Here is a 53,616-nt window from a genome sequence, read left to right on the forward strand (position 1 = left end):
GCCTGGCGGCAATAGCGCGGTGGTCCCACCTGACCCCATGCCGAACTCAGAAGTGAAACGCCGTAGCGCCGATGGTAGTGTGGGGTCTCCCCATGCGAGAGTAGGACACTGCCAGGCATCAAATAAACGTTATCAGCGTGACGGCTGGTAATGCGCAAATCGCAGAGCGCGATATTGCCGGCATCGAGAGATGCAACGTAAAAGAATCGGTGGAGCGGTAGTTCAGTTGGTTAGAATACCTGCCTGTCACGCAGGGGGTCGCGGGTTCGAGCCCCGTCCGTTCCGCCACTTAATTGATAAGCCCTGAGTCTCTGACTCAGGGCTTTTTCATATGCAAAATTCATAAAGCCTCGTCTAATTTGTCGCCCTTCCCGCCGCTTTCCTCAATATTGTTGCCTGTTGATCAAAAGTCTTATGCCGAACCTGGCGTTTTTGCTCACTAAAAATATTGCCATACTCTCTCGCATCGTTATTTATCCACTAATGAGAGAGTAAATATTGTGAGCATCCCTGCATTTGGTTTAGGTACTTTCCGCCTTCAGGATCAGGTAGTTATCGACTCAGTGAGCACAGCTCTGGAATTGGGCTATCGGGCTATCGATACCGCACAGATCTATGAAAACGAAGCGGCCGTCGGCCAGGCTATCGCCGCTAGCGGTGTGCCGCGTGACGAGTTGTTCATCACGACCAAGATCTGGATCGCGAATCTGGCTAAGGGCGCCTTAATTCCCAGTCTGCGAGACAGCTTGGCCAAGCTGCAGACCCCGTATGTCGATCTGACGCTGATTCACTGGCCATCGCCAAATGATGAGGTGCCTGTCGCAGAGTTTATGGCTGAACTGCTGGAAGCCAAGCGATTGGGGCTGACCCGTCAGATTGGTGTATCTAACTTCACCATCGATCTGATGCAGCAGGCGATTGATGCGGTTGGCGCCGATCAGATTGCGACTAATCAGATCGAACTGTCACCGTTCTTGCAGAATGAAAAAGTGGTGGCGTTCGCACGGCAACATGGTATCGCCATCACCTCTTATATGACGCTGGCGTATGGCAAAGCGTTGCAGGATGAGACGATCAAAAGCATTGCCGCCCGTCACAATGCGACGCCGGCACAGGTGGTTCTGGCTTGGGCGTTGAAACTGGGCTACGCGGTGATCCCTTCTTCGACCAAGCGCGAAAACCTGGAAAGCAACCTGTTAGCGCAGCAACTGACGCTGAGTGACGAAGATATGGCGCAGATTGCGGCGCTTGAAAGCAACGGCCGATTGGTCAGCCCGGAAGGCCTGGCACCCAACTGGGACTAATCTTCAGATATGAAGACCTCAGGCGCCCCAAGAGGGCGCCTTTTTATTGCTTTAGCCGCTCGCTGATAAAATCGATAAAGCTGCGCAGGCGGTTACTGACAGCGCTATCGCTGTAGTACACCGCGTTGATCGGCATTTCGAGTGGCAGCGTGTCTCCTACCAGAAGGGGAACCAGGTTCCCGCGTTTGACGTCTTCATCACTCATAAAGTCCGACAGGCAGGCGATGCCGTTGCCGTGCAGGCACAGGTGGCGCTGGGTTTCACCGCTGTTGGTGGTCAGCCCCGGAACGATCTCCAGTTGTCGACCATCGGCACAGGTCAGCGGCCAGCGGTTCAGATTGGGCAGATCGTTAAAGCCGATGCAGCAATGGTGCTCCAGGTCGGCTACCGTCTTTGGCGCGCCATATTGCGCCAGGTAGGCGGGGGAGGCCAGGATGCGTCGATAGCTGGCCATCAGCTTGCGCGCTTTCAGCGTAGAGTCCGTCAGCTCGCCGACGCGGATTGCGATATCCACTTTTCGTTCGATCAAATTGATGAAGTTTTCCGAAGAGACCAGCGATAGCGACATTTCCGGATAGCGTTCACGAAACTCGGCGACCAGCGGCGTCAACAGATGCAAGACGACCGGCGTTGCGGCATCGACGCGCAGCAGCCCCTGCGGGCGTTGACGGCTTTCCATCAACGCATTTTCCGCTGCGGCCATATCGCTCAACACTTTCTGCACCTGCCGAAAGTAGTTTTCGCCTTCCTGGGTCAGACTGATTTGGCGTGTCGTGCGGTTGAGCAGGGTTACCCCCAGCTTGCTCTCCAGCTTTTTTACCGTCCGACTGACCACGGAGTTGGCCTGCTGCAGGCGCTCGGCCGCTCGGCTGAAGCTGCCGCTTTCCACTACGGTGACGAAGGTGATGAGCTCGTCCGAATTCGCTTTCATTTTTGCTCCAAAGGCAAACTCTGTTCTAAATTTTTAGCGATTTCGTCATTTAAACACGTCGGAGCAACGTCGTCACCCACAGGAATCTGATTGCGCATATTCCTGTTTCTCCGTCTGCATTTTGCTGGCCCTTTCGCATTTTTCACCTCTGCTGCATCACCTTTACACTGCTATACCCTCAGAAGATTGAAATCGCCGCAGGCGGCCCCTATAACTGAAAAGGTTATGCCTGTAAAAGCCATGCCGTCTGTGCGGGGCAGGCGTATAATCAATTCACCGTTGGCGAAGTCTTCATCGCCAGTTTCATGCTAATGGGTTATAGGCGAATCGCGTGCCGAAACGAACTTATGCAATGAGGTATGTTGCAGGCCAGCCAGTTGAGCGAATCTTTCCTGGCGCCGTTAACCAGCCGTTGCCGCCAGGGGCGGCGCTGCCGACGACCGGCGCCTTGCGCGTTATGGTGTGGAATATTTTCAAACAGCAGCGAGCCGACTGGCTTTCGGTGCTGAAAAACCATGGCAAAGATGCGCAGCTGGTGCTGTTGCAAGAAGCGCAAACCACGCCGGAGCTGGTGAGCTACGCGACCGCCAACTATCTGGCGGCCGATCAGGTGCCGGCCTTTGTGTTGCCGCAGCACCCTTCCGGCGTGATGACGCTGGCGGCCGCTCATCCGGTTTACTGCTGCCCGCTGCGCGAGCGAGAGCCGCTGCTGCGGCTGTCCAAGTCGGCCCTGATCACCGTTTATCCGCTGTACAACGGTGAGCTGTTGATGGTGGTGAACATCCATGCGGTGAACTTTAGTCTGGGAGTCGACGTCTACAGCAAGCAGCTGGGGCCGATCGGCGAGCAGATCGCCAGCCACCGGGGGCCGGTGATCATGGCCGGGGACTTCAACGCCTGGAGCCGCAAACGTATCAATGCCTTGTATGACTTTGCCGGTGAGATGGCGCTGCGCGAAGTGAGCTTCGCCGACGATCACCGCCGTAAGGCTTTTGGCCGCCCGCTGGACTTTGTGTTTTATCGCAATCTTGGGGTCGTAGAGGCGTCGGTACTGGTGACCAGCGCGTCGGATCACAATCCGCTGTTGGTGGAGTTCCACCCGGAAAAAGATTCTCCCGTCTGGTGAATCGCAGGCAATAAAAAAGCACCCCGAAGGGTGCTTTTTTTGTGCCGGAAACTTAGGTGTCCGGCGTCAGCTTGTTGCCGACAAACAGGGTCAACTTAAGACCGGGTTGAAGGCTGTTGCCTTTACCGAGCGTTGAATTCCAACGCATCACGTCGTTAATATCGACGCCGTGACGACGTGCGATACTGGCAAGCGAATCACCTTTACGAACCTGATAGGTAATACTGCTGTTACCGCCAGTATTGCTGGCCACTTGCAGGGTTTGCCCAACTTTTATGGCGCTCTTGGCGCGTAAGTTGTTCCAACTCTGCAAATCGCTGGTCTTAACGTTCAGCCGCTTGGCAATGCCCGATAAGGTGTCGCCGGAGCGCACTTTATACGAACTGCCACTGGTCAAACCGCTGTTCTTCGCCAACTGCGTCGTTGGCTGAGTCACGGCGATCTGGCCATCGGCCAGCGAGTCTTTCAGTTGCTCGGCATGTCCTTTGGGAACCATGATGTAATGGGGCCCGTTGGGTGCCGTAACGCCTTTTTTGTAGCCTGGGTTATACGCTTTCATCTTGGTGACTGAAAGCCCCGCCATCTCAGCCGCCTGAGTCAGCTGGATCTGCTGCCCGACATCAATACGCGCCAGCGCACGGGTTTCATCCGTTTTCGGGAGTTTCACGCCGTACTTCTTGCTGTTCTTGATGATGTCGCTCAGCGCCAGCATTTTCGGGACATAGATTGACGTTTCACGCGGAAGCGACAATGCCCAGAAATTGGTTGGCTTACCCTGGCGTTTGTTTGCCTTCACCGCTTGCATCACGCGGCCTTCACCACTGTTATAGGCGGCTACGGTCAGTAACCAGTCGCCGTTAAACATGCGGTTCAAGCGCTGCATCATGTTAAGCGCAGCGGTTGTCGAGGCGACGACATCGCGTCGACCGTCATACCACTGATTGTTTTTCAAACCATAATTGCGACCCGTTTGCGGCACGATTTGCCATAGCCCTGCGGCGTTGGCACTTGACGTGGCGTGGGGGTCAAAAGCGCTCTCCACTATGGGTAGCAGTACCAGTTCCATCGGCATATTACGTTTCTTAATCTGCCCGACTATCCAGTACATGTACGGCTCTGCCCGTAATGTTACATCGTGGAGATAGCTCTTACTTTTTAAGTACTTTCTTTTCTGATCACGGATCCGGGAATTTTCCGGAACCTCCATCTTCAGCTCGTCGCTAATGAAGTTCCACAGGTCCTGTTGCGCGGCGGGACTGTTGTTATCCAACCACCGCGCCGAGCTCGCTCGGCCATTTGCTGTGTACTCTCCTGCTTCACCATCTTGACCAGCTGAAGACAAACTCTGTGCATGCTGTTCTGGCGCCGGTGCGTCCTGCCTGGACGACTGGCAACCCACTAGCAAGACTGAGGCGAGAAATATCGCTTTAGCCTTCATGTGTGTGTCAATGTAGTTGCTTAAAAGACGAGCAATAATACTTTGCTTCGCCAAATAACACAACTAAAAGCTTAGAAGTTATCTTTCCGCAGGCGTAATTCGGAAAAAACTGAATGAAGGCTTTCTGGTGGTGAATTAAAGCCTAATTTCTTTTGTAAATCAGCGTCATGGCAACGTAAAAACAGGTTAATTTTGCGCTCTAATTGCAATGTGGTTGGCACGCTGGCTTGGCCTTTTGCCCTTAACGCTTCGACATGTTGTTGATATGTTTCAATCTCTCGATCTTCCGGCAAAATAGCCCGCGCAAACTTAAGATTTGAAAGAGTATATTCATGCGCGCAGCAAATTAAGGTGTTATCGGGAAGTTGCGCGAGTTGTTGAAATGAGTCGTACATTTGTTTGGCGCTGCCTTCAAACAGCCTGCCGCAGCCGGCGGAGAAAATTGTGTCGCCGCAGAACAGATAAGGGGCACTATAGAATGCCACATGGCCCAACGTATGGCCGGGGACGGCGATAGTCTTGTATTGGCGGCCATCGATGGCAAAGGTGTCGCCGTCGCGGACGATGTGGTTGGCGCCTTTGTCCGCGGTTTCTTGCGGCCCATAGACAGCCAGGCCGGGATATTGCGCCACGATCTGCGCCACGCCGCCGACGTGATCGTGATGATGGTGGGTCAGCAGGATCGCCGCCGGCGTCAGCTGCAGGCGCTGCAGCGCTTCGAGCACCGGCTGCGCCTCACCCGGATCGACGATAATGCAGCGCCCCTGCCGGTCATCCAATAACCAAATGTAATTGTCCTGGAAGGCGGGAATGCTGATAAGATTCATGGTGTACCTCTCGTTGGCAACGGCTTGAAAGAAGATAATAAATCATGAAACCAGCCCATACTCTACAAAAGCTCACCGGCCCGCAGTCCTGGGCGGAGCTGCCGTGGGGGGAATACTATCGTGAAGCCCTCGAGCGGCAGTTGCAACCCTGGTGGCCAAAGCTGTTCGGTTTCCATCTGCTGAAGATGGGCATGCTCAGCGCCGAGCTGGCCACGGACAAATGCGCAATTTCCCATCAGGTCAACGTAGGGTTGGAGGGGGAAAGGCTGCAGGTGATCGCCGATGCTTATCAACTGCCGTTTGCCGCCAAGTCGGTGGATGCCTGCCTGTTGGCGCATACGTTGTCCTACGCGGACGATCCGCACCGCATGCTGCGTGAAGTAGACAGGGTGTTGATCGACGATGGCTGGTTGGTTATCAGCAGCTTCAATCCGTTCAGCCTGCTGGGATTGGGCAAACTGGTGCCCGGATTGCGTCGCCGCCAGCCCTATGTCAGCCGCATGTTTACCCAGATGCGGCTGCTGGATTGGCTCAGCCTGCTGAATTATGAGGTGTTGTACCAGGCGCGTTTTCACGTGCTGCCATGGCACCGCAAGGGCGGCAAGTTTTTATGCACTCATTTGCCGGCGCTGGGCTGCATGAGCGTGATTGTGGCGCGCAAACGCACCTTGCCGCTGACGCCCACGCCGATGAAACTGGGGGCGAGAAAACCTTCTCTCAGCCGCGCGGTGGGCGCGACCAAGAGCTATCGCAAACTGCCTTAGGCTTCCGGTTGGTAACCGACGTCCTCCTGCGTCGGCTTACCGGCCGCTTCGCGCGCCAGCACATCACAACGTTCGTTCTCCGGGTGGCCGGCGTGGCCCTTGACCCATTCCCATTTCACCTCGTGGCGCTGAATGGCCTGATCCAACCGCTGCCACAGATCGACATTTTTGACCGGCTTCTTGTCGGCGGTTTTCCAGCCGCGCTTCTTCCAGTTATGGATCCAACTGGTGATGCCCTGGCGCACATACTGGCTGTCGGTGCTGAGCGTCACGGCGCAGGGCACGGTCAGCGCTTCCAGCGCCACGATCGCCGCCATCATTTCCATGCGGTTATTGGTGGTCAGACGAAAACCCTCGCTGAAGGTTTTTTCCGTCTGCTTATAGCGTAATATCGCGCCGTAGCCACCGGGGCCGGGGTTGCCAAGGCAGGAGCCGTCGGTGAAAATTTCTACCTGTTTGAGCATCTCTGGTAGACTCTTCCTATCAGTTTTATAAAAGCCAAGTCTGACATAAACGAGCGCTGTGAGCACTGCAATATGATCTCTACAACCACCAGACAAATTGTCCTCGATACCGAAACCACCGGTATGAACAAGCTTGGGGTGCACTACGAAGGGCACCGCATCATCGAAATCGGTGCGGTGGAGGTGATTAACCGCCGCCTGACCGGGCGCAATTTCCACGTTTACATCAAGCCGGACAGGCTGGTGGATCCGGAAGCCTACGGCGTACACGGCATCAGCGACGACTTCCTGGCCGACAAGCCGACCTTCGATCAGGTTGCCGAGGAATTCCTCGACTTTATCCGCGGCGGCGAACTGGTGATCCATAACGCGGCGTTCGATATCGGCTTTATGGATCACGAATTCCGCATGCTGCAGCAGGGCATCCCGAAGACAGAGACCTTCTGCACCATCACCGACAGCCTGATGATGGCGCGCCGCCTGTTCCCGGGCAAGCGCAACAACCTCGATGCCTTGTGCAGCCGTTATGAGATAGACAACAGCAAGCGTACGCTGCACGGCGCATTGCTCGATGCCGAGATCCTGGCGGAAGTCTATCTGGCGATGACCGGCGGTCAGACCTCGATAGCCTTCCAGATGGAAGGGGATACCCAGCAAAACGACGCCGCGCAAGAGATTCAGCGCATCGTCCGTCCGGCGACGGCGATGAAAGTGGTCTACGCCAGCGACGAAGAAGTGAAGGCGCACGAGGCGCGTCTGGATCTGGTGGCGAAGAAGGGCGGCAGCTGCCTGTGGCGCGGAGCGCCGGCCGAATAACGGCGTTTTTGCGTGAAAAAACCTCACCGGATGAACCTTCGTTGAAAAACTGTGCAAACGGTTCATTTGGTGAGAAAAAGGCGTTGACGGAACCGAAAGGCGTCCGTAATATGCGCCTCGTTCCCCCGCAAGAGGGAATGGCGCGGAGCGGTAGTTCAGTTGGTTAGAATACCTGCCTGTCACGCAGGGGGTCGCGGGTTCGAGCCCCGTCCGTTCCGCCACTATTCAGAAGCCCTGAGTTAGCGATAACTCAGGGCTTCGTCGTTTCCGCTCTCGGCAAAACGGTGCGGCCCAGGGAACGGGGCCGGCAGACCGGCCCCTTATCCTCAGAACAACACCGAGTAATTCAAACCGAAGGTGCGTCCACGGCCTTTATAGCTGTACAGCTCAGGCGAACCGTAGGTTGGGCTGTACAGGATCGGCGCGCGTTGGCCCCAAACGGTGGTGTACTCCTTGTCCAGCAGGTTTTCCACGCTGAAGCTGATTTTCCCCACCGGCAGGGCATAGCTGCCGAGGAAATCGAGGGTGTTGTAGCCATCGATCTTGCGGCCCTGAGTGGAATTGGCCTTGGTGTAATCACCGTCGTCCGACACGTCGAAGGTCTGCTGCGACTGTAAGCGCAGATTCCAGTCGCCCGGCGCCCAGCCGACATAGGCGGTGACTTTCGATGGGCTGGCGGTATCCACCACCAGCTTCTTCCATTCGCCGTTGACCTTGGTTTCGGAACGGATAACGTTGAAGTTGGTGCCGGCGCTCCAGTCGCTGTCTTCAAAGAAATAATCCACCGCGCCTTCTACCCCGTAGATGCGGCGCTTATCCGCATTGACGTTGATGGTCATGTCGGTTTTGTTGATGGCGATGCTCTTGTCGGACAGCGAGTAGTAGGCGGCGATTTGCGTGCGCAGGTTATCGCCGGTATAGCGCCAGCCCAGCTCGTAAGCATTGACCTTGATGCCTTCCAGCCTGGAATCGCCGACGTTAACGCTTTTCAGCAGTTGGTAGTGGCCGCCGTTCAGCGCGTAGGTGCCGTTGCCGTAATACTTGCCCGGATCCGGGATCTCGAAGCCCTGAGAGAAGTTGAACCAGGTTTGCTGGCGCTCGGTCAGGTGAGCCAACAGGCCGGCGTTGAACAGCGCATTGTTGTAGTCGGTTTTCCCTCCCGGAATGGCGTCGGCGGAGGCGGCGGCACCGGTAGCGATCGCCTGCTGCTGGTTATAACCGACGAAGTCGTCGATTTTGTTTTCGGTGTACTGGTAACGCACGCCGCCGCTCAGGGTGAAGATCGGGTTGATGTCGTAACTGGCCTGCAGGAACGACGCCAGATTGCTGGTGGTATAGCTCGGGTAGCGGCCGGTGCTGTAGGCGTTCTCCAGCGTCATGCCGCCGGACTGTTGCGCCTTCGCCAGGTTAAAGAACTGTTGGTTAGCGTTGAAGCTCTCATGCTCGGCGTCGATGCCGTAAGTCAGCGTCAGCGCGTCGACAGGTTTGCTGTTTAACGTCAGTTTGCCGCCGTAGAAGTCGGTTTTTTGCTGCGAGGCGCCAATGCTGCTGACGTAATAGTTCGGCGCTTTGCCCGCCAGCGTTGGGAACGGGTAGAAGGTCAGGGTTTCGTCGCGGTAGTAGACCTGCGCCACCAGATCCTGGCCGAGGAAATCGGTGTTGGAATACTGCAGGTTGATCAGATGGCGTTCGGTGCCGGGGATGCGGTCGGAATCTAAGCTACCGCTGTTGTAGGCCTTGGCGTTGCCGGTCACCGCCGCGAAGTTTTCTCCCAGGAACAGGCCGTGGTCGCCGTCAGACTGGCTTTTGTAGTATTGGGTGGTCAGCTGCAACTGTTGATGATCGTCGATGTTGAGGGTGCCGGTGCCCATCACGTCGAGGCGATCGGAATACTGCAGGCCGGTTTGGGTGTTGTCGATCAGCACCTCGTTGCCTTTGCCGTCATACCAGCCGCCGTAGCGCTGGTAAGAAACGGACAGGCGCCCCGAGGCGTTGTCGTTGCCGCCGCTGACCGCCGCCGCCACATTCTCGTCGTGATCGTTATGGCCGCCAAAGCCGGTTTTACCGCCGATCTGCAACTCGACCTGCTGTTCCGGTTGCCCCTTTTTGGTGACGATGTTGATCAGGCCGCCGGTGCTGCCGCCGCCGTACAGCGAGGTCGCGCCGGAAATCACCTCAATATGATCGATATTGAATGGATCGATAGAATCCAATTGGCGGCTGTCGCTGCGCGATGAGTTCAGGCGTACGCCGTCGATCATCACCATCATCGAACGGCCGCGCATATTCATGCCATAGTTGGTGCGGCCCTGGCCGCTGACGTCCATGCCGGGGATCAGCTGTGCCAACATGTCCTTGATCTCTTTGCCGCCCTGGACCTGCTGTTCGATCTCCTGGCTTTCAATGACCCAAGTGGTCTGCGCCATTTCCGCCACGCTGCGGTGCGAACGGCTGGCGGAGACCACCAACTGCTCTTCGTTGCCGGTTTTCTGATCTTCTGCCCAAGCCGCCGGCGCAAGCATTGCCAGCAGACAAGGGTTCAATACCCAAAGGTGTTTGCGTTTCATCGTTATTTCCCAGGTGATTTTGTTATTACTCTATTTTTGAGAATGCTTCTTTTATCAATAACGTTTCTTGTTATCAATAAAATCATGATATGATTTTTTGCGATACATTAACGTAATTAATTAGTTTTATTAACATTTTACCCACTGCGCGATCGAGCACCCCACGCCGTCAACACGGCAGCCGATCGGCCATACGCGCAAGCGACAGCGTTGCCGGAGAATCGAGAACATGTCCGCCAGCTACAGAATTTTTGATATCACCCTGAAAAGCAAAACGCTGATTTCACCTTCGCTGGTGCGCTGCGTGTTTGAAGGTGCGGATATTCATCGGATGAAGCTTGAAGCGCCGGATCAGCGCATCAAACTGTTGTTCCCGGCGGCGGACGGCCAGAGCCCACAGTTGGCCAACGGTCCGGACTGGTACGGCGATTACATGGCGATCCCCAAAGAACAACGGCCGGTGATGCGCACCTATACGCTGCGTGCGCTGCGCCGTGAGCAGAATCAGATGGACGTCGAATTCGTGCTGCATGGTGTGAACGGCCCGGCTTCCGCCTGGGCGACCCACGCCGAGCCGGGTGACGCCATTCAGACGGTCGCGCCCAACGGCGAGTTCGGCGGCGACAGCGGCGGCTACGAATGGGCGCCGCCGGCGCAGTTGCAGCAGGCGCTGTTGATCGCCGATGAGACGGCGGTGCCGGCGGCGATGGGCATTCTGGAGCAGCTGGCGCAGCAGGCCAATCCGCCGCGGGTGCAGGCGTTCTTCGAAGTGCCGGTGGCGGGGGATTGCCTGGATTTGGCCCGTTTCCCGTTCGCCGAGGTTTACTGGCTGCCGCGCGACGTGGGCCGCCAGTTGGCGCACGGTACGCTGCTGGTGGAAGCGGTGCGCCAGCGGGTCGATATCCCCGCGTCGGCGTGCGCGCAGGCGCAGTCCCTGGCGGAAAGCAGCCTGAGCGATGAGGTGCTGTGGGAGCGGGCGGCAGGCGGCAACGCTTTTTATGCCTGGGTGGCGGCCGAGTCTTCCACGGTGAAAACGCTGCGGCGTTATCTGATCGGCGAACGCGATCTGGATCGCGCTACCGTCAACTTCATGGCCTATTGGTGCTGAACGCGCGGCCCTTTTCCGGCATTAACGCGGGAGCAGGGCATGCCGCTGCCATTCCCCACCAACGAATAATCGCTTGCCAGCGGGTAGTTCGACCGTGTTATGTTCCGCTGAAACGAAGGTTACAGCGAGAACGATAATGCAACGGTTCGACGAACGCCTGCGCCGCGACTACCCACAGTTGACGCCGCAGGAGCAGCGGGTGGCCGACTTCATCTTCGATCACTATGACGATTTGATCGGCTACAACAGCGCCGAGTTGGCGCGTCTGAGCGGCGTTTCCAAAGCCACGGTCAGCCGCTTGTTCAAACGGCTGGGCTACCCCAACTACCGCGCCATGCGCGATGAGCTGCGCACCCTGCGCCAAAGCGGCATGCCGCTGACCGACAGCCGCGATGCGGTGCAGGGCGATACGCTATTGGCGCGGCACTGTAAGCAGGAAATGGCCAACCTCACCCGTTGGGTAAAGCAGATCGATGCGGTACAGTTCAGCGCGGCGATCGCCGCACTGGCGCAGGCGCGAAGCGTGATGCTGCTGGGGCTGCGCAACAGCTATCCGGTGGCGATGCACCTGCGCCAGCAGCTGATGCAGGTGCGGGAGCAGGTGCTGCTGGCGCCGCAGCCGGGGCAAACGCTGGCGGAAGATCTGGCGGGGCTGACGCCGCAGGACATGGCGGTGGTGGTGGCGTTCCGTCGCCGGGCGCGCCAGATAAAGGCGCTGCTGGCGCTGTTGCAAAGCCGCGGGGTGCCGACGCTGCTGATCTGCGAACCGCAGGCGCAGGCGTTGTTCCCGCTGGCCAACTGGCACTTGACCGTGCCGCTCGACAGCGTGTCGGCGTTCGACAGCTATGCCGCCGCCATGAGCCTGGCCAGCCTGCTCAGCAATGCGTTGCTGCATGAGCAGCTGGCGCAGGGGCGGCAGCGCATTCACCACGTCGCCGAACTGTTCCAGGCGCTGGACGAACTGGAGCTGCGTTAAGCGCGGCAGGTCATTTCCCTTCCTGCACCTGCCGCCGTTTAAGGCGGATCGGTCACCTCATTTTGTTACTTTGGTTTCATTAATTGATCATAAGAATCTTTTGTTTCAAATGAATCCCTATCGGGAGTAGGCTGTTGGGCAGCAAACAAACGTCATGTCGACGCTGACGGCATAACTCAATAACTTACTAAGCTGACAGGGAATGAACATGTTGGATATCTCGCAATTCGATCAGATTAACCCGCCGGCACGCCTGCTGATGGGGCCGGGGCCGATCAACGCCGATCCGCGCGTGCTGCGTGCCATGTCGAGTCAGCTGATCGGCCAGTACGATCCGGCGATGACCGGTTACATGAATCAGGTCATGGCGCTGTATCGCGCGCTGTTCCGCACCGAAAACCGCTGGACGATGCTGGTGGACGGCACCTCGCGCGCCGGTATCGAGGCGCTGCTGGTTTCCGCCATTCGGCCGGGCGATAAGGTGCTGGTGCCGGTCTTCGGCCGCTTCGGGCATCTGCTGTGCGAGATTGCCCGCCGCTGCCGCGCCGAGGTGCACACGATCGAGGTACCGTGGGGCGAGGTGTTCAGCGCCGATCGCATCGAAGACGCGATTAAGCGAGTGCGCCCGCGCCTGCTGCTGACGGTGCAGGGCGACACCTCCACCACCATGCTGCAGCCGCTGGATGAGCTGGGCGATATCTGCCGCCGCCACGGCGTGCTGTTCTACACCGATGCGACGGCTTCCTTCGGCGGTAATCCGCTGGAGACCGATGCCTGGGGGCTGGATGCGGTCTCCGCCGGGCTGCAGAAGTGCCTGGGCGGCCCCTCCGGCAGCTCGCCGGTCACTCTCAGCCCGCAGTTTGAAGAGATTGTGCGCCGCCGTAAATGCGTGGAGGCGGGGATCCGCACCGCCGAGCATGCCGACGGCGACGACGAGATGATTTACTCCAACTATTTCGACATCGGCATGATCATGGATTATTGGGGGCCGGAGCGCCTGAATCACCATACCGAAGCCACCAGCATGCTGTTCGCAGCGCGCGAATGTGCGCGGGTGATCCTCGAAGAAGGGCTGGATCACGCCATCGCCCGCCACCGGCTGCATGGCGCGGCGATGCTGGCGGGCATCCGGGGCATGGGGCTGGCGGTGTTCGGCGATCTCGAACACCGCATGAATAACGTGCTCGGCGTGATGATCCCGCCGCAGGTGCACGGCGAACAGGTGCGGCAGATGATGCTGAACGACTTTGCCATCGAAATCGGCACCTCGTTCGGCCCGCTGCAGGGCAAGATCTGGCGCATCGGCACCATGGGCTACAACGCGCGCAAGGATTGCGTGCTGCAAACGCTGGCGGCGCTGGAGGCGGTGTTGAACCGCCTCGGTTTCGCCAGCAAGCAGGGCGAGGCGTTGCAGGCCGCCTGGAACGTTTATGACGCAGGCAAGCGTGGATGACGCCGCTGGAGGCGCAGCAGGCTGCCGCACGGGTGATGGCGCGCTGTGACGAGCTGGCGGCGATCAGCGCAGAGCCCGATCGGCTGACGCGTCTTTATCTCTCTGCCGAACATCGGCGCGCCAATCACCGGGTCGGGGAGTGGATGCGCGAGAGCGGTATGCGGGTGTGGCAAGACAGCGTCGGTAATATCTGCGGCCGTTATGAAGGGCACACGCCCGGTGCCCCCGCGCTGCTGCTCGGTTCGCATCTGGACACGGTGCGTAACGCCGGGCGCTATGACGGCATGCTCGGCGTGCTCACGGCGCTGGAAACGGTGACGCACTATCACCGCCAGGGGCGTCGATTGCTGCTGGCGCTGGAGGTGATCGGTTTTGCCGACGAAGAGGGCGCGCGCTTTGGCGTCACGCTGCTCGGCAGCTGCGGGCTGACCGGCCAATGGCCGCAGGAATGGCTGGCGCAGACGGATGCCGACGGGGTGAGCATCGCGCAGGCCATGCGCGACTTTGGGCTGGATCCGGCGGCGATCGAGCAGGCGCGTCGCGCGCCGCTGGAAATCCGTGCTTATCTGGAATTGCATATCGAACAAGGCCCGTGCCTGGAGGCGGCCGACCTTGCGCTGGGCGTGGTGACGGCGATCAATGGCGCGCGCCGGCTTACCTGCACGTTCAGCGGTGAAGCGGGCCACGCCGGCACGGTGCCGATGGGGCAGCGCAAAGACGCGCTGGCGGCCGCGGCGGAATGGATAACGGTGGTCGAAACGTTGACCCGCGCCGCCGATCCGCATCTGGTTGCCACCGTGGGGTGTATTGAATGCCTGCCGGGCGCGGCCAACGTGATCCCCGGCGAAGTGCGATTGACGCTCGACGTCCGCGGCCCGCAGGATGCACCGCTGGCGGCGCTGTTGACGGCGTTGCTGGCGCAGGCGCAGACGATCTGCGCGCGCCGCGGCGTGCGCTTCGGCAGCGAGGAGTTTTACCGCATTGACGCCACCGCCTGCGATAGCGAGCTGCAGCAATGCTGGCAGACGGCCGTCGAGCAGGTACAGGGGCGCAGCCTGGCGCTGCCGAGCGGCGCCGGGCACGACGCCATCGCCGTGGCGGCGCACTGGCCGGTCGGCATGTTGTTCGTGCGTTGCGCCGGCGGCGTCAGCCATCATCCGGCCGAAGCGGTGCGTCAGGCGGACGTGGCGCTGGCGATCCAGGCCTATTGCCTGACGATCGCCGGCTGGGAAAAGGGGGAGTCAGTCTAAACGCAGAAAGCTGTCGGCGTCGCGCCAGGCCGGGAAGGCGCTGCGGTAACTCTGCAGGGTTTCCAGCGACAGCTCGGCGTCCAGCCGCGTGGCCGCGCCTGGCTCCGCATCCGCCAGGATCTCGCCCTGAGGGCTGATGATCAGGCTGTCGCCGCTGTAGCTCAGGCCGTTGGGATCGTCGCCCACCCGGTTGCAGCCCGCCACATACACCTGGTTTTCAATCGCCCGCGCCGCCAGCAGCGTTTGCCAATGGTGACTGCGCGGCGCCGGCCAGTTGGCGACGTATAGCGCCAGATCGTAATCCTGCTGATAGCGTGCCCAAACCGGGAAACGCAGGTCGTAGCAGATCTGCGGCAGGATGCGCCAGCCGCGCCACTCGACGATTTCACGCCGGTTGCCGGCTTGGTAGTGCAGGTGTTCGCCGGCCATGCGGAACAGGTGGCGTTTGTCATAGGCGTGTACCTGGCCGCCCGGCTCCACCAGCAGGAAACGGTTGACCGCGCCCTCGTCGGTTTTCAGCGCCACGCTGCCGCCGATTAACGCGTGGCTTTTCACCGCCCAACCGTGCAGCCAGTCGATCACCTGCTGTTCGGGCAGGGCGCTCTCGCCGGCATCCATGGCGAAGCCGGTGGTGAACATCTCCGGCAAGACGATGAGATCGCGGCCGACGATCGGCGCCAGCAACGCGTCGAAGGCAGCCAGATTGGCGAGGCCGTCGCGCCAGACCAAAGGTTGCTGCAACAGGGTAATTTTTAAAGTCGACATAACCGCTCCGCAGCTGCATCCAGCGTGGCGTCCTGTTTAGCGAAGCACAGCCGGATCAATTTATGGGGGAAAGGATCGGCACAGAAGACCGACAGCGGAATGGCCGCCACGCCCGCGTGCTCGGTTAACCAATGGCAGAACGCCACATCGTCCAGATCGGAGATGGCGCCGTAGTCCGCCAGCAAGAAGTATGTACCCGCGCAGGGTAAAATTTCCAGTCGGCTGCTCGCCAGCGCCTGCACAAAGCGGTCGCGTTTGGCGCGATAGAACGCCGGCAGGTGCCGCCAGTGCTCCGGCTCGGCGCGCAGGCTATCCGCCAGCGCCAGCTGGGCCGGGGTATTGACCGAAAAGGTCAGGTATTGATGCACTTTGCGTACCTCGGCGCTCAGCGCGGCGGGTGCCACGCAATAGCCCACTTTCCAGCCGGTCATGTGGAAGGTTTTGCCGAAAGAGGACACCGCGATCGCGCGTTGGCGCAGCTGCGGGTGGGCCAGCACGCTGGCGTGGCCGCCTTTGGCGAAGCAGATGTGTTCGTAAACCTCGTCGCTGAGCACGTAGATTTCGCGTTCGGCGACAGCGTGCCACAACTGCTGCATGTCTTCCGCCTGCCAGGCGGTAGCGGACGGGTTGTGCGGCGTGTTGACGATCACCAGGCGGGTGCGCGGCGACAGCGCGGCGGCGAACCCTGGCCAATCCACGGCAAACGCGGGCGGCTGCAGGGCGATGCGTTTGAGTATGCCGCCGGCCAGCGTCACCGCCGGTGCATAGCTGTCGTAGCTGGGATCGAAACAGACCACTTCGTCGCCGGGGCGCACCAGCGCGCTGATGGCTGCGAACAGCGCTTCGGTAGCGCCGGCGGTGACGGTCACTTCTGCGGTGGCGTCCGGTTGCCAGCCATACAGCTCGGCGGTTTTGTCGGCGATGGCTTCGCGCAGCGGCGCCACGCCGGTCATCGGCGCATATTGGTTGGCGCCCTGGGCGACGTGCCAGGCCAGACGTTCTTTCAGGTAGTCCGGGCCGTCGAAATCGGGGAAGCCCTGCGACAGGTTGATCGCCTGGTGCTGCTGCGCCAGCGCGCTCATCTGGGTAAAGATGGTGGTGCCCAGTGAGGGCAGTTTGCTTTCGGGAATCAATGCGGAAGTGCTCATAGCAGGTGAATACTCCAGGCGCTTATATTGCCGTCAATATAACACGATGCTAGTATTTGGCAATCAAGACGCTTAGATGGCTAAATGCGAAAAAGTGCTTAGCCCGCCACGCGGCAGGCAAAGCTTCATCTGCCGGCCGCCTTACCGAACGGGAAACGATAATAATGACGGATAATCCGCAACTTACCGCATTGCTGGCGGCCTGCCACTGGATTGGCGACAAAGGCTGGTGCCCGGCGACCGGCGGCAACATGTCGCTGCGCCTGGACGAACGTCAGTGCCTGGTCACCGAGTCCGGCAAAGACAAGGGCAGCCTGAGCGCCGCCGATTTTCTGCAGGTGGATATCGCCGACAATCATGTGCCGAGCGGCCGCACGCCGTCGGCGGAGACCGGATTGCACACGTTACTCTACCGCCTGTCTGCGCACATCGGCGCGGTGCTGCATACCCATTCCGTCAACGCTACCGTCCTGTCGCGGGTGGAGCGCGGCGATGCGCTGGTGCTGCAGGGGTACGAAATGCAGAAGTCGCTGGCCGGCCAGCGCAGCCACCTGGACAGCGTGGCGATCCCCATTTTCGACAACGATCAGGACATTCCCCGGCTGGCTGCGCGCGTGGCGGCCTATGCCGAGGCCACGCCGTTGCAATACGGCTTTCTGGTGCGCGGCCACGGTCTGTATTGCTGGGGAAGCCAGGTGGCGGAAGCTCGCCGCCATCTTGAAGGGCTGGAATTCTTGTTCCAGTGTGAACTGCAACGCCGTTTACTGGAGGCGAAATGATCCGCGCCATCGTGACTGATATTGAAGGCACCACCAGCGATATTCGCTTCGTGCATCAGGTACTGTTTCCTTACGCCCGCGAACGGCTGGCGGATTTTGTGCGCCGCCATGCCGCTGAGAGCGAAGTCGCCGCACCGCTGGCGGCGCTGCGCGCTGAAATTGGCCAACCGCAGGCCGATCTCGACGTGCTGATCGCCGCGCTATACCGTTTTATGGATGAAGACCGCAAATCCACTGCACTCAAAGCGCTGCAGGGCATCATCTGGCGCAGCGGCTACCGCGAGGGTGATTTCCGCGGGCATCTGTATCCGGAAGTCGCCGGGCAGTTGGCCGCCTGGCAGCGGCAAGGGGTGAAGCTCTACGTCTATTCCTCCGGTTCGGTGGAGGCGCAGAAGCTGCTGTTCGGCCACAGCGACGCGGGCGATCTGCAGCCGCTGTTCAGTGGCTATTTCGATACGCACGTCGGCGCCAAGCGTGAAACCGCGTCGTACCGCAACATCGCGCAGGCTATCGGCATTGCGCCCGACGAGCTGCTGTTTTTGTCCGACATCCACCAGGAGCTGGATGCGGCGCAGGCCGCCGGCTGGCATACCTGCCAGCTGATCCGCGATGAGGCGGACGCGCAGAGCCGGCATCCGCAGGTTAACCGTTTTGATCGTATCGATTTAGGGGAGTTCGTCTCATGAGTGGATTGACCATTTTCAGCGATACAGCGCCGCAGCAACCGCTGTGGCAGAGCCGTGATGCGCAGGAGATCCAGCGGCAATTGGCGCAGATCGGCGTGCGCTTTGAGCGCTGGCAGGCGGATCGCGAGCTGGGCGACAATCCGCAGCCGGAGGCGGTGATCGCGGCCTACCAGCATGAGATCGACCGGCTGGTGGCGGAAAAGGGTTACCAGAGCTGGGACGTGATCAGCATGCGGCCGGACCATGAACAGCGCCAGGCGCTGCGTGAAAAATTCCTGTCCGAACATACGCACGGCGAAGATGAAGTGCGCTTTTTCGTCGAGGGCGCAGGGCTGTTTTGCCTGCATCTGGACGGCAAGATCTTTCAGATCCTGTGTGAAAAGAACGATCTGATCTCGGTGCCGGCCAACACCCGCCATTGGTTCGATATGGGATCGGCGCCGCATTTCACCGCGATCCGGGTGTTCGACAACCCGGAAGGCTGGGTGGCGCATTTCACCGGCGACAAGATCGCCGATGCTTATCCGCGTTTGGACTGAGTGCCGATGGGCGGGCGTTAACCCAACGCCCGCTGGAAAATCCCCGCTTCAACCTGCTGCGGCGTAATCACGCCGCTGTCGAATACCCATCCGCTGATGAGCTTCGCCGGCGTGACGTCGAACGCCGGATTGTAGACCGGCGCATCGTTCGGCGCCCACTGGCAGGCGCCGAAGCTACCTGAAACGCCGGTGACTTCGGCCGCCGCGCGCTGCTCGATCGGGATGGCTGCGCCGTCCGGGCAGTGCGGATCGTGGGTGGTGTGCGGGGCGGCCACGTAGAACGGGATGCCGTGATAGTGCGCCAGCACCGCCAGGCTGTAGGTGCCAATTTTGTTGGCGACGTCGCCGTTGGCGGCGATGCGATCCGCGCCGACCCATACCGCATCGACCTGGCCCTGCGCCATCAGGCTGGCGGCCATCGAATCGCAGATCAGGCGATAGGGAATGCCCAGCTCGCCCAATTCCCAGGCGGTCAGACGGCCGCCCTGCAGCAGCGGCCGGGTTTCATCGACCCATACCTGTTGCACTTTGCCCTGCCGGTGGGCGTGCAGCAGCACGCCGATGGCGGTGCCGACGCCGGCGGTGGCCAATCCGCCGGTATTGCAGTGGGTCAGCAGGCGGCTGCCGGGCTTGACCAGCCCAGCGCCGTGATCGGCGATGCGATCGCACAGCCGGCGATCTTCTTCCACCAGCCGCAGCGCTTCGTTCACCATCGCCGGCGCCCAGTCAGGCTCCGCCAGCGCCAGCTTCATGCGATCCAGATTATTCATCAGGTTGACCGCCGTCGGGCGGGCGGCGCGCAGCGTGTGCAGCGCCTGTTCCAGCTCGCCGCGCGGCAGACCGCGTTCCGCCAGCAGCGCCAGCAGCAGGCTGGCGGACAGCCCGATCAGCGGCGCGCCGCGCACCCGCAGGCTGTGAATGTGTCCGACCAGTTCCTCCACGCTGTCGCAGGCGCGCCACCGCTTTTCCTGCGGCAGGGCTTGCTGATCGAGGATCCAAAGGCGGTTGTCCTGCAGGGTCAAGCTGGTGGTGTTAAGCGCTTGCATCGGCGGTTAATTCCTTGTTGCGTGGTTATTGCATCTGAAACGCTATTCTGCCAACATGACTTCCAGATGTATAGACGTCCAAATGCTTTTACGTCTAAATAAACAGAATCGCTGGGGTCAGTGAGAGAGAACAGAGGGGTTGGGGAATGTCGCTTTATCGTACGTTTACGGCTGCCGATGCCGTTGAATATGCCCGCCAATACGGGCAGGTGGCCGATCCGCAGGCGCTGGTGAGCGCCGACGAGATCGGTGACGGCAACCTGAACCTGGTGTTCAAGATCCGCGATCGCGAAGGCGTGAGCCGGGTGATCGTCAAACAGGCGCTGCCCTACGTGCGCTGCGTGGGCGAATCCTGGCCGCTGACGCTGGATCGGGCGCGCATCGAAGCGGAAACGCTGCGGGTTCACGGCGGTTTCTGCCCGCGGCATACGGTAAAAGTCTTGCATCACGATCCCGAATTGGCGGTGATGGTGCAGGAAGATCTCTCCGATCATCGCATCTGGCGCAGTGAGCTGGTACAAGGCAACTATCACCCGCTGGCGGCCGGGCAGCTGGCGGAATACCTGGCGCAGACGCTGTTCCACACCTCCGATTTTTATCAGTCGGCGCAGCAGAAGAAGACGGAAGTCAGACGTTTCACTAACCCCGAACTGTGCCAGATCACCGAAGACCTGTTCTTTACCGATCCCTATATCGACCATGAGCGCAATCAGTTCGAGGCGGCGCTGTTGCCGCAGGTGCAGGCGCTGCGCGAGGATGCGCCGCTGAAGCTGGCGGTCGCCGGCCTGAAACATCGCTTCCTCACCAAGGCAGAGGCGCTGTTGCACGGCGATATTCACAGCGGTTCGATCTTCGTGGCGGAAGGCCGATTGAAAGCGATCGACGCCGAATTCGGCTTCTACGGCCCGATCGGTTTCGATATCGGTACTGCGTTAGGCAACCTGCTGCTCAACTATTGCGGGCTGCCGGGGCTGTTCGGGCCGCGCGACGCCGCCGCCGGGCGCGAGCAGCGCTTGCAGGATGTGCGCGAGCTATGGCTGATCTTCGCCGATCGCTTTTTGGCTTTGTGCCATCAGCAAAGCCGGGATGCGGCGCTGGCGACGCCGGGTTACGCCGAGCTGTTCCTGCAACAGGTCTGGACCGATGCGGTCGGGTACTGCGGCACCGAACTGATTCGGCGCACCATCGGCCTGGCGCACGTCGCCGATCTGGACAGCATCGCCGACGCCGATATGCGCCTCGACTGTCAGCGCCATGCGCTGGGATTGGGGCGCACGCTGATCGTCAATGCGCCGCAGATCGAGCATATTGACGCGCTGTTGGCGCGCATTCGTCAGCAGGGCTGAAAAGGCGGGTGCTCGTGGATCTTGCCTGACACCATCAGCCAACGGGCGGGGCGAACCCCGCCGTTGGGTTGCCTTACCGTTCGGATTCGTAAGCCAAAGTGGCCGCAACCTCCGAGTCTCCCAGCCTGATGCGCAGTTCGCACAGCGAACCGCGGGTTAGCCAGATGAACGCGATCAGCGTCATACAGACGATCACCAGTTTAAGTACGACCCGTTTTTGCTGCATTTTCGACCTCCCTATCCTTGCCTTGCGGCGGGTAAGAGGCTAACCTGATGTTGCTTGGCATCAGAGTGGCCTCGGGTTGATAATATCGACTCGGGGCCTTTCTCTTTCTCTCCTTTGCCAAGGCTCCGGACAGAAAGATCCAGAGCACCCGCTGCGCAGTCTACTCGAACTTCCTTCCCGTGAAATCCGCCGCTGCGCCAACCTGCGGCGCGGTGCGCAGTTTGTCATGAAAGCAAAAGAAAAAGGGGCGATGATGATCGCCCCTTGGATGCGTGAAGTGAACGTTAAGCCGCTTCGGTCTGCTGTTGGCGCTTAGACTGCGCCGCCGGCTTTTCCGGCTTGGCGGCCGCCAGCGCATCCGGCGCAAAGTCGTCCACGTTGATGGAGCGCAGGCGGCTCTCTTCGGCTTTCACCAGAATTTTCGCTTCATCGGCGCTGATCTTGCCTTCTTCCAGCGCGCGCTCCGCCAAACGATCCAGGCGGGTGAACGGCAGGTTTTTGCCGGCCGCCTTGCACAGGCGTTCGTGAATCGGCTCGGCGGCCATCACGTCGGCCAGCGCCGCTTCCAGCAGGCCGATTGGGTTATGTTCGCTCGGCGTCAGGTACTGGCCGCGCCCCAGACGGCTGCGGGTGGCGGAAGGCACCTGCAGGATCTTGGCCAACTGGTGATCCAGACGGTCGGACGGTGCGGTATGCACGCGGCCAAACGGGAAGACCACGAAGCGCAGCGCGCCGGCGATAAAGCGGTTCGGGAAGTTGCGCAGCAGGTCATCCAGCGCCTGTTCGGCTTTATGCAGGCTGTCTTGCACGCCCCAATGCACCAGCGGCAGATCTTCTTTCTGACGGCCTTCGTCGTCAAAGCGTTTCAGCACGGCGGAAGCCAAATACATCTGGCTGAGGATGTCCCCCAGGCGAGCGGAGATGCGCTCGCGGCGCTTCAGGCTGCCGCCCAGCACGCCCATGGAAACGTCCGACAGCAGCGCCAGGTTGGCGCTCAGGCGGTTCAACTGCTGATAGTAACGACGGGTCGCGTCCTTGGTCGGCGTGGCGCTGGTGCGGCCGTTAGTCAGGCCCAGCCAGAAGCTGCGTACCTTGTTGCTGCCGACGTGGCCCAGATGGCCGAACAGCGATTTATCGAAGGCGTTCAGATCGTTGCTTTGTGCCGCCGCCATTTCATCCAGCACATAAGGATGGCAGCGGATCGCGCCCTGGCCGAAGATCATCATGGTGCGGGTCAGGATGTTCGCGCCTTCCACCGTAATGGCGATCGGTGCGCCCTGATAGGCGCGAGCCAGGAAGTTGGATTCGCCCAGCATGATGCCTTTACCGCCGGCGATATCCATGGCGTCAACGATCGACTGCTGGCCGCGGTGCGTACAGTGGTATTTGACGATGGCCGACAGCACGGCCGGCTTCTCGCCCTGCACCAGCGCATAGGTGATCAGCGAAGCGGCGGCGTCCATCACATAGGTGTTGCCGGCGATGCGCGCCAACGGCTCTTCGATGCCTTCCATCTTGCCGATGGAGATCTTGAACTGACGGCGAATGTGCGCGTAGGCGCCGGTCGCCAGGGCGATGGATTTCAGGCTGCCGGTAGAGTTGGACGGCAGGGTGATGCCACGACCGACCGACAGACACTCAACCAGCATCCGCCAGCCCTGGCCGGCCATTTTCGGCCCGCCGATAATGTAATCGATCGGGACGAACACGTCGGTGCCGCGGGTCGGGCCGTTCTGGAACGGCACGTTCAGCGGGAAGTGGCGGTTGCCGATTTCCACGCCCGGCGTGCTGGTCGGGATCAGCGCACAGGTGATGCCCGGGGATTCGTTGTCGCTCAGCAGGCGGTTCGGGTCATGCAGTTTGAACGCCAGGCCCAGTACGGTGGCGACCGGCGCCAGCGTGATGTAGCGCTTGTTCCAGGTCAGGCGCATGCCCAGCACCTGCTTGCCTTGCCATTCGCCCATGCACACGGTGCCCACGTCCGGAATGGCGCCGGCATCGGAACCCGCTTCCGGGCTGGTCAGCGCGAAGCAAGGGATCTCGTCGCCGCGCGCCAGACCCGGCAGATAGTGGTTTTTCTGTTCTTCGGTACCGTAGTGCTGCAGCAGTTCGCCCGGGCCGAGGGAGTTCGGCACGCCGACGGTGATCGCCAGGATGCCGGAAACGCCGGCCAGTTTTTGCAGCACCATCGCCTGAGCATAAGGAGAGAATTCCAGACCGCCGTACTCTTTCTTGATGATCATCGCGAAGAAACGGTGTTCTTTCAGGTATGCCCAGAGTTCAGGCGGCAGATCGGCCAGTTCGTGGGTGATCTGGAAGTCGTTGGCCATGCGGCAGGCTTCTTCCACCGGGCCGTCGATAAACGCCTGCTCTTCTTCCGTCAGGCGCGGTTTCGGGTAGCTGTGCAGCTTGTTCCAGTCCGGCGCGCCGCGGAACAGATCGCCTTCCCACCAGGTGGTGCCGGCGTCGATCGCTTCCTTCTCGGTGGTGGACATCGGCGGCATCACCTTGCGGAAGGCGCGCAGCGCCGGCGCGGAGAGCAGAGAGCGACGCACAGAGGAAAGGTTCAGCGGCAGCAGCACGATCGCCAGCGGCAGCAACAGCCAGAAGCTCCACAGGCCGATCGCGCCCATGGCGGCGGTGTACGCCACCAGGATCAGGCTGCTGAGGGTAAGGTTCACTCGGTGGTAGAACACCACGCCGAGGAGAGCCAGGAAAACGACAATACTAAGAACCATCATAAGAAGCTCCGAAGTAGTAAGAGGTCTGACCTGTTGTGTGTATGTAATAGGTTTTAGTACAAGGCAGAATTTTTATCAATGCGTTTACAGTTTAATTACAACTCAGGTCACAAACTGACAGCACCAATCATCAAAAACCTCTCCGCTTCCTTAACCGGCGCGCTGTTTGGCTGAGAATGCTTCTCGCTGTTTCCGCGATCCGGTACACTGCGGAGCGGAAGATTTGACGATAACAAGAGGTTCCTCATGTACCACGACCTTATTCGCAGTGAACTGAACGAAGCGGCTGATACCCTGGCGAAATTTATCAATGACGACGCCAATATCGACGCCATCCAACGCGCGGCGGTGCTGCTGGCGGACTCCTTCAAAGCCGGCGGTAAAGTGATCTCCTGCGGCAACGGCGGTTCCCATTGCGACGCGATGCACTTCGCCGAAGAGCTGACCGGCCGCTACCGTGAAAACCGCCCGGGCTACCCGGCGATTGCCATCTCGGACGTGAGCCATCTGTCCTGCGTCAGCAACGACTTCGGCTATGAGTATGTGTTCTCCCGCTATGTGGAAGCGGTGGGCCGCGAAGGCGACGTGCTGCTGGGCATTTCCACCTCCGGCAACTCCGGCAACATCATCAAGGCCATCGACGCGGCGCGCGCCAAAGGGATGAAAGTGATCACCCTGACCGGCAAGGACGGCGGCAAAATGGCGGGTTCCGCCGATGTGGAAATCCGTGTGCCGCACTTCGGCTACGCCGATCGCATTCAGGAAATCCACATCAAAGCGATTCACATCTTGATTCAGCTGATCGAAAAAGAGATGGTTAAGGCTTGATAGCCTGCGGGGAGCTGCGGCTCCCCCAGGAATAAGACGGCGGGCGCCGCATGCATGCCGCGCCCGCACAGCGTATGTCAGTGTGGTTAAGGAGTGCTGGCGATGTGTGAACTGCTCGGGATGAGCGCAAACGTACCGACCGATATCTGCTTCAGCTTTACCGGCCTGGTACAGCGCGGCGGCCGCACCGGGCCGCATAAGGATGGCTGGGGCATTACCTTCTATGAAGGGAACGGCTGCCGCACATTCAAGGATCCGCAGCCGAGCTTCAACTCGCCGATCGCCCGCCTGGTGCAGGACTATCCGATCAAGTCCTGCGCGGTGGTGTCCCATATTCGCCAGGCCAATCGCGGCGAGGTGGCGCTGGAAAACACCCACCCCTTCACCCGCGAACTGTGGGGCCGCAACTGGACCTACGCGCACAACGGCCAATTGAAAGGCTATCGTCAGCTGGATACCGGCACGTTTCGCCCGGTCGGCCAGACCGACAGCGAATACGCGTTCTGCTGGCTGCTGCATCAGCTGGCGCTGAAATACCCGCGCACCCCGAGCCAATGGCCGGCGGTTTTCCGCTATATCGGCCTGTTGGCGAGCCAGCTGCGTAAGAAGGGGGTGTTCAACATGCTGTTGTCGGACGGGCGCTTCGTGATGGCCTATTGTTCCACCAACCTGTATTGGATCACGCGCCGCGCGCCGTTCGGCAAGGCGACGCTGCTCGATCAGGACGTGGAAATCGATTTTCAGCAGCAGACCACACCGAACGATGTGGTCACGGTGATCGCCACCCAACCGCTGACCGCCAACGAAACCTGGCACAAGATTGAGCCAGGCGAGTTCGCGTTATTTCACTTCGGTGAGCGGCTTGTTCTGAGCGAAGGGATTGGTGTTGGGCGTCGGGCTGGCTGACGCGTACTGCGTCATCATGCCGCCGCTACTCATCAACGGTTGACCCAAGACGTACTGGCCATTGACCACGCCCATTGTCGGCGGCTGGTGGTTTTTCGCGAAGTAATCGTAGCCCGGCTTCAGCTGGCGCCAGAAGGCGATATAGCTGGATGACGCATGGCGCTTGAGGTTTTGCTCGGTCATGCGGAACGGGTAAATGCTGATGTTGACGCGGCTTTGGCCATAGGCGAAAGCGGCTTCGACGTAGCGATAGATCTCGTCCATATAGGTGTTGGTCATCGCGTAACAGCCGATCGATTTACATTCGCCGTGGATCATCAGATAAGCGCCGGAATAGCCCTGCGACTTATCGTAATCATTAGGGAAACCGATATTAATCGCCCGATAATACTTGCTGTCGGGTTTCAGATGGCGCGCGTCAACGCTATAAAAGCCTTCCGGACTTTTAAAGTCGCCTTCACGGCGTTTAGGACCCAGCCCGCCGGAGAAATTACAGATCGGGAACGTGTTGACCAGGCGGAATTCATTGCCCATTTTGGCATACAATTCCAGCTTGCGTTCCTCTTTGAAGATCTGAATATAGACCGGCGAACCCAATAATTGCTGTTTAACTACCGGCGCTTCGGGTACCTGCTCGCTGGCGCTGCAGGCCGTGATCATCGGCATAGAAACAAGCATCGCAAACAACAGCGCGATTTTGCTCATTATTATTCCTGCTTATATTTATTTGCCGGCGCAATGACGTTGGTCGGCATGCCACTGATATTGTTTTTACTGCTGCAAAACACCGCCAGATTACCAGCGCGTTTATTTTTAGCAATACGTGATATGTATAAAAAAACGACAAAGCTCGATAAAAGTGAAATGACCGGCAGATTTTAACGATAAGTAGTGAAAAACAGGCGAAATTTAATTGCGTTTGCTTGACCCAAGTCACGACGGAACGCAGAACAATGTTGCGAACAATGTTAATATTCCCCCTTCAATTTAACGCGCTGTGGCGATTGAAGCAGCAGGAGTTATGGCATATAACCCGGCCATTTTGATGGTTATTTGGCTACAGGCCGTTAACATATCGACCGTCGCGCTAACAACGGAAAGGGGGAATCAAGGGAATGCGCGTGACCCCAGTTTTTCACTGCGAGAAAGTTCATGTTGGGCGTGCCGCCATGCGCACTGCCCGGCAATCCTGGCATCGTCAGCACCCGCCTCTGGGGCCGGGCAGACGTGTAAACCAAACTACATCGTATAAATCCTATGATTAAGATCAGAAAAGGGTTAGATCTGCCGATAGCCGGAGCCCCGGTTCAGGCGATCCAAGACGGCCCGAACATTCAGCATGTCGCCCTGCTTGGGGAAGAGTATGTCGGAATGCGTCCCTCCATGCTGGTGCAGGAAGGCGATACCGTTAAGAAAGGCCAGGCGTTGTTCGAAGATAAGAAAAACCCCGGGGTTTTCTTCACGGCTCCCGCCAGCGGCCGCATCGCCGCGATTAACCGCGGCGAGCGGCGCGTATTGCAATCGGTGGTGATTGCGCTGGAAAACGGCGGCGATGACCAGCTCGAGTTTGCGCATTACCCGCTGGGTGAACTGGCCCAGTTGCCGCGCGAACAGGTCGAGAGCGAACTGATCGCCAGCGGCCTGTGGACCGCGCTGCGCACCCGCCCGTTCAGCAAAACGCCGAGCCCCGGCAGCGAACCGCGCGCCATTTTCGTCACCGCGATGGATACCCGGCCGTTGGCCGCCGATCCGCAGGTGATCATTGCCGAGCAGCAGGCGGCGTTCAACGCCGGGCTGCTGGTGTTGGCGCGCCTGACGGCGGGCAAGGTGCACGTATGCCACGCCGCCGGCGCCTCCGTTGGCCAGCAGAGCGGCCCGCAGATCGCCTACAGCGAATTCGCCGGCCCGCATCCCGCCGGGCTGGTGGGCACTCACATTCACTTCCTCGAACCGGTCAGCCTGAAGAAAACCGTTTGGCACATCGGCTATCAGGACGTTATCGCCATCGGCACGCTGTTTACCACCGGTCAGCTCGATACCCGCCGGGTCGTGGCGCTGGCCGGGCCGCAGGTGGCGCAGCCGGCGCTGCTGCGCACCCGCCTGGGGGCCAGCCTCGATGAGCTGACCGCCGGCCGCCTGAAAAACGGCGAGAATCGGGTGATCTCCGGTTCGGTGCTGAACGGCATGCACGCCACCGGGCCGAACGCCTGGCTCGGCCGCTTCCACTCGCAGGTGTCGGTGCTGGAAGAAGGGCGCGACAAAGAGCTGTTCGGTTGGATCGTGCCTTCGCCGAACAAGTTCTCCATTACCCGCACCACGCTGGGCCACTTCCTGAAGAAGAAACTGTTCGCCTTCTCGACCACCACTAACGGTGGCGAACGCGCCATGGTGCCGATCGGCAACTACGAGCGGGTGATGCCGCTGGATATTTTGCCGACGCTGCTGCTGCGCGATCTGCTGGCGGGCGACAGCGACAGCGCGCAGGCGCTGGGCTGTCTGGAGCTGGACGAGGAAGATCTGGCGCTGTGCACCTTCGTTTGCCCCGGCAAGTATGAGTACGCGCCGGTGCTGCGCGAGGTGCTGACCAAGATTGAGCAGGAAGGATAACCGATGGGCCTGAAGAATTATTTTGAGAAGATAGAGCATCACTTCACGCCGGGCGGCAAACTGGAAAAGTGGTACCCGCTGTATGAAGCGACTACCACGGTGTTTTACACCCCCGGCACGGTGACGCGCGGCGCTTCGCACGTGCGCGACGCCATCGATTTGAAACGCATGATGATCCTGGTGTGGCTGGCGGTGTTCCCGGCGATGTTCTGGGGCATGTACAACGTCGGTCAACAGGCGATCCCGGCGCTGCACCATCTGTACAGCGGCGACGAGCTGCAACAGGTGCTGGCGGGCGACTGGCATTATCGCCTGGCGCAGTGGCTCGGCGCCTCGCTGGCGGCCGACGCCGGCTGGGTCAGCAAGATGGTGCTGGGCGCCTGTTACTTCCTGCCGATCTACGCCGTGGTGTTTGTCGTCGGCGGCTTCTGGGAAGTGCTGTTCGCCATTATCCGCAAGCATGAGGTCAACGAAGGCTTCTTCGTCACCTCTATCCTGTTCGCGCTGATCGTGCCGCCGACCCTGCCGCTGTGGCAGGCCGCGCTGGGTATCACCTTCGGCGTGGTGGTGGCCAAAGAGATCTTCGGCGGCACCGGGCGCAACTTCCTCAACCCGGCGTTGGCCGGCCGCGCCTTCCTGTTCTTCGCCTACCCGGCGCAGATCTCCGGCGATCTGGTGTGGACTTCCGCGGACGGTTTCTCCGGCGCGACGCCGCTGGCGCAGTGGAGCGCAGGCGGGGCGCACAGCCTGAGCAACGTGGCCACCGGCCAGTCCATCAGCTGGATGGACGCCTTCCTCGGCAACATTCCCGGCTCCGTCGGTGAAGTCTCCACGCTGATGATCCTGATCGGCGGGGCGATTATCCTGTTCGGCCGCGTGGCCTCCTGGCGCATCGTCGCCGGCGTAATGCTCGGCATGGTGGCTTCCGCCCTGTTGTTCAACGCCATCGGTTCCGATACCAACCCGATGTTCGCCATGCCGTGGTACTGGCATCTGGTGCTGGGCGGTTTCGCCTTCGGCATGATCTTTATGGCGACCGACCCGGTTTCCGCCTCCTTCACCAACAAGGGGAAATGGTGGTACGGCATTCTGATCGGCGTGATGTGCGTGCTGATCCGGGTGGTCAACCCCGCCTATCCGGAAGGCATGATGCTGGCGATCCTGTTCGCCAACCTGTTCGCACCGCTGTTCGATTATCTGGTGGTGCAGGCCAACATCAAGCGGAGAAAAGCCCGTGGCGAATGAAGCGAAAAACGACGGTATCGGTAAAACGCTGCTGGTAGTGCTGCTGCTGTGTCTGGTGTGTTCAGTGGTGGTGGCGGGCTCCGCCGTAGGCCTGAAGTCCAAACAGCAGGAGCAAAAGCTGCTCGACAAGCAGCGCAATATTCTCGATGTAGCCGGCCTGTTGCAGCCGAAAATGGAGAGCGAGCAAGTCAAGCGCCTGTACAGCGAGCGCATCGAACCGCGCCTGGTGGATCTGAACAGCGGTGAGTTTGTCGCCGGCAAGGCGGCGGCGTTCGATCTGGGCGCCGCGCTGCGCGACGACGCCAAAAGCGTGGCGCTGGCGGCGGGCGACGATCCGGCCGGCATCAAGCGCCGCAGCAACCAGGCGGAAATCTACCTGGTGCGCGACGAAAGCGGCCAGGTGAACAAGATTGTGCTGCCGGTATACGGCACCGGTCTGTGGTCGATGATGTACGCCTTCGTGGCGTTGGATAACGACGGCAACACGGTCAAGGGCATCACCTACTACGACCAGGGGGAAACCCCGGGGCTGGGCGGCGAGGTCGAGAACCCGTCCTGGCGCCAGCAGTGGGTCGGCAAACAGCTGTTCGACGACAACGGCCAGCCGGCGATCCGCGTGGTGAAAGGCGGCGCGCGTCAGGGGGATGTGCATGGGGTGGACGGCCTGTCCGGCGCCACGCTGACCTCCAACGGCGTGCAGCATACGTTTGATTTCTGGTTGGGCGAGCACGGCTTCGGCCCGTTCCTGAAAAAAGTTCGTGAAGGAGCGCTGAAAAATGGCTGATTCCAAAGAGATAAAGCGGGTTCTGCTGGGGCCGCTATTCGACAATAACCCGATCGCCCTGCAGGTGTTGGGCGTCTGTTCTGCGTTGGCGGTGACCACCAAGCTGGAGACGGCGGTGGTGATGACCATTGCGGTGACGCTGGTCACGGCGTTCTCCAGCTTCTTCATCTCGCTGATCCGTCACCATATTCCCAACAGCGTGCGCATTATCGTGCAGATGGCGATCATCGCCTCGCTGGTGATCGTGGTCGATCAGCTGCTGCGCGCCTACGCGTTCGAGATTTCCAAGCAGCTGTCGGTGTTCGTTGGACTCATCATCACCAACTGTATCGTGATGGGGCGCGCCGAGGCTTACGCCATGAAGTCGCCGCCGATCGAGAGCTTTATGGACGGCATCGGCAACGGGCTGGGCTACGGGGTGATCCTGGTGCTGGTCGGTTTCCTGCGCGAGCTGATTGGCTCCGGCAAGCTGTTCGGCGTCCCGGTGCTGGAAACGGTGCAGAACGGCGGCTGGTATCAGCCGAACGGCCTGTTCCTGCTGGCGCCGAGCGCGTTCTTCATCATCGGCCTGCTGATCTGGGTGCTGCGCACCCTGAAGCCGGCGCAGATCGAAAAGGAGTAAAGGCCGATGGAACACTATATCAGCCTGTTTGTGCGCGCGGTGTTCGTCGAGAACATGGCGCTGGCGTTCTTCCTCGGGATGTGTACCTTCCTGGCGGTGTCGAAGAAGGTCTCGACCGCCTTTGGCCTGGGTATCGCGGTGACCATCGTGCTCGGCATTTCGGTGCCGGTGAACAACCTGGTCTACAACCTGATCCTGCGCGACGGCGCGCTGGTGGAAGGCGTCGATCTGAGCTTCCTCAACTTCATCACCTTCATCGGCGTGATCGCGGCGCTGGTGCAGATTTTGGAGATGATCCTCGATCGCTTCTTCCCGTCGCTGTATAACGCGCTCGGCATCTTCCTGCCGCTCATCACCGTGAACTGCGCCATCTTCGGCGGCGTGTCCTTCATGGTGCAGCGCGACTACAACTTCGCCGAATCGGTGGTGTACGGCTTCGGCTCCGGCACCGGCTGGATGCTGGCGATCGTCGCCATGGCGGGGATCCGCGAGAAACTCAAGTATGCCAACGTGCCGGCAGGGCTGCGCGGCCTGGGCATTACCTTTATCACCACCGGACTGATGGCGCTGGGCTTCATGTCCTTCTCCGGTGTTCAGTTGTAAAGGCGGGAAGAATTTATGGAAATTATTTTAGGCGTAGCAATGTTCACCACCATCGTGATGGTGCTGGTGTTGCTGATCCTGTTCGCCAAATCGAAGCTGGTGAACACCGGCGACATCGCGGTGGAGATCAATGGCGATCTGGATAAAAGCTTCCATGCGCCGGCGGGCGACAAGCTGCTCAACGTGCTCTCCAGCCAGGGGATCTTCGTCTCCTCGGCCTGCGGTGGCGGCGGCTCCTGCGGCCAGTGCCGGGTGGTGATCAAAGAGGGCGGCGGCGATATCCTGCCGACCGAGCTCTCGCACATCAACAAGCGCGAAGCGAAAGAAGGGTGCCGCCTGGCGTGCCAGGTGAACGTGAAGCAGAACCTGAAGATCGAGCTGCCGGAAGAGATCTTCGGCGTGAAGAAATGGGAGTGCGAGGTTATCTCCAACGATAACAAAGCTACCTTTATCAAAGAGCTGAAGCTGAAGATCCCGGATGGCGAAGACGTGCCGTTCCGCGCGGGCGGCTTCATCCAGATCGAAGCCCCGGCGCACGACATCAGCTACGCCGACTTCGACGTGCCGCAGGAGTATCGCGGCGACTGGGACAAGTTCAACCTGTTCCGCTACCGCTCGACGGTGAACGACACCACGGTGCGCGCCTACTCGATGGCCAACTACCCGGAAGAGAAGGGCATCATCATGCTCAACGTGCGTATCGCCACGCCGCCGCCGAACAACCCGGACGTGCCGCCGGGCATCATGTCCTCCTATATCTGGTCGCTGAAGGCGGGTGACAAGGTGACCATCTCTGGGCCGTTCGGCGAGTTCTTCGCCAAGGAGACCGACGCCGAAATGATCTTCATCGGCGGCGGCGCGGGCATGGCGCCGATGCGTTCGCACATCTTCGATCAGCTCAAGCGCCTGAATTCGAAGCGCAAGATCACCTTCTGGTACGGTGCGCGTTCGCTGCGCGAGATGTTCTATGAAGACGACTTCAACCAGCTGCAGGCGGAGAACGACAATTTCACCTGGCACGTGGCGCTGTCGGATCCGCAGCCGGAAGATAACTGGACCGGCTACACCGGCTTTATCCATAATGTTCTGCTGGAGAACTACCTGAGGAACCACCCGGCGCCGGAGGACTGCGAGTTTTACATGTGCGGGCCGCCGATGATGAACGCCGCGGTGATCAAGATGCTCAAAGATCTGGGCGTCGAAGACGAGAACATCATGCTGGATGACTTTGGTGGCTAAATGCGCGCATTGGCGATGAAGAACTGGCTGACGGGCGTGGCGCTGAGCGCCACCCTGCTGCTGACCGGCTGCGGGCCGGAACAGGTGGATCTGACGGGTAAAACCATGGGCACCTCGTATTCGATCCGTTACGTGGCCGGCGACGATACGCCGTCGGCGCGCGAGATGCAGGCGGAGATCGACAAACGGCTGGAACAGGTGAACGACCAGATGTCCACCTACCGGCCGGACTCCGAGCTGAGCCGCTTCAACGCCAGCCGCGATATTGACCGGCCGTTCCCGGTTTCGCCGGCGACCGCCAAGGTGGTGCGCGAAGCGCTGCGCATCAACCGCGTGACCGATGGCGCGCTGGACGTCACCGTCGGGCCGCTGGTCAACCTGTGGGGCTTCGGCCCGGAAGGGCGGCCGGATAAAGTGCCGAGCGAGGCGGAGCTGGCGCACCGCCGCGCCTGGACCGGCGCCGAAAAACTGTCGGTGCAGGGCAGCGCGCTGGTGAAAAGCATCCCCGAGCTGTATGTCGACCTGTCGTCGATCGCCAAAGGGTACGGCGTGGACGTGGTGGCGGAGTATCTGCAATCGCAACACGTGAAAGACTACATGGTGGATATCGGCGGCGAAGTCCGCACCCGCGGGCGCAATGGCGAGCAAAAGCCGTGGCGCATCGCCATCGAGCGCCCGACCGCCGGTGCGCAGCAGCAGGCGCAGCTGGTGATCCAGCCGGGGGAGATGTCGATCGCCACCTCGGGTGACTATCGCAACTACTTCGAGCAGGACGGGGTGCGCTATTCGCACACCATCGATCCGATCACCGGCCGGCCGATCAACCACCGCCTGGTGTCGATCACCGTGCTGAGTCCGGCCTGCATGACCGCCGACGGCCTGTCCACCGGCCTGAACGTGATGGGGCCGGAGCGCGGCATGGCGTTGGCCAATCTGCTCGGCATTCCGGTGTTTATGATCGTGAAAACCGCCGACGGGTTTGAGGAGCGCTATTCCGACGCCTTCAAACCCTACCTGAAAAAGCGTTCGTGAGGTTGCTATGCTGACGGTATTCGCCGCCACCTTCGTGTTATTCCTGCTGATCGTCGGCGGGATGTCTTTGGGTTACGTGTTCAAACGCAAAAGCCTGCAGGGCAGCTGCGGCGGCATCACCGCATTGGGGATGGAGAAAGTCTGCGACTGCCCGGAACCTTGCGATGCGCGCAAAAAGCGCGAAGCTAAAGCGGCACAGCGGCGCGAGCAGCTGGACAAGCACCGCATTCTGTAGCTGTAGCGAAAACCCGGCCTTGGCCGGGTTTTTTATTTGGGCCTTAGCCGAAAGGCGTATGAAAGTTGGGCTGGGCGCGATTAACAATGGCGTGAATTTTCAGGGCGTAACGGATAAAACGATCGCCAGAAAATACGAATTTACACTTTCTCAGTTTCTTAAGCAGAGGTAACAGGATGAACCGCATTATTTTGGCTGGAACGCTGACTTTGCTGCTCGCCGGCTGTATGCACATGAACGATCCGAGGCCAAAGAACTACGCGGCCAGCGTCACTGTGGTTGATAACCACGTTTGCGTGCGGGTTCAACCGGAAGGGGACGAGCGGTTGGCCGGCGTTATTATCGAAGAAATCGGCAACGCCAACGCTATCTTCGGCAAGCACTTCGCGGATAACGAGATGCCTGCGCTCACCGTGGCTACGTGCATTCCCGACGATAACTATAAATTCGAAGGCGGGAAGTCTTACGGGGTATCGGTGACGCTGTTGTCGCGGGATAAACGAAATAAAGGCCTTGAGCCTGCCGCCCGGCTATTCGGCGCTGGGTTTAGTGTTCGCAATGAAAATGGCATCATCCAGGTAGTTCCTGCTCGCTAACGGATGTTGAAAGCCATACGGGCATAAGGTGGGATGTCGAACCGTCTTATGCCGTAGCCGGTTATTTATTTCGCCTTGCGGAAGCTTTTCGTATCGATGTAAGGCATCAGCGTTCAACGCATTCATTTATGAGGGGTTATTTGCTTTTGGAATAGGCCAGGTTGCCGAGTATACCACCCACGAAACAGCACAACACCAGGCTAATCGCCAGCAACTCGAAGTTAGCCGACATCTGATCCTCGCCCTCAACGTGGCCAATAATCCAGTCTGAGAGAAAGGGAAAAGCCAGGAGCATGAGGCCGATACCTATTATCGCACCGGCAATAATTGCTGCTATCCGTTTCATATCACCTGCCAGAACCAGACTTCTTTTGATTTAAAAAAATCGCTAAAACGCCCATCCCAAGAATGCCCCCATTGAATACGAAAATAGCTCGATAGTGTGGTTAAACGAGAACCGTTCCACAGATCTATATGATCTCCCGAGCGATTGCGAAAGTTTTCATTCCCTCGCTGCCAGTAATCTTTAAAAAAGATAATGCCGGTTTTGCCTTTCAGCACTCGCTCAAACTGGTTGGGTGTGACTTTTACCATGCGTCCTAGTCCCGGTATCGGTGTTCGTGCTAAAGCATTTGCCAGTTCTTCAGCACGCAAAATATGGCCCTCACTTTTCTTGTGTAACCAACAAAAGTTCACGCCTGACAATTTACTGACATCATACCCACAATGAACCAAAGCTGCACCGATGCGTATAGCACACTGATCATCAAAGGCTTTATCACCATGGACAGTGCGGCATGGATACTCATTCCCATTGATTTGAGGATGTTTTTCCCAAAGTTTGTTAAAAGTTATCGACATATAATTCCTTTTAAATCATTCCATTATTCTCTAGCCCTCCGATGCCATAGCATATGTTGATACCCGTAGAGCTATTTAGATGAGTGGAGGTGCTATTTAGAAAAGTCTAAGAAAGACTGATTGTTGGCGTGTTTCCAAAGATGGCCAGATCCTAGGGTATTGTCGTCACTAATGGTGATGTTTTGTTCGAAAAATAGACGTTGATCGCATTATGAGAAGAGGATATTTATGCACCGAATATTATGCGGCTATACGTTTTATTTTTAATATATTTAATTGATAATAAATAAAATATTAATATTGATTGATTGTGAAATTCCGGAGAAATTCCCTTCATTAGGAGAGCGTTGAGTATCTCATTCCCTCAGATTTTCTCCGGTGTTCTATTGTTATTTCGCCTTGCGGAAGCTTTTCGCCTCGGCCGGGGAGTTAACCATCACGCCGTCGGCGCCCAGCGCCAGCGCCTGCTGATATTCCTGCGGCGAGTTGACGCCGAACAGGATGATGTGCGCCGGGCCCTGCGAGCGGAAACAGTCCATCGACTCTTTATCCCAGGTCAGAAACGCCTTCGAACGCCCTTCGCCGAGGGTATATTTCTCCACCACTTCCACCTCGCGCTTCAGCTCCAGCCCGTACCAGCGCGGCTGGCGGTTGTCCGGTTTGACATCGCACTGGTGCGCCATGGTGACGTTGGCCAGCAGCGTGCGGGTCTCGTCGCGGCTTTCGAAGCGCGGGATGGCCGGCGGCAGCGCCTGCAGGTATTTGGCGTCGGTGGAGTAGACGCGGATGCGGTTCAGGCTGTCGGTGCTTTCCAGCGTCGCCAGCAGCGCCCGGCCAAACTGAGCCGGATCGGCGTCCGGGGATTTGATGTCCAGATAGAAAGTCACGCGCGGAAAGGCCTTCAACACCTCATCCAGCCGCGGAATGCCGATGCCCTGGCCGCGGAACGGGTGCGCATCCCCCTTGGCGAAAGCCCAGCCAGCGTCGGTCTCGGCCAGCTGCGCGGCGGTATAGGCGGAGACCGGGCCCTGTCGGTTGGTCAACGTTTTCAGATCCGAAGGGCGGTACAGCACGATGACGCCGTCTTTGGATTCTTGCAGGGTGATCCAAATGGCGTCGGCGCCGTTTTTCAATGCCGTTTCGATAGCGATGCGGGTGTTTTCCGGCGCATCGGCGGTGCCGCCGCGGTGGGCGACGATCGCCGGCGCATGACCGGCGGCGGCGCTGGCCACCAGCGCGCTCAGCGACAGCGCGGAAGCCAGCAGCAAATGAGAAAATCTGATCATGTAGGGTACCTTGTCGTTATCGTTGTGGAGAGCCGCACGGGATGGCGGAAATCATACTATTGAAAAATTAAGCTTTTTTAACAACGCGGAAATATCTGGCGGAAACGCCGCTTTCCTCGAGCTCCGCGGCCTTGAGCTTTCGGTATCTGACTGTATACTTATACAGTGTTACTGGAGGGTGCGATGCGTAAAATCATTCATGTCGATATGGACTGCTTCTTCGCGGCGGTGGAAATGCGCGACGATCCCAGCCTGCGCGATATTCCGCTGGCGATTGGCGGCAGCGCCGATCGGCGCGGGGTGATCAGCACCGCCAACTACCCGGCGCGGCGCTATGGCGTACACAGCGCCATGTCCACGGCGATGGCGCTCAAGCTGTGTCCGCATCTCACCCTGCTGCCGGGGCGCATGGCGGCCTACAAAGAGGCCTCGCTGCATATCCGTGAAATCTTCGCCCGCTATACCCCGTTGATCGAGCCGCTGTCGCTCGATGAAGCCTACCTCGACGTGACCGACAGCCCGCAATGCAACGGTTCGGCGACGCTGATCGCCCAGGAGATCCGCCAGGCGATCGCCGACGAGCTGAACCTCACCGCGTCGGCCGGCGTCGCACCTATCAAGTTTCTCGCCAAAATCGCCTCCGAGATGAACAAGCCGAACGGGCAATACGTGATCACGCCGGCGCAGGTGCCGGCGTTTTTGCAACAGCTGCCGCTCAGCAAGATCCCCGGCGTCGGCAAGGTGACCGCCAAGCGGCTGGAAGAGGTGGGGCTTATCACCTGCGCCGACGTGCAGCAATACGATTTGGCGCAGTTGCTCAAGCGCTTCGGCAAGTTCGGCCGGGTGCTGTGGGAGCGGTGCCAGGGCATCGATCGGCGCGAAATATCGTCGGAGCGGCTGCGCAAATCGGTGGGGGTAGAGCGCACGCTGGCGGAAGACATTCACGACTGGGAAGACTGCGAAACGCTGATTATCGACAAACTCTATCCCGAGCTGGAGATGCGGCTGCGCAAGGTGAAACCGGATCTGCACATCGCCCGGCAGGGTGTGAAGCTGAAGTTTCAGGATTTTCAGCAAACCACCCAGGAGCACGTGTTCCCGGTGCTGAACCGGCAGGATTTGCTGGAGGTGGCGCGGCAGGCGTGGCGCGAGCGGCGCGAAGGGCGCGGCGTGCGGCTGGTGGGGCTGCACGTGACGCTGCTCGATCCGCAGCTGGAGCGGCAGCTGGCGCTGCCTTGGGAATAAAAAAGCCGGCAAGTCGCCGGCTTTTTGCGTTAAGCGCGCGGCTTATGCGCGCTCAGGGATCGCTTTCAGCAGCGAGGTCAGCAGCTTCCAGTACAGACCGACGCTTTCGATATGCACCTGCTCATCCGGCGAGTGCGGGCCGGTGATGGTTGGCCCGATCGATACCATGTCCATGTTTGGATACGGCTTTTTGAACAGACCGCATTCCAGACCGGCGTGGATCACCATGATGTTCGGCGTCTTGTCGAACAGCTCCTGATACAGCTCGCGCACCAGGTGCATCACCGGCGAGTCGGCGTCCGGCTGCCAGCCCGGGTAGCCGCCCTTCGGCGCCACCTTGGCGCCGGCCAGCTGGCCCAGCGCGGTCAGCATCTCGACCACGTAATCTTTGCCGCTGTCGATCAGGGAGCGGATCAGGCAGATGATTTCCGCTTCGTTTTCGCTGGTGGTGACCACGCCGACGTTCAGCGAGGTTTCCACCACGCCTTTTACCGCGTCGCTCATACGGATCACGCCGTTCGGCGTACCGTTCAGCAGCGCCAGCAAGCGCTGCTGGCTGTCGGCGCTCAGCGCCTGCGAAGCGCTGGTGGTCGGCTCCAGCAGTACGGTGATGTTCTTCTCTTTGGCGGAGAGTTCGTTCTGCAGCACGGCCAGGAACTCCTGGCTCAGCGCTTTCAGCGCGTCGGCCTTGTCCGCCGGCACCGCAACCACCGCAGAGGCTTCACGCGGGATGGCGTTGCGCAGGGTGCCGCCGTTCAGATCCAGCACGCGCAGGTTCAGCGCCGCCGCATGGGCGAACAGGAAGCGCGCCAGCAGCTTGTTGGCGTTGCCCAGCCCGACGTGGATCTCGGCGCCGGAGTGGCCGCCTTTCAGGCCCTTGAGGGTCAGCTTCAGGGTTTGGTAACCGGCCGGCACCGCTTCGCGCTGCAGCGGCAGGGTAGTGATGAAGTCGATACCGCCGGCGCAACCCATGTAGATTTCGCCTTCTTCTTCGGAGTCGGTATTGATCAGGATATCCGCCTGCAGCCAGTTCGGCTGCAGCCCGAAGGCGCCGTCCATGCCGGCCTCTTCGGTCATGGTCAGCAGCACTTCCAGCGGGCCGTGCTCAACGCTGTCGTCGGCCAGCACCGCCAGGGCGGAGGCCATGCCGATGCCGTTGTCGGCGCCCAGCGTGGTGCCGCGCGCTTTCACCCACTCGCCGGCGATATAAGGCTGGATCGGATCCTTGGCGAAATCGTGCACGGTGTCGTTATTCTTTTGCGGTACCATGTCCAGGTGCGCCTGCAGCGCGACCGGCTTGCGATTTTCCATGCCTTTGGTGGCCGGCTTGCGCAGCAGGATATTGCCGACCCGATCGCGCTCGGCGTGCAGGTTCTTTTCTTTGGCCCAGGTGAGGATGTGCTGCGCCAGCGCTTCTTCATGATAAGAAGGGTGCGGGATAGAACAGATCTTGGCGAAAATATCCCACAGCGGCTGTGGCGAAAGCTGAGACAATTCAGACACTATAAGTCTCCTGTGACGGCAGGCTCCGACAGGACGGGCGTGCCGCGCGGTTAAGGTGAGCGGGTATCTGTGCGTTGTGGCACGATCACCAGAGAATATCACTTTATTTCCGGCGGTGCGCGCACCGTATTGTGCGGTTTAAGCGCTTGATCACACGGCTTCGCTGCGAGAACGTTCGCTTTTTCAGCATCAATCACCGAAAAGCCGCGCGGCGGAAATCGCGAGGTTTTCCTCGGTACAACTGGAATTCAACGCGGCCAGTCTCTATAATCTCGCGCAACCTTTTTTCCCCTGAACTATAAAGTAAGCCGCTTCACCAGCCGGCTGGGACACAATTCTATGAGCGAAAAATACGTTGTTACCTGGGATATGCTGCAAATGCACGCACGCAAGCTGGCGCACCGCCTGCTGCCTGCCGACAAATGGACGGGCATCATTGCCGTAAGCCGCGGCGGCCTGGTGCCGGCGGCTCTGCTGGCGCGCGAACTGGGCATCCGCCATGTGGATACCGTCTGCATTTCCAGCTACGACCATGACAACCAACGCGAAATGAAAGTGCTCAAGCGCGCCGAAGGCGACGGTGAAGGCTTCATCGTGGTGGATGATTTGGTGGATACCGGCGGCACCGCGAAAGCGATCCGCGATATGTACCCGAAAGCGCATTTCGTCACCATCTTCGCCAAACCGGCGGGCCGTCCGCTGGTGGACGACTACGTGGTCGACATCCCGCAGGACACCTGGATCGAACAGCCGTGGGATATGGGCGTCAGCTTCGTTCCACCGATCGGCGGCCGCTAAGCCCAGCCAGTTCCAAGTAAACGCCCGGTTATGCCGGGCGTTTGCGTTATTTTGGTTTATCCCGCCAGAGTTAGGTACACTACCTCCAGTTAAGTAGGCCTTTTGCGGCCTATCGCCAGATTTACGGAGGCTGTTGTTACCATGGCACAGGCCAACCTTTCTGAAATTCTTTTCAAGCCCAAATTCAAACACCCTGAAACCTCGACGCTGGTGCTGCGCGCGCGCAACAAAGTGAGCGCCGCCATGCATTCCGCATTGGAAGGCGACACCACCGGCAGCTGGTACCGCATGCTGAATCCGCTGCTGTGGGCCTGGCGTGGCGTCAGCCCGATCGAAATCCACGAAGTGCTGGCGCGCATCGCCGCCTCGGACGCCGAACGCAGCAATCCGCAGCGGCTGGATACCGTGGTGGGCTACCGCAACGGCAACTGGATCTACGAGTGGATCCATCAGGGCATGCAGTGGCAGCAGCGGGCGACGGAGCAGCAGGATCCGCTGCTCGGCGGCCAATACTGGCTGAAGGCCGCGAGCCTGTACAGCATCGCCGGTTATCCGCACCTGAAGGGCGACGAGCTGGCCGAACAGGCGGAGATGCTCGCCAACCGCGCGTACGAAGAGGCGGCGCTACTGCTGCCGTATCAGTTGAAAGAGCTGGAGTTCCGCATCGAAGGCGGCGCCAGCGTCACCGGCTTCCTGCACATGCCGGAGAAAGGCGAAGCGCCGTTCCCGACGGTGCTGATGTGCGGCAGCCTCGATACGCTGCAGACCGACTATCATCGCCTGTTCCGCGACTACCTGGCGCCGCACGGCATCGCCATGCTGACGCTCGACATGCCGTCGATCGGCTCCTCCTGCAAATGGAAGCTGACGCAGGATTCCAGCTACCTGCACCAGCAGGTGCTGATCCAGCTGGCCTCGGTGCCGTGGGTGGATCATCAGCGGGTGAGCGCCTTCGGCTTCCGCTTCGGCGCCAACGTGGCGGTGCGGCTGGCCTACCTGGAGCCGCAGCGGCTGCGCGGCGTAGCCTGCCTGGGGCCGGTGGTGCATCGCCTGCTGTGCGACAGCAGCACCCAGCTGAACGTACCGGACATGTATATGGACGTGCTGGCCAGCCGCATGGGCATGGCCAACGCCTCCGACAACGTGCTGAAGGTGGAGCTGAACAGCTACTCGCTGAAAATGCAGGGGCTGCTGGGGCGCCGTTGCCCGACGCCGATGATCTCCGGCTACTGGGAGCGCGATACGCTCAGCCCGAAAGAGGAGTCGCAGCTGATCGTCACCTCCTCGGTGAGCGGCAAGCTGGTCGCCATCCCACGCACCCCGGTTTACGACAGTTTTCACCGGGCGTTGCTGCAAATGTCCGGCTGGCTGAAGGACAAAATGCGTTAATTAGTTGCTAAATTTTAACAGTTTGTTAAAAAGAGTGGTCTACATTGAGGAGGTTAGAGAATGACGTTACCGAGTGGTCACCCTAAAAGCCGACTAATGAAACGTTTTGCCAGCTTGGGGCCGTACCTGCGTGAAGGGCAATGTGAAAACGACCGTTTTTTCTTTGATTGTTTGGCCGTCTGCGTCAATGTAAAGCCCGCTCCGGAGAAGCGCGAGTTCTGGGGCTGGTGGATGGAGCTGCAGGCGGAAGAGGCGCGCTTCACCTATTCGTACCAATTCGGCCTGTTCGACAAAGAAGGCGACTGGACGGCGCAAAACATTAAGGATGATGAAGTGAACGCCAAGCTGGAAGACACCCTGCGCGACTTCCATCGCCGCCTGGGCGAGCTGCTGGCGACCATGGAACTGGGGCTGGAACCCGCCGACGATTTCAAAGAAAAACTGATCAAACTCTCCGCCTGACCCCGTTTGACCACGTATTGTGCTGATTTCGCGTTGTGCCTGTTGGCATAACGCGTCTCTCCTGTTACAAAGACCTTTGCACTCTTCTTCTCATCATTACATACGGCAGAAATACTATGAACGGCAGCCAGACATTGGTTGTGAAATTGGGCACCAGCGTGTTGACCGGCGGATCGCTGCGTCTGAACCGCGCCCACATCGTCGAATTGGTGCGCCAGTGCGCGCAGCAACACGCCGCGGGCCACCGCATCGTCATTGTCACCTCCGGCGCCATCGCCGCCGGGCGCGAACACCTGGGCTACCCCGAGCTGCCCGCCACTATCGCTTCCAAGCAGCTGCTGGCGGCGGTGGGGCAGAGCCGCCTGATCCAGCTATGGGAACAGCTGTTTTCCATTTACGGCATCCACGTCGGGCAGATGCTGCTGACGCGCGCCGATCTGGAAGACCGCGAGCGCTTTCTCAACGCGCGCGACACCATGACGGCGCTGCTGGACAACCGCATCGTGCCGGTAATCAATGAGAACGACGCCGTCGCCACCGCCGAAATCAAGGTGGGCGACAACGATAACCTGTCGGCGCTGGCGGCCATTCTGGCCGGGGCCGACAAACTGCTGCTGCTGACCGATCAGCAGGGCCTCTACACCGCCGATCCGCGCAACAACCCGCAGGCCGAACTGATCCGTGAAGTGCACGGCATCGATGACGCGCTGCGCGCCATCGCCGGCGACAGCGTCTCCGGCCTGGGCACCGGCGGCATGGGCACCAAGCTGCAGGCGGCCGACGTGGCCTGCCGCGCCGGCATCGACGTGGTGATCGCCGCCGGCAGCAAGCCGGGCGTGGTGGCGGACGTGATCGAAGGCAAACCGGTGGGCACCCGTTTCCACGCGCTGGAAACCCCGCTGGAAAACCGCAAACGCTGGATCTTTGGCGCGCCGCCGGCCGGCGAGATCACCGTCGACGACGGCGCGGTGGAAGCGATGATGGCGCGCGGCAGCTCGCTGTTGCCGAAGGGCATTCGCGACGTGAAGGGTGACTTCTCGCGCGGCGAAGTGATCCGCATCCGCAACCTGGCGGGGCGCGATCTGGCGCACGGCGTCAGCCGCTACAACAGCGATGCGATGCGCATGATCGCCGGGCACCACTCGCAGGAAATCAGCGAAATCCTCGGTTATGAATACGGTCCGGTGGCAGTGCACCGCGACGATATGATTGTCAGTTAAGGAGTGAGCATGCTGGAGCAGATGGGGAAGGCCGCCAAGCAGGCCTCCTGGCAGCTGGCGGTGCTGAGCACGGCGAAGAAGAATCAGGTGCTGTCGGTGATGGCCGACAGGCTGGAAGCCGACAGCGAAGCGATCCTGTTGGCGAACGAACAAGACATGGCGCAGGCGCGGGCCACCGGCATGAGCGAAGCGCTGCTCGATCGCCTGCTGCTGACCCCGGCGCGGCTGGCGGCGATCGCCAACGACGTGCGCCAGGTGTGCCGCCTGAACGATCCGGTCGGCCACGTGCTGGACGGCAACCTGCTGGACAGCGGGCTGAAGCTGGAGCGCCGTCGGGTGCCGCTCGGCGTGATCGGCGTGATTTACGAGGCGCGCCCCAACGTCACCATCGACGTCGCCAGCCTGTGCCTGAAAACCGGCAACGCGGTGATCCTGCGCGGCGGTAAAGAGACGCACAACACCAACCAGGCAACGGTGAAAGTGATCCAGCAGGCGCTGGAACAGTGCGGCCTGCCGGCGGCGGCGGTACAGGCGATCGACAGCCCGGATCGCGCGCTGGTGAACGAGCTGCTGCGCCTGGATCGCTATGTCGACATGCTGATCCCGCGCGGCGGCGCCGGCCTGCACAAGCTGTGCCGCGAGCAATCGACCATCCCGGTGATCACCGGCGGCATCGGCGTGTGCCACACCTACGTGGATGCCGACGTCGATTTCGACAAGGCGCTGACGGTGATTGAGAACGCCAAGATCCAGCGCCCGAGCGCCTGTAACTCGCTGGAAACGCTGCTGGTGAACCGCAGCATCGCCGCTGAGTTCCTGCTGGCGCTGAGCGCCAAAATGGCGGCGGCGGGCGTGACGCTGCACGCGGCGGAAAACGCGCTGCCGCTGTTGCAGGGCGGCCCGGCGACGGTGGTGCCGGTGAACGCGGAGGATTACGACGACGAATGGCTGTCGCTGGATCTGAACGTGTTGCTGGTGGACGATATCGATCAGGCCATCGACCACATCCGCACCCACGGCACCAACCACTCCGACGCGATCCTCACCCGCTCGCTGAGCAGCGCCGAGCACTTCGTGCGCGCGGTGGACTCCTCGGCGGTGTACGTCAACGCCAGCACCCGCTTCACCGACGGCGGCCAGTTCGGCCTGGGCGCGGAAGTGGCGGTGAGCACCCAGAAACTGCACGCCCGCGGCCCGATGGGCCTGGACGCGCTGACCACCTACAAGTGGATTGGCTACGGCGACGATCTGGTGCGCAGCTAAGGCCGGATTGCGGTCATAAAGACGTCAGGGCGCAGCGTGCTGCGCCCTGAGTGTTTTTGGGGGGCGCGGCAGTATCACTGCTTGCAAAACAACCAAACGCCCCGGCGGCTATTGACTCATTTCGCGCGCAGGTCTACCTTGTTCAACGCACTTCCGGCTTGCCTCGCAGGCCCGGCTCGATGCCGATATAGCTCAGTTGGTAGAGCAGCGCATTCGTAATGCGAAGGTCGTAGGTTCGACTCCTATTATCGGCACCATCTCAATATCCCAGACATTCGAGAAAGCAAAATAATTATAAAATGCAGTCGCATCATGATGTATTTGAGAAAACCACCAGGTTGGAACTATGCGAATAAGATCGCGTTTGTCTGGCGACAGAAAATGTCGTTGATTGTATAATCAAGGAAAGTTATTCATTGGCTCTAGATGTTGCTAATTTATTGAGCTGATTGTTAGGAAAAAGGTATTCTAAATAAAAATCAATGGGTTATTTTTCTTTTTGTCACAAACGTGCGCTGATTAATCACATCCTGTTTTTCTTCATCGCTGGCAACATGTTGTAACTTCTTTACGCCCTCAATTTTATTTCCCATTGTTCGTAAATTTTACAAGCACTGTTTTAGCCGATATCCAAATGTCTTCACGTGGCTTATTCATTTTGCGAAACATCGTAGGGGAAACGCCATAGTGGTTTTTAAAGATGCGACAGAAAGCCTGCTGTTCCAGATAACCATATTCAAGTGCAATGTCTATGATCTTCCTGTCTGTAGATAAAATCATTTTCGCCGCCTCTGTCATTTTTCTTGACCTGATGTAAGACTTCATCGATATACCGGCCAAAGCACAGAACTTACGTTGAACATACCATCTGGAATATCCAGTTTTATCAATCAGGTTGATGATATTTACCGGTTGCTTGAGATGCATTTCCAACAGATTGATAACGCTATTAATAAATATTCTAGACTGTTCAATTTTGCTCATTTCCATTGCATCGGCTCCCGATATCTTCACCTGTTGGCGTTATTGAAATCTCGATTATTGCTTAACTTTGTCAAGATGTTATCAATTTCTGTTTTTTTATTTTCGGGTTAATGCTACTCCGTAGGTAACTATTTGAATTTCAATGTTATTGCGTCGTTTTTTTGTCGAGCCGATTTTGAATGAAGTCATGCTGACTTTATTTTTAATCGCCTGATATGTACTATCGTCGTTTTTTGTTTATTCTTTAAATAAAAAAGTGCTAAACTTTATTATATTGTTTTTACTTGGTTAGCGTGACTGAATAGCAGGTTAATATATGGAAGAAAAAAGAATTTTAATCATCGAGGACGATATGCATGCTGCAGAAGTCCTGGAAGCTTATCTAAAAAGAGAGTGCTTTGCCGTTGCTAAGGTAGGGGATGGTGTTAAAGGGCTTGAGATGGTTTTTTCCTGGCAACCTGACTTGGTTTTATTAGACGTCATGCTACCGGGAATAAATGGCAATGAAATATTGGCACGTGTGCGTAGAAAGAGTGATGTGCCGGTCATCATGGTGACGGCAATCGGCGAGATTCAGGATAAGATCTCCTCGTTGAGGCACGGCGTTGATGATTACATCGTGAAACCCTATAACCCGGGAGAGGTCGTTGCTCGGGTTCATGCTGTGCTGAGAAGAGCGACTGCTTTAAATATAAAATCTGAGCTTATTATTTGTGGCCCGGTAGAACTTGATGAAGAGGCGATGCTGGTTCACGTCTGCCCCGCTGAAAACATTAAAATTGCAGTTGATCTCACACCGACTGAGTTCTTACTGTTATCTGTGCTAATGCGTGCGCCTAAAAGAGCATTTTCCCGCCAAACATTGTTAAATATGTGTTTGCCGGAAAGTGATGCATTTGAGCGGGTTGTCGATACGCATATTTATAATTTGCGCAAAAAGCTCAATTCGGTAGGGGTGGATGATGTACTGCTGACCGTTAGAGCGATGGGCTACAGGTATTGGAATAAATGAATAAGAAAAGCAAAAGAGTTTCGCTTTGGAAGTGGATTTGCGTGAGGGTAATTTCTCAATCTGTCGGGGTGATTGTTATTATTGCACTCTGTATGTGGTTGCGCTATGCCATTTATAGTACCTGGGTTTTATATCATGAAATGCCGGCGGATGTCCGAAAGGAATTCCTGTACTTGCTTAATAATCCCAATGAGGATTTATATAGATTTTATAGCCTTTTTCACTACTGGTATGGCATTGACTTTGCTAATCCATCGATCACGTCGGGGGATTGGATTATGCTGGCTATTTTGGTGGTTGTCGCCATACCTCTCATGGTCTTACTGGGGCTCTATATGTCGCGGCCGTTGGCGAAGCAATTTTCCTACCTGGTCGCTGCCGCGAGAAAAGTCGCCGAGGGAGATTTCTCTGTGCAAGCAAAATTAGAAGAGAAAGCGCCGGAAGAACTTCTTACTCTAACTCACGATTTCAATGAGATGACCAAAAAACTGACTTATTATGAAGGGGAGTTGCGTGCTTCTCATATCGCTATGGCGCATGAATTACGCTCGCCGTTGACGGCTTCAATCGCACGCCTTCAGGGAATTATGGATGGCGTTTTTGAGCCGGACAAGCATCAGTTAAATCTGGTCATGCAGCCCTTGACCAGCCTAAATCGCCTTATTGATGATCTTCAAACGCTGTCCTTGTCGCAAGCCGGGGCGTTATCATTAGAAAAATACCACGTTAATTTGTGCGAGTTGATTCAGGAGCGTTTGCAATGGCTAAAGGCTGAAGTTTCTCAGGGAGATTTCACGATTGAATTTGAAAGTCCTGCTCCCGTATTCGTCTACGCCGATCCATTCCGAATTGGGCAAGTTGTTACGATTCTCATAAAAAATGCAATGCGCTACGCGTATTCCGGCAAGAAACTGACAATCACGGTTAATCATTTTAATAATGAGGTTGTCGTCTGTTTTCGTGATTATGGGCCGGGCGTCAGTGAAGCGTTTTTACCTTTGATGTTCGAGCGTTTTTCACGGGAAGAAAGTTCTCGATCGAGAAATCTGGGGGGGAGTGGGCTTGGGCTTTCTATCGCCATGGCGATAAGTCGGGAGCACGGCGGCAGTCTCAGTGCTCAGAATCATCCTGACGGTGGGATGCTATTTCAACTAATTCTTCCAATGAAAATAGAGTCTTGATGATTCCTTGAAAAAGCATGGACTAAATCTACACATAAAAAAGGTTTAATTCTTCGACAGACTATCAGGAGAATGTCTTATGTCAGTAGGTTTGTTCAGGTTAATAAGTACGGTCAAGAGCGTGTTTCTATTTCAATATTGGAAACTGTTTATTATTCCCCTGTTCGTTTTTTTGGCGGGATGTGATGATAAAGCACAGACACAGGAGGTGCCTACACGTTCCGTACGAACGCTTGTCGTCGATAATCCGGTTGGCGGAGTCTTAATAAAGCATACCGGAGAAATTCGCCCCCATGAGGAGTCTCAGCTCTCGTTTCGCATTGACGGCCGGCTCCTCAGCCGCCCAGTCGATGTGGGGGACAAATTAAAGGCGGGGCAAACGATCGCGACGTTGGAGCCCAGAAATAACGAGAGTCAGGTGCGCAGTGCGCAGGCCGAACTGGCCGGTGCCGTTTCTTCAGAGCGCCTGGCTGCTCTCAATTTCAGGAGGCTGCAATCATTGATCAAAACCGGTGCTATCGCGCAGGCTCAGGTTGATGAGGCTAAGGTCAATCTTGAAGTCGCTGCGGCAAAACGCGTCTCTGCTCAATCGAATTTGAAAATCGCTCAGGAGCAATTGGGTTACACCCGTCTGGTTGCGCCGTCGGATGGCGTAGTGACTTCGGTTAACCTGAACCCTGGCCAAACTGTCAGCGCAGGGCAGGGGGTCGTTACGCTCTCACTCAATCAGGGAGTGGATGCCGTATTTGACGTTCCAGAAGCTATTTTGTACAGCAATCTGTCCGATAATAAAGTCAAGATTGCGCTGCTTTCCGATCCTTCCGTCGTGACTGAGGGCGTGATCCGAGATGTGAATCCACAGGCGGATAAGCAGACGCGGACCTGGCGAGTCAGAGTCTCGCTGCCGAACCCTCCAGAGAAAATGGCTTTGGGCGCGACGGTGCAGGGAAGTATCGTGATCCCGGGGCAGGCAGCGTTTGTTCTGCCGGCGTCTGCGATGACCCGTGATGGCGCGGATCCTGCCGTTTTAATTGTTCAACCGGATACATCGACCTTGGCGTTGCGCAAAGTTAACGTTATTCGCTATAGCTCCGAGGACGTGTTTATTGCTGATGGCCTCAAACCTGGTGACAAGGTGGTGATCGCCGGCGTGAGTAAGTTACGGCCTGGGGAGAAAGTGAGTTTGGAGGATAAATTCTGATGAATGCCTCTGAACCCGAGAAGTTTAACCTGTCTGCCTGGGCGCTTGCCAATCAGCAACTGGTTGCCTTTTTTATGTTGGTTCTCACCATTGCCGGGGTGATGAGCTATTACAACTTGCCGCGTAATGAAGATCCGGCGTTTACCATTAAAACGGCGGTGGTTTCCGCGAGTTGGCCTGGGGCTTCTGTGGAGGATACCGTCAATTTCGTGACCGATCCGTTGGAGAAGAAACTTCAGGAAGTTCCTTATCTTGATTATTTGGAGAGTTACAGCCGGCCCGGCGAGTCGGTTATTTTTATCTATCTGCGTGATAATACGCCGCCGGAGAAAGTCAAAGAACTGTGGTATACGGTCAGAAAAAAAATAAAGGACGTTTCCCCTCAGCTTCCTGCCGGTGTCAGTTCACCTGCCGTCAACGATGAATTTGATGATACCTACGGCACCATCTATGGCTTTACGCGTGAAGGATTCAGCGAGCGCGAACTGCGCGATCTGGTTGATAAAGTTCGCACGGACGTCTTAACGCTGCCAGACGTCGGGAAAGTGAACCTGCTGGGCGTAAAAGAAGAGCAGGTCATCTTATCATTCTCACCGCAGAAAATTGCGGGCATGGGGCTGACGCTCGACCAAATCAAGAACGCCATCAGCGCGCAAAACGCCGTGACTCCGGCGGGAGAAATCAGAACCGACAAAGATAAAGTCATGTTGAGAGTCAGCGGTGCTTTCGCATCGGAAGAAAGCCTCAAACAGCTGACACTGCATATTCAGGATAAATTCGTTCCTCTGACGGATATTGCGACCATCTCTCGCGAGGCGGTCGATCCGCCGACGCCGGCCTTCAGGGTTAACGGGGAGTCGGCGATTGGCCTGGCCATCTCCATGGCCCCTACAGGCAATATGCTGGATTTCGGCAAAGCGCTTAACGAAAAGATGGATGATATCTCCAGCCGCTTGCCTGCGGGTATCAACGTGCTGAAAGTGGCCGATCAGTCGACGGTGGTGCATGACGCGGTGGGGAGCTTTATGAAAGTGCTCCTTGAGGCGGTTGTCATTGTGCTGGCTGTGTCTTTCTTGTCATTAGGCACTCGTGCCGGGTTAGTGGTTGCAGCATCCATTCCGCTGGTGCTGGCCATGACATTTATCGGTATGGAAATTGCCGGCATAGGCATACAGCGCATCTCCCTCGGTGCGTTAATTATTGCGCTGGGGTTGCTGGTCGATGATGCCATGATCACGGTAGAGATCATGATGTCGCGTCTGGAGAAAGGAGACCCTGTCAAAAAGGCGGCGACAAAAGCCTGGACGACGACGGCTTTCCCGATGCTGACCGGTACATTGGTCATGATCGCCGGTTTTATCCCGGTCGGTTTCGCAACGTCGAGTGCGGGGGAATACTGTTATTCTCTGTTTATGGTGGTGCTGATTTCACTTATCAACTCATGGATTGTTGCCGTACTTTTTTCACCGCTGATAGGCGTGTGGCTTTTACCTAAGGTGATGAAGGAACACGCCCATGGTAAAGGTAAAGTCATGCAAAAGTACGAAAGTGCATTGCGATATATCCTTAAGCGCCGAGGGATGACCGGCATCGTGGCGGTTCTGTTGCTGGCCATTGCTTTTATCGGATCCTCGCACATGGAAGAGGAGTTCTTTCCTGCTTCTGACAGGCCGGAGTTGCTCGTCAGTCTGACTCTGCCGAGAAATGCCGTGCAGGAAGACACGGCGCGGGAAGCCATTCGCTTGGAGGAAATCCTCAAGAAGGATCCCGATATTGATCATTTTACGACGTACGTTGGATCGGGTGCCGTGCGGTTTTATTTGCCGATGGACCTGTTGCTTGATAACGAAAATATCGCTCAATTGGTTGTGGTCACCAAGGGACTTGAAGAGCGCGATGCCGTGAAGTCCAGGCTTGAAAAAATTCTGCAAAAAGATTTCGGCCATCTTGTTACGCGTGCTTCGCCGTTGGAGCTGGGGCCCCCGGTAGGTTGGCCGTTGAAATATCGCGTTTCCGGTCCGGATCTGACTAAAATCCGTGAGATATCCATGGAGTTGGCGGGGAAATTGGGTGACAACCCGCAGACAAGAGAGGTCAACCTTACTGCGGGAGAACCGCAACGAGAACTCTATATAACGCTTAATCAGACGGAAGCAAGGGCCTTGGGATTAAGCTCTCAGGATGTCGCCAGCGCCCTTGCTGAAATGTATTCGGGGTCCGCTGTAACGACGATCAGGGACAGAAACCGCCAGGTTAACGTTGTGCTGCGGGCTTCAGAAAATACGCGGAGAGACATTGAAACCGTCGCGGATTTGCAATTAACGACGGCCGATGGGCGCGTTGTGCCATTAAAGCAGATCGCAACGATAGGCTATACGTTGGCCGAACCTATTCAGTGGCGGCGGCAACGAGAGCCTTTCATTACGGTGCAAACGGATATTGCGCCAGGGCTGAATGCGTCCGGCGTATCCAAGAGTTTGGCGCCTGTTGTCGATGAATTACGCAAAAGTCTGCCTCCGGGATATCACATTACCGAGGGGGGAAGCGTCATTGAAGCCATGAAAGGCAACCGTTCCGTATTCGCGGTTCTGCCAGTGACCTTATTGGTGATGCTGATCTTGCTGATGGTGCAGTTGCGTAGTTTCTCACGCATGATGCTGGCGCTGTTGATTGCCCCCTTCGGTTTGATTGGCGTTGTCGCCGCTATGTTACCCACCGGAACGCCAATGGGGTTTGTGGCGATTCTTGGCGTGATTGCGTTGGCGGGGATGATTATCCGCAATGCCGTGATCCTTATTGAAGAAGTGGAAATAAACAGGGCGCAAGGTGCGGATAATACTGAGGCGATCGTCGAGGCGTCACTGCATCGTTCCAGACCGATACTCTTGACGGCTTGTGCAGCAATATTAGGGATGATACCTATCGCGCATCAGGTATTTTGGGGGCCTATGGCCTATGCCATTATTGGTGGGCTATTCGTTGCCACCCTATTTACCCTGACGGTATTGCCGGCTGCCATCAGCGCTGTTCTGCAATGGGAGAAGTCTCGATAGAACTTACCCCCGGAGATAGCTCCGGGGGACACTTTAAAAGGAGGTGGAAAGATGTTTGAGTTATTTAAACTTATTGGGCTAGGGTTGGTTTTATTACTGCCGCTGGTAAACCCATTGACCACTGTGGCTCTTTTTCTTGGGCTTTCAGGCGACATGTCTGAACAAGAAAAAAAGAAGCAGTCAGCTATGGCAGCTTTCTATGTCTTTGTGATTATGATGGTTGCATGGTATGCCGGTAAGGCTGTTATTAATACCTTTGGCATATCCATTCCGGGATTACGAATTGCAGGTGGAATGATCGTTGCCTTTATTGGGTTTAACATGCTGTTTCCGCAGGATGTGAATAAGCCTCAAAGTGGCGAGAAGGGAAAAACCAAAAATATAGCATTTATCCCCTTGGCAATGCCCAGTACGGCAGGCCCGGGTACCATTGCTATGTTGATCAGTGCCGCGTCGACATTCAGCGCTGAAACATCGCATCTGGATTTGTGGGTCGCCTATACCGCGCCCCCCCTGATTGCGATAGCTATTTCTCTGATTTTATGGGTGTCTCTGCGGGCGTCACTGGGTGTTATGAAGCTTGTAGGAACATCGGGAATCGATGCTATTTCCCGAGTGATGGGATTCCTGCTGGTCTGTATGGGGGTTCAGTTTGTTATAAATGGCGTCATTGAGCTCGTCACAATGCAATAAACGTGAACGCTTCAGTGTCTGATATGCATGAAGTTGCGCATATCAGACGAGAATAATATCTAAAACCTTATATTTATATCAGTTCTGATAATGCTCTGATGCTCTTGGCTGCCATAAAGCTTTTTTGCATGGACAATGCTGTGAGCGCCGGTGGTAATGACTGTCGTCATGCTATTATTTTTTTTATCAAAAAGTTCCCAAATAAGGTGGGAACTTTTTTTACTTTTTCTTTTATTCTGGTGCGTCGTCAACAGGCCTAATCCCGAATCTGATCCCATCACCATAAGCCGCCATCGGTGCATTATGGCTGTTGATTGCCATTTCAGGGGGACAGCACTTTGGCGATAGCCTGAGCTTCCTGCTGCCAGCCCTGCGCCAGGGTGCGCACCAGGGCATCATAGCCGTCCTCGCCCTGTTTCAATTCCAGGCTGAAAGGCCGTTTGATCAAACGCCCCTGGCGGTTCAGCA

The 53,616-nt window shown here is 58.1% G+C and carries 51 protein-coding genes, 3 tRNA genes and 1 rRNA gene; 38 read left to right on the forward strand and 17 right to left on the reverse strand.

Features of this window, described 5'->3' with window-relative positions; translation table 11 throughout:
- Window position 1 precedes the first annotated feature (1 nt).
- The 3 genes from rrf (at window position 2) to dkgB (ending at window position 1,304) form a co-directional block, all read left to right on the forward strand.
- A 5S ribosomal RNA gene (rrf, locus tag ACK3CV_RS04710) occupies window positions 2-117 on the forward strand.
- 94 nt (window positions 118-211) lie between these two features.
- Window positions 212-288, forward strand: a tRNA-Asp gene (locus ACK3CV_RS04715).
- 212 nt (window positions 289-500) lie between these two features.
- Window positions 501-1,304: a 2,5-didehydrogluconate reductase DkgB gene (dkgB, locus tag ACK3CV_RS04720; RefSeq protein WP_033649906.1), complete on the forward strand. Its 804-nt coding sequence runs from the start codon at window positions 501-503 to the stop codon at window positions 1,302-1,304.
- A gap of 43 nt (window positions 1,305-1,347) precedes the next feature.
- Here the strand turns inward: dkgB and yafC are convergent, their stop codons facing one another.
- Complete coding sequence (gene yafC / locus ACK3CV_RS04725; RefSeq protein ID WP_033649907.1) at window positions 1,348-2,235, reverse strand: DNA-binding transcriptional regulator YafC; 888 nt, start codon at window positions 2,233-2,235, stop codon at window positions 1,348-1,350.
- A gap of 331 nt (window positions 2,236-2,566) precedes the next feature.
- Between yafC and ACK3CV_RS04730 the strand changes: the two genes are divergently transcribed.
- A complete protein-coding gene (locus ACK3CV_RS04730) occupies window positions 2,567-3,361 on the forward strand; it encodes an endonuclease/exonuclease/phosphatase family protein (protein WP_028127832.1) in 795 nt (264 codons plus the stop codon).
- Window positions 3,362-3,413: 52 nt separating this feature from the next.
- On the opposite strand, the gene mltD is transcribed toward ACK3CV_RS04730, so the two are convergent.
- Window positions 3,414-4,799: a murein transglycosylase D gene (gene mltD / locus ACK3CV_RS04735; protein WP_199885916.1), complete on the reverse strand. Its 1,386-nt coding sequence runs from the start codon at window positions 4,797-4,799 to the stop codon at window positions 3,414-3,416.
- 71 nt (window positions 4,800-4,870) lie between these two features.
- Complete coding sequence (gene gloB, locus ACK3CV_RS04740; RefSeq protein ID WP_033637191.1) at window positions 4,871-5,626, reverse strand: hydroxyacylglutathione hydrolase; 756 nt, start codon at window positions 5,624-5,626, stop codon at window positions 4,871-4,873.
- Window positions 5,627-5,670: 44 nt separating this feature from the next.
- On the opposite strand from gloB, the gene ACK3CV_RS04745 reads away from it, so the two are divergent.
- On the forward strand, window positions 5,671-6,390 hold the full coding sequence (locus tag ACK3CV_RS04745; protein ID WP_164040381.1) for a class I SAM-dependent methyltransferase: 720 nt from the start codon (window positions 5,671-5,673) through the stop codon (window positions 6,388-6,390).
- Here the strand turns inward: ACK3CV_RS04745 and rnhA are convergent.
- Window positions 6,387-6,854: a ribonuclease HI gene (gene rnhA, locus ACK3CV_RS04750; protein WP_004930193.1), complete on the reverse strand. Its 468-nt coding sequence runs from the start codon at window positions 6,852-6,854 to the stop codon at window positions 6,387-6,389. The genes ACK3CV_RS04745 and rnhA overlap by 4 nt on opposite strands.
- A 72-nt stretch (window positions 6,855-6,926) precedes the next feature.
- Here rnhA and dnaQ point away from each other — a divergent pair, with 72 nt between their 5' ends.
- Together dnaQ and ACK3CV_RS04760 are read left to right on the forward strand one after the other, a co-directional pair.
- On the forward strand, window positions 6,927-7,670 hold the full coding sequence (gene dnaQ / locus ACK3CV_RS04755) for a DNA polymerase III subunit epsilon (protein ID WP_164040379.1): 744 nt from the start codon (window positions 6,927-6,929) through the stop codon (window positions 7,668-7,670).
- A gap of 144 nt (window positions 7,671-7,814) precedes the next feature.
- A tRNA-Asp gene (locus ACK3CV_RS04760) sits at window positions 7,815-7,891 on the forward strand.
- A 105-nt stretch (window positions 7,892-7,996) separates the two neighbouring features.
- On the opposite strand, the gene ACK3CV_RS04765 is transcribed toward ACK3CV_RS04760, so the two are convergent.
- On the reverse strand, window positions 7,997-10,237 hold the full coding sequence (locus ACK3CV_RS04765; RefSeq protein WP_060429231.1) for a TonB-dependent siderophore receptor: 2,241 nt from the start codon (window positions 10,235-10,237) through the stop codon (window positions 7,997-7,999).
- 229 nt (window positions 10,238-10,466) lie between these two features.
- On the opposite strand from ACK3CV_RS04765, the gene ACK3CV_RS04770 reads away from it, so the two are divergent.
- From ACK3CV_RS04770 to hpxK, 4 genes are all read left to right on the forward strand, one after another.
- Window positions 10,467-11,345, forward strand: coding sequence for a siderophore-interacting protein (locus tag ACK3CV_RS04770; protein ID WP_041033385.1), 879 nt, complete (start codon window positions 10,467-10,469; stop codon window positions 11,343-11,345).
- 136 nt (window positions 11,346-11,481) lie between these two features.
- Window positions 11,482-12,321, forward strand: a complete 840-nt coding sequence (locus ACK3CV_RS04775; RefSeq protein ID WP_164040378.1) for a MurR/RpiR family transcriptional regulator — start codon at window positions 11,482-11,484, stop codon at window positions 12,319-12,321.
- 208 nt (window positions 12,322-12,529) lie between these two features.
- A complete protein-coding gene (locus tag ACK3CV_RS04780) occupies window positions 12,530-13,774 on the forward strand; it encodes a pyridoxal-phosphate-dependent aminotransferase family protein (RefSeq protein ID WP_164040376.1) in 1,245 nt (414 codons plus the stop codon).
- Window positions 13,771-15,024, forward strand: a complete 1,254-nt coding sequence (gene hpxK, locus ACK3CV_RS04785) for an allantoate amidohydrolase (RefSeq protein ID WP_164142001.1) — start codon at window positions 13,771-13,773, stop codon at window positions 15,022-15,024. The genes ACK3CV_RS04780 and hpxK overlap by 4 nt, the downstream gene beginning before the upstream one ends.
- On the opposite strand, the gene ACK3CV_RS04790 is transcribed toward hpxK, so the two are convergent.
- Both ACK3CV_RS04790 and ACK3CV_RS04795 read right to left on the reverse strand, forming a co-directional pair.
- Window positions 15,016-15,789 carry an amidohydrolase gene (locus tag ACK3CV_RS04790; RefSeq protein ID WP_041033464.1) on the reverse strand — a complete coding sequence of 258 codons (774 nt, stop codon included), beginning with the start codon at window positions 15,787-15,789 and terminating at the stop codon, window positions 15,016-15,018. The two genes, hpxK and ACK3CV_RS04790, sit on opposite strands and share 9 nt — an antisense overlap.
- Window positions 15,777-16,937, reverse strand: coding sequence for a pyridoxal phosphate-dependent aminotransferase (locus tag ACK3CV_RS04795; RefSeq protein ID WP_164040374.1), 1,161 nt, complete (start codon window positions 16,935-16,937; stop codon window positions 15,777-15,779). The genes ACK3CV_RS04790 and ACK3CV_RS04795 overlap by 13 nt, the downstream gene beginning before the upstream one ends.
- Window positions 16,938-17,101: 164 nt before the next feature.
- Between ACK3CV_RS04795 and ACK3CV_RS04800 the strand changes: the two genes are divergently transcribed.
- Genes ACK3CV_RS04800 through ACK3CV_RS04810 form a run of 3 tightly spaced genes read left to right on the forward strand, consistent with a single transcriptional unit; the run spans window position 17,102 to window position 18,941 of the window.
- Window positions 17,102-17,716, forward strand: a complete 615-nt coding sequence (locus ACK3CV_RS04800; RefSeq protein ID WP_164040372.1) for a methylthioribulose 1-phosphate dehydratase — start codon at window positions 17,102-17,104, stop codon at window positions 17,714-17,716.
- The gene (gene mtnC, locus ACK3CV_RS04805) at window positions 17,713-18,402 is read left to right on the forward strand and encodes an acireductone synthase (protein ID WP_033637200.1); all 690 of its coding nucleotides are present in this window, start codon (window positions 17,713-17,715) and stop codon (window positions 18,400-18,402) included. Before ACK3CV_RS04800 ends, mtnC begins: the two co-directional genes overlap by 4 nt.
- Window positions 18,399-18,941 (forward strand): 1,2-dihydroxy-3-keto-5-methylthiopentene dioxygenase, encoded by a 543-nt coding sequence (locus ACK3CV_RS04810; protein WP_015376726.1) that lies wholly within the window; start codon window positions 18,399-18,401, stop codon window positions 18,939-18,941. Before mtnC ends, ACK3CV_RS04810 begins: the two co-directional genes overlap by 4 nt.
- Window positions 18,942-18,958: 17 nt before the next feature.
- Here ACK3CV_RS04810 and mtnA read toward each other — a convergent pair whose 3' ends face one another.
- On the reverse strand, window positions 18,959-19,987 hold the full coding sequence (gene mtnA / locus ACK3CV_RS04815) for an S-methyl-5-thioribose-1-phosphate isomerase (protein ID WP_164040370.1): 1,029 nt from the start codon (window positions 19,985-19,987) through the stop codon (window positions 18,959-18,961).
- 146 nt (window positions 19,988-20,133) lie between these two features.
- Between mtnA and mtnK the strand changes: the two genes are divergently transcribed.
- The gene (gene mtnK, locus ACK3CV_RS04820; protein ID WP_033637202.1) at window positions 20,134-21,333 is read left to right on the forward strand and encodes an S-methyl-5-thioribose kinase; all 1,200 of its coding nucleotides are present in this window, start codon (window positions 20,134-20,136) and stop codon (window positions 21,331-21,333) included.
- A 73-nt stretch (window positions 21,334-21,406) separates the two neighbouring features.
- Here mtnK and ACK3CV_RS04825 read toward each other — a convergent pair whose 3' ends face one another.
- The gene (locus ACK3CV_RS04825) at window positions 21,407-21,559 is read right to left on the reverse strand and encodes a Hok/Gef family protein (protein WP_004930217.1); all 153 of its coding nucleotides are present in this window, start codon (window positions 21,557-21,559) and stop codon (window positions 21,407-21,409) included.
- Window positions 21,560-21,843: 284 nt separating this feature from the next.
- Window positions 21,844-24,300 carry an acyl-CoA dehydrogenase FadE gene (gene fadE, locus ACK3CV_RS04830; protein ID WP_033653340.1) on the reverse strand — a complete coding sequence of 819 codons (2,457 nt, stop codon included), beginning with the start codon at window positions 24,298-24,300 and terminating at the stop codon, window positions 21,844-21,846.
- A 246-nt stretch (window positions 24,301-24,546) separates the two neighbouring features.
- Here fadE and lpcA point away from each other — a divergent pair, with 246 nt between their 5' ends.
- Both lpcA and ACK3CV_RS04840 read left to right on the forward strand, forming a co-directional pair.
- Complete coding sequence (gene lpcA, locus ACK3CV_RS04835; protein WP_004930220.1) at window positions 24,547-25,128, forward strand: D-sedoheptulose 7-phosphate isomerase; 582 nt, start codon at window positions 24,547-24,549, stop codon at window positions 25,126-25,128.
- A 102-nt stretch (window positions 25,129-25,230) separates the two neighbouring features.
- The gene (locus ACK3CV_RS04840) at window positions 25,231-26,034 is read left to right on the forward strand and encodes a class II glutamine amidotransferase (protein ID WP_019454310.1); all 804 of its coding nucleotides are present in this window, start codon (window positions 25,231-25,233) and stop codon (window positions 26,032-26,034) included.
- On the opposite strand, the gene dpaA is transcribed toward ACK3CV_RS04840, so the two are convergent.
- On the reverse strand, window positions 25,969-26,739 hold the full coding sequence (dpaA, locus tag ACK3CV_RS04845; RefSeq protein ID WP_033637205.1) for a peptidoglycan meso-diaminopimelic acid protein amidase: 771 nt from the start codon (window positions 26,737-26,739) through the stop codon (window positions 25,969-25,971). The two genes, ACK3CV_RS04840 and dpaA, sit on opposite strands and share 66 nt — an antisense overlap.
- Before the next feature lie 552 nt (window positions 26,740-27,291).
- Here dpaA and ACK3CV_RS04850 point away from each other — a divergent pair.
- The 9 genes from ACK3CV_RS04850 (at window position 27,292) to ACK3CV_RS04890 (ending at window position 34,997) form a co-directional block, all read left to right on the forward strand.
- Window positions 27,292-28,641 (forward strand): Na(+)-translocating NADH-quinone reductase subunit A, encoded by a 1,350-nt coding sequence (locus ACK3CV_RS04850; protein WP_164040368.1) that lies wholly within the window; start codon window positions 27,292-27,294, stop codon window positions 28,639-28,641.
- Between the two features lie 3 nt (window positions 28,642-28,644).
- Window positions 28,645-29,886 (forward strand): NADH:ubiquinone reductase (Na(+)-transporting) subunit B, encoded by a 1,242-nt coding sequence (locus ACK3CV_RS04855; RefSeq protein ID WP_033637208.1) that lies wholly within the window; start codon window positions 28,645-28,647, stop codon window positions 29,884-29,886.
- Window positions 29,876-30,670 (forward strand): Na(+)-translocating NADH-quinone reductase subunit C, encoded by a 795-nt coding sequence (locus tag ACK3CV_RS04860; RefSeq protein WP_015376731.1) that lies wholly within the window; start codon window positions 29,876-29,878, stop codon window positions 30,668-30,670. The genes ACK3CV_RS04855 and ACK3CV_RS04860 overlap by 11 nt, the downstream gene beginning before the upstream one ends.
- Window positions 30,663-31,292 carry an NADH:ubiquinone reductase (Na(+)-transporting) subunit D gene (locus ACK3CV_RS04865; RefSeq protein WP_004930232.1) on the forward strand — a complete coding sequence of 210 codons (630 nt, stop codon included), beginning with the start codon at window positions 30,663-30,665 and terminating at the stop codon, window positions 31,290-31,292. Before ACK3CV_RS04860 ends, ACK3CV_RS04865 begins: the two co-directional genes overlap by 8 nt.
- A gap of 6 nt (window positions 31,293-31,298) precedes the next feature.
- The gene (nqrE, locus tag ACK3CV_RS04870) at window positions 31,299-31,895 is read left to right on the forward strand and encodes an NADH:ubiquinone reductase (Na(+)-transporting) subunit E (protein WP_004930235.1); all 597 of its coding nucleotides are present in this window, start codon (window positions 31,299-31,301) and stop codon (window positions 31,893-31,895) included.
- 15 nt (window positions 31,896-31,910) lie between these two features.
- Complete coding sequence (nqrF, locus tag ACK3CV_RS04875; protein ID WP_033637209.1) at window positions 31,911-33,134, forward strand: NADH:ubiquinone reductase (Na(+)-transporting) subunit F; 1,224 nt, start codon at window positions 31,911-31,913, stop codon at window positions 33,132-33,134.
- Entirely contained in the window at window positions 33,135-34,166 is a 1,032-nt protein-coding gene (locus tag ACK3CV_RS04880; RefSeq protein ID WP_033637210.1) for an FAD:protein FMN transferase, read from the forward strand.
- Between the two features lie 7 nt (window positions 34,167-34,173).
- Window positions 34,174-34,401 carry a (Na+)-NQR maturation NqrM gene (nqrM, locus tag ACK3CV_RS04885; RefSeq protein WP_004930244.1) on the forward strand — a complete coding sequence of 76 codons (228 nt, stop codon included), beginning with the start codon at window positions 34,174-34,176 and terminating at the stop codon, window positions 34,399-34,401.
- 176 nt (window positions 34,402-34,577) lie between these two features.
- Window positions 34,578-34,997 carry a putative T6SS immunity periplasmic lipoprotein gene (locus ACK3CV_RS04890; protein WP_086581029.1) on the forward strand — a complete coding sequence of 140 codons (420 nt, stop codon included), beginning with the start codon at window positions 34,578-34,580 and terminating at the stop codon, window positions 34,995-34,997.
- Between the two features lie 136 nt (window positions 34,998-35,133).
- Here ACK3CV_RS04890 and ACK3CV_RS04895 read toward each other — a convergent pair whose 3' ends face one another.
- The 3 genes from ACK3CV_RS04895 to ACK3CV_RS04905 all read right to left on the reverse strand — a co-directional run bounded on the left by ACK3CV_RS04895 (window position 35,134) and on the right by ACK3CV_RS04905 (window position 37,144).
- The gene (locus tag ACK3CV_RS04895; RefSeq protein WP_164040366.1) at window positions 35,134-35,343 is read right to left on the reverse strand and encodes a hypothetical protein; all 210 of its coding nucleotides are present in this window, start codon (window positions 35,341-35,343) and stop codon (window positions 35,134-35,136) included.
- Entirely contained in the window at window positions 35,340-35,858 is a 519-nt protein-coding gene (locus ACK3CV_RS04900; RefSeq protein WP_489009807.1) for a type VI secretion system amidase effector protein Tae4, read from the reverse strand. Before ACK3CV_RS04900 ends, ACK3CV_RS04895 begins: the two co-directional genes overlap by 4 nt.
- A gap of 389 nt (window positions 35,859-36,247) precedes the next feature.
- Complete coding sequence (locus ACK3CV_RS04905) at window positions 36,248-37,144, reverse strand: glycerophosphodiester phosphodiesterase family protein (protein WP_164040362.1); 897 nt, start codon at window positions 37,142-37,144, stop codon at window positions 36,248-36,250.
- Window positions 37,145-37,327: 183 nt separating this feature from the next.
- On the opposite strand from ACK3CV_RS04905, the gene dinB reads away from it, so the two are divergent.
- Window positions 37,328-38,389 (forward strand): DNA polymerase IV, encoded by a 1,062-nt coding sequence (dinB, locus tag ACK3CV_RS04910; protein WP_033637213.1) that lies wholly within the window; start codon window positions 37,328-37,330, stop codon window positions 38,387-38,389.
- A 42-nt stretch (window positions 38,390-38,431) separates the two neighbouring features.
- Here dinB and pepD read toward each other — a convergent pair whose 3' ends face one another.
- Window positions 38,432-39,892 carry a beta-Ala-His dipeptidase gene (gene pepD / locus ACK3CV_RS04915; RefSeq protein ID WP_033637214.1) on the reverse strand — a complete coding sequence of 487 codons (1,461 nt, stop codon included), beginning with the start codon at window positions 39,890-39,892 and terminating at the stop codon, window positions 38,432-38,434.
- A gap of 339 nt (window positions 39,893-40,231) precedes the next feature.
- On the opposite strand from pepD, the gene gpt reads away from it, so the two are divergent.
- The 6 genes from gpt to ACK3CV_RS04945 all read left to right on the forward strand — a co-directional run bounded on the left by gpt (window position 40,232) and on the right by ACK3CV_RS04945 (window position 45,281).
- Window positions 40,232-40,690 (forward strand): xanthine phosphoribosyltransferase, encoded by a 459-nt coding sequence (gene gpt / locus ACK3CV_RS04920; protein WP_033637215.1) that lies wholly within the window; start codon window positions 40,232-40,234, stop codon window positions 40,688-40,690.
- A 141-nt stretch (window positions 40,691-40,831) separates the two neighbouring features.
- Window positions 40,832-42,079, forward strand: coding sequence for an esterase FrsA (frsA, locus tag ACK3CV_RS04925; RefSeq protein ID WP_033653332.1), 1,248 nt, complete (start codon window positions 40,832-40,834; stop codon window positions 42,077-42,079).
- A 60-nt stretch (window positions 42,080-42,139) separates the two neighbouring features.
- Window positions 42,140-42,541 carry a sigma factor-binding protein Crl gene (gene crl / locus ACK3CV_RS04930; RefSeq protein WP_004930258.1) on the forward strand — a complete coding sequence of 134 codons (402 nt, stop codon included), beginning with the start codon at window positions 42,140-42,142 and terminating at the stop codon, window positions 42,539-42,541.
- 116 nt (window positions 42,542-42,657) lie between these two features.
- Window positions 42,658-43,761 carry a glutamate 5-kinase gene (gene proB / locus ACK3CV_RS04935; protein WP_033637217.1) on the forward strand — a complete coding sequence of 368 codons (1,104 nt, stop codon included), beginning with the start codon at window positions 42,658-42,660 and terminating at the stop codon, window positions 43,759-43,761.
- A 9-nt stretch (window positions 43,762-43,770) separates the two neighbouring features.
- Window positions 43,771-45,024, forward strand: a complete 1,254-nt coding sequence (gene proA / locus ACK3CV_RS04940; protein WP_164142005.1) for a glutamate-5-semialdehyde dehydrogenase — start codon at window positions 43,771-43,773, stop codon at window positions 45,022-45,024.
- A 181-nt stretch (window positions 45,025-45,205) separates the two neighbouring features.
- Window positions 45,206-45,281 (forward strand) — tRNA-Thr (locus ACK3CV_RS04945).
- A 325-nt stretch (window positions 45,282-45,606) separates the two neighbouring features.
- Here ACK3CV_RS04945 and ACK3CV_RS04950 read toward each other — a convergent pair.
- Window positions 45,607-46,014: a helix-turn-helix domain-containing protein gene (locus tag ACK3CV_RS04950; protein WP_046897666.1), complete on the reverse strand. Its 408-nt coding sequence runs from the start codon at window positions 46,012-46,014 to the stop codon at window positions 45,607-45,609.
- Between the two features lie 310 nt (window positions 46,015-46,324).
- Here ACK3CV_RS04950 and ACK3CV_RS04955 point away from each other — a divergent pair, with 310 nt between their 5' ends.
- The 5 genes from ACK3CV_RS04955 to ACK3CV_RS04975 all read left to right on the forward strand — a co-directional run bounded on the left by ACK3CV_RS04955 (window position 46,325) and on the right by ACK3CV_RS04975 (window position 53,148).
- Complete coding sequence (locus ACK3CV_RS04955; protein WP_086581034.1) at window positions 46,325-47,020, forward strand: response regulator transcription factor; 696 nt, start codon at window positions 46,325-46,327, stop codon at window positions 47,018-47,020.
- Complete coding sequence (locus ACK3CV_RS04960) at window positions 47,017-48,201, forward strand: ATP-binding protein (RefSeq protein WP_164040359.1); 1,185 nt, start codon at window positions 47,017-47,019, stop codon at window positions 48,199-48,201. Before ACK3CV_RS04955 ends, ACK3CV_RS04960 begins: the two co-directional genes overlap by 4 nt.
- Before the next feature lie 79 nt (window positions 48,202-48,280).
- Window positions 48,281-49,402, forward strand: coding sequence for an efflux RND transporter periplasmic adaptor subunit (locus ACK3CV_RS04965; protein ID WP_164040357.1), 1,122 nt, complete (start codon window positions 48,281-48,283; stop codon window positions 49,400-49,402).
- Window positions 49,402-52,455 carry an efflux RND transporter permease subunit gene (locus tag ACK3CV_RS04970; protein WP_046897670.1) on the forward strand — a complete coding sequence of 1,018 codons (3,054 nt, stop codon included), beginning with the start codon at window positions 49,402-49,404 and terminating at the stop codon, window positions 52,453-52,455. The genes ACK3CV_RS04965 and ACK3CV_RS04970 overlap by 1 nt, the downstream gene beginning before the upstream one ends.
- A 51-nt stretch (window positions 52,456-52,506) precedes the next feature.
- Window positions 52,507-53,148, forward strand: a complete 642-nt coding sequence (locus tag ACK3CV_RS04975; RefSeq protein ID WP_060423864.1) for a MarC family NAAT transporter — start codon at window positions 52,507-52,509, stop codon at window positions 53,146-53,148.
- A 322-nt stretch (window positions 53,149-53,470) separates the two neighbouring features.
- Here the strand turns inward: ACK3CV_RS04975 and ACK3CV_RS04980 are convergent.
- The coding region (locus ACK3CV_RS04980; protein WP_170310510.1) for an ABC-type transport auxiliary lipoprotein family protein at window positions 53,471-53,616 on the reverse strand (146 nt) is incomplete at its 5' end.

This window comes from Serratia sp. TSO36 (assembly GCF_057808395.1).

Bases quoted from the DNA above. Each gene is read 5' to 3' on its own strand.
- ACK3CV_RS04950 (WP_046897666.1), bottom strand. From the start codon at position 46,014: ATGGAAATGAGCAAAATTGAACAGTCTAGAATATTTATTAATAGCGTT.
- mtnK (WP_033637202.1), top strand. From the start codon at position 20,134: ATGTCGCTTTATCGTACGTTTACGGCTGCCGATGCCGTTGAATATGCC.
- lpcA (WP_004930220.1), top strand. From the start codon at position 24,547: ATGTACCACGACCTTATTCGCAGTGAACTGAACGAAGCGGCTGATACC.
- crl (WP_004930258.1), top strand. From the start codon at position 42,140: ATGACGTTACCGAGTGGTCACCCTAAAAGCCGACTAATGAAACGTTTT.
- nqrF (WP_033637209.1), top strand. From the start codon at position 31,911: ATGGAAATTATTTTAGGCGTAGCAATGTTCACCACCATCGTGATGGTG.
- proA (WP_164142005.1), top strand. From the start codon at position 43,771: ATGCTGGAGCAGATGGGGAAGGCCGCCAAGCAGGCCTCCTGGCAGCTG.
- ACK3CV_RS04810 (WP_015376726.1), top strand. From the start codon at position 18,399: ATGAGTGGATTGACCATTTTCAGCGATACAGCGCCGCAGCAACCGCTG.
- dpaA (WP_033637205.1), bottom strand. From the start codon at position 26,739: ATGAGCAAAATCGCGCTGTTGTTTGCGATGCTTGTTTCTATGCCGATG.
- ACK3CV_RS04825 (WP_004930217.1), bottom strand. From the start codon at position 21,559: ATGCAGCAAAAACGGGTCGTACTTAAACTGGTGATCGTCTGTATGACG.
- ACK3CV_RS04865 (WP_004930232.1), top strand. From the start codon at position 30,663: ATGGCTGATTCCAAAGAGATAAAGCGGGTTCTGCTGGGGCCGCTATTC.
- mtnA (WP_164040370.1), bottom strand. From the start codon at position 19,987: ATGCAAGCGCTTAACACCACCAGCTTGACCCTGCAGGACAACCGCCTT.
- ACK3CV_RS04955 (WP_086581034.1), top strand. From the start codon at position 46,325: ATGGAAGAAAAAAGAATTTTAATCATCGAGGACGATATGCATGCTGCA.
- ACK3CV_RS04800 (WP_164040372.1), top strand. From the start codon at position 17,102: ATGACGGATAATCCGCAACTTACCGCATTGCTGGCGGCCTGCCACTGG.
- ACK3CV_RS04790 (WP_041033464.1), bottom strand. From the start codon at position 15,789: ATGTCGACTTTAAAAATTACCCTGTTGCAGCAACCTTTGGTCTGGCGC.
- mltD (WP_199885916.1), bottom strand. From the start codon at position 4,799: ATGAAGGCTAAAGCGATATTTCTCGCCTCAGTCTTGCTAGTGGGTTGC.
- nqrE (WP_004930235.1), top strand. From the start codon at position 31,299: ATGGAACACTATATCAGCCTGTTTGTGCGCGCGGTGTTCGTCGAGAAC.
- ACK3CV_RS04960 (WP_164040359.1), top strand. From the start codon at position 47,017: ATGAATAAGAAAAGCAAAAGAGTTTCGCTTTGGAAGTGGATTTGCGTG.
- ACK3CV_RS04765 (WP_060429231.1), bottom strand. From the start codon at position 10,237: ATGAAACGCAAACACCTTTGGGTATTGAACCCTTGTCTGCTGGCAATG.
- ACK3CV_RS04965 (WP_164040357.1), top strand. From the start codon at position 48,281: ATGTCAGTAGGTTTGTTCAGGTTAATAAGTACGGTCAAGAGCGTGTTT.
- ACK3CV_RS04745 (WP_164040381.1), top strand. From the start codon at position 5,671: ATGAAACCAGCCCATACTCTACAAAAGCTCACCGGCCCGCAGTCCTGG.
- ACK3CV_RS04880 (WP_033637210.1), top strand. From the start codon at position 33,135: ATGCGCGCATTGGCGATGAAGAACTGGCTGACGGGCGTGGCGCTGAGC.
- ACK3CV_RS04890 (WP_086581029.1), top strand. From the start codon at position 34,578: ATGAACCGCATTATTTTGGCTGGAACGCTGACTTTGCTGCTCGCCGGC.
- frsA (WP_033653332.1), top strand. From the start codon at position 40,832: ATGGCACAGGCCAACCTTTCTGAAATTCTTTTCAAGCCCAAATTCAAA.
- ACK3CV_RS04905 (WP_164040362.1), bottom strand. From the start codon at position 37,144: ATGATCAGATTTTCTCATTTGCTGCTGGCTTCCGCGCTGTCGCTGAGC.
- rnhA (WP_004930193.1), bottom strand. From the start codon at position 6,854: ATGCTCAAACAGGTAGAAATTTTCACCGACGGCTCCTGCCTTGGCAAC.
- mtnC (WP_033637200.1), top strand. From the start codon at position 17,713: ATGATCCGCGCCATCGTGACTGATATTGAAGGCACCACCAGCGATATT.
- dnaQ (WP_164040379.1), top strand. From the start codon at position 6,927: ATGATCTCTACAACCACCAGACAAATTGTCCTCGATACCGAAACCACC.
- dinB (WP_033637213.1), top strand. From the start codon at position 37,328: ATGCGTAAAATCATTCATGTCGATATGGACTGCTTCTTCGCGGCGGTG.
- ACK3CV_RS04795 (WP_164040374.1), bottom strand. From the start codon at position 16,937: ATGAGCACTTCCGCATTGATTCCCGAAAGCAAACTGCCCTCACTGGGC.
- yafC (WP_033649907.1), bottom strand. From the start codon at position 2,235: ATGAAAGCGAATTCGGACGAGCTCATCACCTTCGTCACCGTAGTGGAA.
- ACK3CV_RS04855 (WP_033637208.1), top strand. From the start codon at position 28,645: ATGGGCCTGAAGAATTATTTTGAGAAGATAGAGCATCACTTCACGCCG.
- ACK3CV_RS04780 (WP_164040376.1), top strand. From the start codon at position 12,530: ATGTTGGATATCTCGCAATTCGATCAGATTAACCCGCCGGCACGCCTG.
- ACK3CV_RS04850 (WP_164040368.1), top strand. From the start codon at position 27,292: ATGATTAAGATCAGAAAAGGGTTAGATCTGCCGATAGCCGGAGCCCCG.
- ACK3CV_RS04975 (WP_060423864.1), top strand. From the start codon at position 52,507: ATGTTTGAGTTATTTAAACTTATTGGGCTAGGGTTGGTTTTATTACTG.
- ACK3CV_RS04900 (WP_489009807.1), bottom strand. From the start codon at position 35,858: ATGTCGATAACTTTTAACAAACTTTGGGAAAAACATCCTCAAATCAAT.
- gloB (WP_033637191.1), bottom strand. From the start codon at position 5,626: ATGAATCTTATCAGCATTCCCGCCTTCCAGGACAATTACATTTGGTTA.
- ACK3CV_RS04895 (WP_164040366.1), bottom strand. From the start codon at position 35,343: ATGAAACGGATAGCAGCAATTATTGCCGGTGCGATAATAGGTATCGGC.
- ACK3CV_RS04840 (WP_019454310.1), top strand. From the start codon at position 25,231: ATGTGTGAACTGCTCGGGATGAGCGCAAACGTACCGACCGATATCTGC.
- fadE (WP_033653340.1), bottom strand. From the start codon at position 24,300: ATGATGGTTCTTAGTATTGTCGTTTTCCTGGCTCTCCTCGGCGTGGTG.
- ACK3CV_RS04775 (WP_164040378.1), top strand. From the start codon at position 11,482: ATGCAACGGTTCGACGAACGCCTGCGCCGCGACTACCCACAGTTGACG.
- ACK3CV_RS04970 (WP_046897670.1), top strand. From the start codon at position 49,402: ATGAATGCCTCTGAACCCGAGAAGTTTAACCTGTCTGCCTGGGCGCTT.
- proB (WP_033637217.1), top strand. From the start codon at position 42,658: ATGAACGGCAGCCAGACATTGGTTGTGAAATTGGGCACCAGCGTGTTG.
- hpxK (WP_164142001.1), top strand. From the start codon at position 13,771: ATGACGCCGCTGGAGGCGCAGCAGGCTGCCGCACGGGTGATGGCGCGC.
- ACK3CV_RS04770 (WP_041033385.1), top strand. From the start codon at position 10,467: ATGTCCGCCAGCTACAGAATTTTTGATATCACCCTGAAAAGCAAAACG.
- nqrM (WP_004930244.1), top strand. From the start codon at position 34,174: ATGCTGACGGTATTCGCCGCCACCTTCGTGTTATTCCTGCTGATCGTC.
- gpt (WP_033637215.1), top strand. From the start codon at position 40,232: ATGAGCGAAAAATACGTTGTTACCTGGGATATGCTGCAAATGCACGCA.